The 56,251-nt window shown below is 71.4% G+C and carries 56 protein-coding genes and 1 tRNA gene (2 of these 57 running past the window's edge); 16 read left to right on the plus strand and 41 right to left on the minus strand.

Going from position 1 to position 56,251, the window contains the following annotated elements:
• The 10 genes from FED44_RS10420 to FED44_RS10465 form a co-directional block, all read right to left on the minus strand.
• Positions 1-177, minus strand: the 5' end (the start) of a protein-coding gene (locus FED44_RS10420; protein WP_138460503.1) for a hypothetical protein. The gene continues 330 nt to the left of window position 1, outside the view; the window shows 177 of its 507 coding nt (coding positions 1-177); it begins with the start codon at positions 175-177; the stop codon falls past the left edge of the window.
• Positions 174-662: a hypothetical protein gene (locus FED44_RS10425; RefSeq protein WP_111699916.1), complete on the minus strand. Its 489-nt coding sequence runs from the start codon at positions 660-662 to the stop codon at positions 174-176. Before FED44_RS10425 ends, FED44_RS10420 begins: the two co-directional genes overlap by 4 nt.
• A 188-nt stretch (positions 663-850) precedes the next feature.
• Positions 851-1,246 carry a 50S ribosomal protein L7/L12 gene (gene rplL / locus FED44_RS10430; protein ID WP_111699917.1) on the minus strand — a complete coding sequence of 132 codons (396 nt, stop codon included), beginning with the start codon at positions 1,244-1,246 and terminating at the stop codon, positions 851-853.
• Positions 1,247-1,322: 76 nt separating this feature from the next.
• Positions 1,323-1,847: a 50S ribosomal protein L10 gene (gene rplJ, locus FED44_RS10435; RefSeq protein ID WP_111699918.1), complete on the minus strand. Its 525-nt coding sequence runs from the start codon at positions 1,845-1,847 to the stop codon at positions 1,323-1,325.
• A 211-nt stretch (positions 1,848-2,058) separates the two neighbouring features.
• Positions 2,059-2,898, minus strand: a complete 840-nt coding sequence (locus tag FED44_RS10440; RefSeq protein WP_138460504.1) for an SCO4651 family lipoprotein — start codon at positions 2,896-2,898, stop codon at positions 2,059-2,061.
• Positions 2,899-3,099: 201 nt separating this feature from the next.
• Entirely contained in the window at positions 3,100-3,813 is a 714-nt protein-coding gene (gene rplA, locus FED44_RS10445) for a 50S ribosomal protein L1 (RefSeq protein WP_111699920.1), read from the minus strand.
• A gap of 180 nt (positions 3,814-3,993) precedes the next feature.
• Positions 3,994-4,425, minus strand: coding sequence for a 50S ribosomal protein L11 (gene rplK, locus FED44_RS10450; RefSeq protein ID WP_138460505.1), 432 nt, complete (start codon positions 4,423-4,425; stop codon positions 3,994-3,996).
• Between the two features lie 93 nt (positions 4,426-4,518).
• Positions 4,519-5,292, minus strand: a complete 774-nt coding sequence (nusG, locus tag FED44_RS10455) for a transcription termination/antitermination protein NusG (protein WP_244301824.1) — start codon at positions 5,290-5,292, stop codon at positions 4,519-4,521.
• A gap of 56 nt (positions 5,293-5,348) precedes the next feature.
• Positions 5,349-5,606 carry a preprotein translocase subunit SecE gene (gene secE, locus FED44_RS10460; RefSeq protein ID WP_111699923.1) on the minus strand — a complete coding sequence of 86 codons (258 nt, stop codon included), beginning with the start codon at positions 5,604-5,606 and terminating at the stop codon, positions 5,349-5,351.
• A 76-nt stretch (positions 5,607-5,682) separates the two neighbouring features.
• Positions 5,683-5,755 (minus strand) — tRNA-Trp (locus tag FED44_RS10465).
• Positions 5,756-5,989: 234 nt separating this feature from the next.
• On the opposite strand from FED44_RS10465, the gene FED44_RS10470 reads away from it, so the two are divergent.
• Entirely contained in the window at positions 5,990-7,195 is a 1,206-nt protein-coding gene (locus FED44_RS10470) for a pyridoxal phosphate-dependent aminotransferase (protein ID WP_111699924.1), read from the plus strand.
• A 111-nt stretch (positions 7,196-7,306) separates the two neighbouring features.
• Here the strand turns inward: FED44_RS10470 and FED44_RS10475 are convergent, their stop codons facing one another.
• From FED44_RS10475 to FED44_RS10485, 3 genes are all read right to left on the minus strand, one after another.
• Positions 7,307-8,548: an ATP-binding protein gene (locus tag FED44_RS10475; RefSeq protein ID WP_208758904.1), complete on the minus strand. Its 1,242-nt coding sequence runs from the start codon at positions 8,546-8,548 to the stop codon at positions 7,307-7,309.
• A 154-nt stretch (positions 8,549-8,702) separates the two neighbouring features.
• Positions 8,703-9,719 carry a PASTA domain-containing protein gene (locus FED44_RS10480; RefSeq protein ID WP_138460506.1) on the minus strand — a complete coding sequence of 339 codons (1,017 nt, stop codon included), beginning with the start codon at positions 9,717-9,719 and terminating at the stop codon, positions 8,703-8,705.
• Entirely contained in the window at positions 9,716-10,216 is a 501-nt protein-coding gene (locus FED44_RS10485; protein WP_138460507.1) for a SigE family RNA polymerase sigma factor, read from the minus strand. The genes FED44_RS10480 and FED44_RS10485 overlap by 4 nt, the downstream gene beginning before the upstream one ends.
• A 73-nt stretch (positions 10,217-10,289) precedes the next feature.
• Here FED44_RS10485 and FED44_RS10490 point away from each other — a divergent pair, with 73 nt between their 5' ends.
• Positions 10,290-11,309, plus strand: a complete 1,020-nt coding sequence (locus FED44_RS10490; protein ID WP_111699979.1) for an adenosine deaminase — start codon at positions 10,290-10,292, stop codon at positions 11,307-11,309.
• Between the two features lie 23 nt (positions 11,310-11,332).
• Here the strand turns inward: FED44_RS10490 and FED44_RS35725 are convergent, their stop codons facing one another.
• The gene (locus FED44_RS35725; RefSeq protein ID WP_167521441.1) at positions 11,333-11,476 is read right to left on the minus strand and encodes a hypothetical protein; all 144 of its coding nucleotides are present in this window, start codon (positions 11,474-11,476) and stop codon (positions 11,333-11,335) included.
• 258 nt (positions 11,477-11,734) lie between these two features.
• On the opposite strand from FED44_RS35725, the gene FED44_RS10495 reads away from it, so the two are divergent.
• The gene (locus tag FED44_RS10495; protein ID WP_167521442.1) at positions 11,735-13,129 is read left to right on the plus strand and encodes a WD40 repeat domain-containing protein; all 1,395 of its coding nucleotides are present in this window, start codon (positions 11,735-11,737) and stop codon (positions 13,127-13,129) included.
• A gap of 35 nt (positions 13,130-13,164) precedes the next feature.
• Here FED44_RS10495 and FED44_RS10500 read toward each other — a convergent pair whose 3' ends face one another.
• The gene (locus FED44_RS10500) at positions 13,165-14,016 is read right to left on the minus strand and encodes a hypothetical protein (RefSeq protein WP_138460509.1); all 852 of its coding nucleotides are present in this window, start codon (positions 14,014-14,016) and stop codon (positions 13,165-13,167) included.
• Positions 14,000-14,551 (minus strand): RNA polymerase sigma factor, encoded by a 552-nt coding sequence (locus FED44_RS10505; RefSeq protein ID WP_138460510.1) that lies wholly within the window; start codon positions 14,549-14,551, stop codon positions 14,000-14,002. Before FED44_RS10505 ends, FED44_RS10500 begins: the two co-directional genes overlap by 17 nt.
• A 196-nt stretch (positions 14,552-14,747) precedes the next feature.
• On the opposite strand from FED44_RS10505, the gene FED44_RS10510 reads away from it, so the two are divergent.
• The 4 genes from FED44_RS10510 (at position 14,748) to FED44_RS10525 (ending at position 19,570) form a co-directional block, all read left to right on the plus strand.
• On the plus strand, positions 14,748-15,479 hold the full coding sequence (locus tag FED44_RS10510; protein WP_138460511.1) for a class I SAM-dependent methyltransferase: 732 nt from the start codon (positions 14,748-14,750) through the stop codon (positions 15,477-15,479).
• Positions 15,480-15,568: 89 nt separating this feature from the next.
• On the plus strand, positions 15,569-16,267 hold the full coding sequence (locus tag FED44_RS10515) for a response regulator transcription factor (RefSeq protein ID WP_111699932.1): 699 nt from the start codon (positions 15,569-15,571) through the stop codon (positions 16,265-16,267).
• Positions 16,267-17,652 carry a sensor histidine kinase gene (locus FED44_RS10520; protein WP_138460512.1) on the plus strand — a complete coding sequence of 462 codons (1,386 nt, stop codon included), beginning with the start codon at positions 16,267-16,269 and terminating at the stop codon, positions 17,650-17,652. The genes FED44_RS10515 and FED44_RS10520 overlap by 1 nt, the downstream gene beginning before the upstream one ends.
• A 40-nt stretch (positions 17,653-17,692) precedes the next feature.
• Positions 17,693-19,570 (plus strand): acyl-CoA dehydrogenase family protein, encoded by a 1,878-nt coding sequence (locus FED44_RS10525; protein ID WP_111699934.1) that lies wholly within the window; start codon positions 17,693-17,695, stop codon positions 19,568-19,570.
• Between the two features lie 106 nt (positions 19,571-19,676).
• On the opposite strand, the gene FED44_RS35730 is transcribed toward FED44_RS10525, so the two are convergent.
• From FED44_RS35730 to FED44_RS10550, 6 genes are all read right to left on the minus strand, one after another.
• Positions 19,677-19,838 carry a hypothetical protein gene (locus FED44_RS35730; RefSeq protein ID WP_167521443.1) on the minus strand — a complete coding sequence of 54 codons (162 nt, stop codon included), beginning with the start codon at positions 19,836-19,838 and terminating at the stop codon, positions 19,677-19,679.
• Between the two features lie 597 nt (positions 19,839-20,435).
• Complete coding sequence (locus FED44_RS10530; protein WP_111699935.1) at positions 20,436-21,581, minus strand: acetyl-CoA C-acetyltransferase; 1,146 nt, start codon at positions 21,579-21,581, stop codon at positions 20,436-20,438.
• 103 nt (positions 21,582-21,684) lie between these two features.
• On the minus strand, positions 21,685-22,728 hold the full coding sequence (locus tag FED44_RS10535) for a hypothetical protein (protein WP_138460513.1): 1,044 nt from the start codon (positions 22,726-22,728) through the stop codon (positions 21,685-21,687).
• Positions 22,729-22,809: 81 nt separating this feature from the next.
• Positions 22,810-23,724, minus strand: a complete 915-nt coding sequence (locus tag FED44_RS10540) for a class F sortase (protein WP_111699937.1) — start codon at positions 23,722-23,724, stop codon at positions 22,810-22,812.
• A gap of 9 nt (positions 23,725-23,733) precedes the next feature.
• Entirely contained in the window at positions 23,734-24,642 is a 909-nt protein-coding gene (locus tag FED44_RS10545) for a hypothetical protein (RefSeq protein WP_138460514.1), read from the minus strand.
• A gap of 156 nt (positions 24,643-24,798) precedes the next feature.
• Entirely contained in the window at positions 24,799-25,983 is a 1,185-nt protein-coding gene (locus FED44_RS10550) for a hypothetical protein (RefSeq protein WP_138460515.1), read from the minus strand.
• A 151-nt stretch (positions 25,984-26,134) separates the two neighbouring features.
• Between FED44_RS10550 and FED44_RS10555 the strand changes: the two genes are divergently transcribed.
• Positions 26,135-26,956, plus strand: a complete 822-nt coding sequence (locus tag FED44_RS10555; RefSeq protein WP_138460516.1) for a hypothetical protein — start codon at positions 26,135-26,137, stop codon at positions 26,954-26,956.
• A 56-nt stretch (positions 26,957-27,012) separates the two neighbouring features.
• Here the strand turns inward: FED44_RS10555 and FED44_RS10560 are convergent, their stop codons facing one another.
• Positions 27,013-28,011 carry a class F sortase gene (locus FED44_RS10560; RefSeq protein ID WP_167521444.1) on the minus strand — a complete coding sequence of 333 codons (999 nt, stop codon included), beginning with the start codon at positions 28,009-28,011 and terminating at the stop codon, positions 27,013-27,015.
• A gap of 11 nt (positions 28,012-28,022) precedes the next feature.
• Positions 28,023-29,414, minus strand: a complete 1,392-nt coding sequence (locus tag FED44_RS10565) for a hypothetical protein (RefSeq protein WP_138460518.1) — start codon at positions 29,412-29,414, stop codon at positions 28,023-28,025.
• Between the two features lie 238 nt (positions 29,415-29,652).
• On the opposite strand from FED44_RS10565, the gene FED44_RS10570 reads away from it, so the two are divergent.
• Positions 29,653-30,798 carry an acyl-CoA dehydrogenase family protein gene (locus FED44_RS10570; RefSeq protein ID WP_138460622.1) on the plus strand — a complete coding sequence of 382 codons (1,146 nt, stop codon included), beginning with the start codon at positions 29,653-29,655 and terminating at the stop codon, positions 30,796-30,798.
• On the opposite strand, the gene FED44_RS10575 is transcribed toward FED44_RS10570, so the two are convergent.
• The gene (locus FED44_RS10575) at positions 30,795-32,318 is read right to left on the minus strand and encodes an FAD-dependent monooxygenase (RefSeq protein WP_138460519.1); all 1,524 of its coding nucleotides are present in this window, start codon (positions 32,316-32,318) and stop codon (positions 30,795-30,797) included. The two genes, FED44_RS10570 and FED44_RS10575, sit on opposite strands and share 4 nt — an antisense overlap.
• A gap of 73 nt (positions 32,319-32,391) precedes the next feature.
• On the opposite strand from FED44_RS10575, the gene FED44_RS10580 reads away from it, so the two are divergent.
• Positions 32,392-33,129: a TetR/AcrR family transcriptional regulator C-terminal domain-containing protein gene (locus FED44_RS10580; RefSeq protein ID WP_111699981.1), complete on the plus strand. Its 738-nt coding sequence runs from the start codon at positions 32,392-32,394 to the stop codon at positions 33,127-33,129.
• Here FED44_RS10580 and FED44_RS35735 read toward each other — a convergent pair.
• From FED44_RS35735 to FED44_RS10590, 3 genes are all read right to left on the minus strand, one after another.
• The gene (locus tag FED44_RS35735; protein WP_165900601.1) at positions 33,095-33,256 is read right to left on the minus strand and encodes a hypothetical protein; all 162 of its coding nucleotides are present in this window, start codon (positions 33,254-33,256) and stop codon (positions 33,095-33,097) included. The two genes, FED44_RS10580 and FED44_RS35735, sit on opposite strands and share 35 nt — an antisense overlap.
• Positions 33,257-33,331: 75 nt before the next feature.
• Positions 33,332-35,554 (minus strand): ATP-binding SpoIIE family protein phosphatase, encoded by a 2,223-nt coding sequence (locus tag FED44_RS10585; RefSeq protein WP_111699945.1) that lies wholly within the window; start codon positions 35,552-35,554, stop codon positions 33,332-33,334.
• A 119-nt stretch (positions 35,555-35,673) separates the two neighbouring features.
• Positions 35,674-36,378: a metal-dependent transcriptional regulator gene (locus FED44_RS10590; RefSeq protein WP_111699946.1), complete on the minus strand. Its 705-nt coding sequence runs from the start codon at positions 36,376-36,378 to the stop codon at positions 35,674-35,676.
• A 75-nt stretch (positions 36,379-36,453) separates the two neighbouring features.
• Between FED44_RS10590 and FED44_RS10595 the strand changes: the two genes are divergently transcribed.
• Positions 36,454-37,095, plus strand: a complete 642-nt coding sequence (locus FED44_RS10595) for a UdgX family uracil-DNA binding protein (protein WP_138460520.1) — start codon at positions 36,454-36,456, stop codon at positions 37,093-37,095.
• On the opposite strand, the gene pdxH is transcribed toward FED44_RS10595, so the two are convergent.
• Positions 37,073-37,717 carry a pyridoxamine 5'-phosphate oxidase gene (gene pdxH, locus FED44_RS10600; protein WP_111699948.1) on the minus strand — a complete coding sequence of 215 codons (645 nt, stop codon included), beginning with the start codon at positions 37,715-37,717 and terminating at the stop codon, positions 37,073-37,075. The two genes, FED44_RS10595 and pdxH, sit on opposite strands and share 23 nt — an antisense overlap.
• A 170-nt stretch (positions 37,718-37,887) precedes the next feature.
• Here pdxH and FED44_RS10605 point away from each other — a divergent pair, with 170 nt between their 5' ends.
• The gene (locus FED44_RS10605) at positions 37,888-38,994 is read left to right on the plus strand and encodes a citrate synthase 2 (protein ID WP_111699949.1); all 1,107 of its coding nucleotides are present in this window, start codon (positions 37,888-37,890) and stop codon (positions 38,992-38,994) included.
• A 105-nt stretch (positions 38,995-39,099) separates the two neighbouring features.
• On the opposite strand, the gene FED44_RS10610 is transcribed toward FED44_RS10605, so the two are convergent.
• Positions 39,100-41,850, minus strand: a complete 2,751-nt coding sequence (locus FED44_RS10610; RefSeq protein ID WP_138460521.1) for an ABC transporter substrate-binding protein — start codon at positions 41,848-41,850, stop codon at positions 39,100-39,102.
• Positions 41,851-41,948: 98 nt separating this feature from the next.
• Entirely contained in the window at positions 41,949-43,133 is a 1,185-nt protein-coding gene (locus tag FED44_RS10615; protein WP_138460522.1) for an RNA-guided endonuclease InsQ/TnpB family protein, read from the minus strand.
• A 281-nt stretch (positions 43,134-43,414) separates the two neighbouring features.
• On the opposite strand from FED44_RS10615, the gene serC reads away from it, so the two are divergent.
• A complete protein-coding gene (serC, locus tag FED44_RS10620; RefSeq protein WP_138460523.1) occupies positions 43,415-44,527 on the plus strand; it encodes a phosphoserine transaminase in 1,113 nt (370 codons plus the stop codon).
• A 43-nt stretch (positions 44,528-44,570) separates the two neighbouring features.
• Here the strand turns inward: serC and FED44_RS10625 are convergent, their stop codons facing one another.
• From FED44_RS10625 to FED44_RS10660, 8 genes are all read right to left on the minus strand, one after another.
• Complete coding sequence (locus tag FED44_RS10625; protein ID WP_111699953.1) at positions 44,571-45,191, minus strand: rhomboid family intramembrane serine protease; 621 nt, start codon at positions 45,189-45,191, stop codon at positions 44,571-44,573.
• 73 nt (positions 45,192-45,264) lie between these two features.
• Positions 45,265-46,062, minus strand: a complete 798-nt coding sequence (locus FED44_RS10630) for a crotonase/enoyl-CoA hydratase family protein (protein ID WP_244301825.1) — start codon at positions 46,060-46,062, stop codon at positions 45,265-45,267.
• Between the two features lie 14 nt (positions 46,063-46,076).
• Positions 46,077-46,856, minus strand: a complete 780-nt coding sequence (locus tag FED44_RS10635) for an SDR family NAD(P)-dependent oxidoreductase (protein ID WP_111699954.1) — start codon at positions 46,854-46,856, stop codon at positions 46,077-46,079.
• A 33-nt stretch (positions 46,857-46,889) separates the two neighbouring features.
• Positions 46,890-47,234: an STAS domain-containing protein gene (locus FED44_RS10640; RefSeq protein ID WP_111699955.1), complete on the minus strand. Its 345-nt coding sequence runs from the start codon at positions 47,232-47,234 to the stop codon at positions 46,890-46,892.
• A 38-nt stretch (positions 47,235-47,272) separates the two neighbouring features.
• Positions 47,273-48,025 (minus strand): energy-coupling factor ABC transporter ATP-binding protein, encoded by a 753-nt coding sequence (locus FED44_RS10645; protein ID WP_111699956.1) that lies wholly within the window; start codon positions 48,023-48,025, stop codon positions 47,273-47,275.
• Positions 48,022-48,786 (minus strand): cobalt ECF transporter T component CbiQ, encoded by a 765-nt coding sequence (gene cbiQ, locus FED44_RS10650; RefSeq protein ID WP_111699957.1) that lies wholly within the window; start codon positions 48,784-48,786, stop codon positions 48,022-48,024. Before cbiQ ends, FED44_RS10645 begins: the two co-directional genes overlap by 4 nt.
• A gap of 10 nt (positions 48,787-48,796) precedes the next feature.
• Positions 48,797-49,819 (minus strand): energy-coupling factor ABC transporter permease, encoded by a 1,023-nt coding sequence (locus tag FED44_RS10655; protein WP_244301826.1) that lies wholly within the window; start codon positions 49,817-49,819, stop codon positions 48,797-48,799.
• A 108-nt stretch (positions 49,820-49,927) separates the two neighbouring features.
• Positions 49,928-51,784, minus strand: a complete 1,857-nt coding sequence (locus tag FED44_RS10660) for a glycosyltransferase family 2 protein (RefSeq protein WP_138460525.1) — start codon at positions 51,782-51,784, stop codon at positions 49,928-49,930.
• Positions 51,785-51,962: 178 nt separating this feature from the next.
• Between FED44_RS10660 and FED44_RS10665 the strand changes: the two genes are divergently transcribed.
• From FED44_RS10665 to FED44_RS10675, 3 genes are all read left to right on the plus strand, one after another.
• Entirely contained in the window at positions 51,963-52,184 is a 222-nt protein-coding gene (locus tag FED44_RS10665; protein ID WP_111699959.1) for an EF-hand domain-containing protein, read from the plus strand.
• Positions 52,185-52,275: 91 nt separating this feature from the next.
• A complete protein-coding gene (locus tag FED44_RS10670; protein WP_244301827.1) occupies positions 52,276-52,908 on the plus strand; it encodes an acyl-CoA-like ligand-binding transcription factor in 633 nt (210 codons plus the stop codon).
• A gap of 252 nt (positions 52,909-53,160) precedes the next feature.
• Positions 53,161-54,735 (plus strand): FAD-dependent monooxygenase, encoded by a 1,575-nt coding sequence (locus FED44_RS10675; RefSeq protein ID WP_138460527.1) that lies wholly within the window; start codon positions 53,161-53,163, stop codon positions 54,733-54,735.
• 12 nt (positions 54,736-54,747) lie between these two features.
• Here FED44_RS10675 and FED44_RS10680 read toward each other — a convergent pair whose 3' ends face one another.
• Both FED44_RS10680 and FED44_RS10685 read right to left on the minus strand, forming a co-directional pair.
• The gene (locus tag FED44_RS10680) at positions 54,748-56,025 is read right to left on the minus strand and encodes an MFS transporter (protein WP_208758905.1); all 1,278 of its coding nucleotides are present in this window, start codon (positions 56,023-56,025) and stop codon (positions 54,748-54,750) included.
• 108 nt (positions 56,026-56,133) lie between these two features.
• Positions 56,134-56,251 carry the 3' portion of a nitroreductase/quinone reductase family protein gene (locus FED44_RS10685; protein WP_138460529.1) on the minus strand. Its footprint extends 815 nt past the window's final position, so 118 of the gene's 933 nt are visible here — the last part of the coding sequence; its start codon lies off the right edge, out of view; the stop codon is at positions 56,134-56,136.

Genomic DNA, 56,251 nt, shown 5'->3' on the forward strand with positions numbered 1-56,251 from the left:
GATCGTACGGTAGTCGTACGACAGCATGTCGGGGGCGTACGACCGGGCGGCAGCGAGGGCCTCGCGGGCGGCCGTGTCGGCGGCCTGGAGACGGCGCAGGTCGAGCAGCAGCCACACGGCGGCGACGGCCAGCCCCACGGCGACGAGCGCCGGCAGCACCCGAAGCAGGCGCCTCACTGCACCAGCTCCGCCCGGGAGACCAGCCACAGACCCGACGCCTTGGTCACGTCCATCCGCCAGCGGAAGAAGCGCTCCTCCGGCGCGGCCTTCCTGCCGTCCTCCCAGTGGATCACCGCGTCGGCGACGACCAGGACCTGCGCCGTACGCCGGTCTCCGGCGATGGAGGCGAGCGCGGACGCCCGCAGGACGCCCGTCTGGACGGCCTTGTTCTTCAGTGTGGCGGACCTCAGGGCCGCCTGACCCGCGGCGTAGCGCGCCCTCTCCGTGCCGGTGGAGGTGGCCAGCGCGCGTTTGATGTCGTCGTCGATGCGGTGGTGGTCGATCGTCATGAGGCTCACGGCGTGCGCCATGGCGGCCCGGACCGCCATCTGCCGGTCCTGCACGGCCGCCTCGGCCTCCGTACGGGCCCCGGCGAGGCGCTGGACCACCAGAGCCAGCACGACCGCGACGAGGACGAGCCCGACGGTCAGCGCGCGCCGCATCCCCGTCCACCTCCCCCAGCACCCGACCGTCTCGGCCTGATCACGTCGCGCCGGATCCTACGTCCCGACCATAGATCAACGGGCCCGCCCTGCCCATAGGGTCTGGATTCCGTAGGGGTCCGGGCACGCGAAAGGGGCGGTCCCATCCGGCACCTGGATGGACCCGCCCCTTCGGTGAAGCGTGAGAACTACTTGACCGTGACGGTCGCGCCGGCGCCCTCCAGGGCGGCCTTCGCCTTCTCGGCCTGCTCCTTGTTGACCTTGCCGTCGAAGACGGGCTTCGGAGCGCCGTCCACGAGGTCCTTGGCCTCCTTGAGGCCCAGGCTCGTCAGGGCCCGGATCTCCTTGATGACCTGGATCTTCTTGTCGCCGGCGGCCTCGAGGATGACGTCGAACTCGTCCTGCTCCTCGGCCTCCTCGGCGGCGGCACCGGCGCCACCGGCGGCCGGGGCGGCGGCGACGGCGACCGGGGCGGCGGCCTTGACGTCGAAGGTCTCCTCGAAGACCTTCACGAAGTCGGACAGCTCAAGGAGAGTCATCTCCTTGAAGGTCTCGAGCAGCTCGTCGGTGCTGAGCTTCGCCATGATGTTCCTCCAGTGGATCTAGCAGAAAACGTGTAAGGGGACCGCGGTGCGCGCTTCCCCCGCCCGCTGCGCGGACCTACTCGCCGGCCTCTTCGCGCTTGGCGCGCAGAGCCTCGGCCAGTCGAGCCATGGTGGTGGGCAGCGCGGCGAAGGTGGCGGCAGCCTGGGACTGCTTGGCCTTCAGCGCACCGGCCAGCTTCGCGAGGAGCACCTCACGGGACTCAAGGTCGGCAAGCTTGGTGATCTCGTCGGGGGTCATCGACTTGCCGTCGACGACGCCACCCTTGATCACCAGGAGGGGGTTGGCCTTGGCGAAGTCACGCAGCCCCTTGGCCGCCTCCACCACGTCGCCCTTGACGAACGCGATGGCGGTCGGGCCCTGGAACAGGTCGTCCAGAGCGGTGATCCCGGCGTTGTTGGCCGCGATCTTGGTCAGCGTGTTCTTCGCCACGGCGAACTTCGCATTCCCACCGAGAGAAACACGCAGCTGCTTGAGCTGCGCGACGGTGAGACCGCGGTATTCGGTCAGAACGGCGGCGCTGGATCCCTCGAACTCACTCTTGAGCTCGGAGATCGCGACGCTCTTCTCCGCCTTCGCCATGGGCCTCCTTCCAGATGTGCCGCCGGCGGAAGGCCCTTGGAAAACAGACAAGCCCCGGCGCAGGCGCACGGGGCTTGGGCAGACGTCACACGTCCTCAAGCGTCTCCACACCTACGCGGGCCGTCCACTCACGTGGATCCTTCAGTCATCGGGCTGCACGCCCGGTGACGACCGGCGGTCTTCGGCAGGAGACAGACTACGTTGTCAACCGTCAGGACGGCAAATCGGCGGTGGCGCGCTGCGGCAGCTCGCCCACCTGGTCGGCCGCCGGCGCCTTGATGGAGACCGGCTCGTTGAACGACTTGAACATCGCCGTGGCCTTGAACGCGCCGGCGTCCGGCTTGCCGCCGTTCAGCTCGACCTTCCGCGGCAGGCCCTGGGCGTCGATCCACGCGTCGAACTTGACGTCCTTGGCGCCGGCCAGCTCGCCGCGCAGCTGCGAGCGCTGGTCGTCGGACAGCTGCTTGACCGCCTCGTCCACCGGGAACGTGCCCGCGTAGTGGGTCGTGTCCACCCCGCCGACCTGCTCGCTGCCCACCGACTTGACGTCCTTGGACGCCGTGAGCAGCGCGGTGCTGGTCTTCAGGTCGAACTGCCGGGCCTGGGCGAGGTACTGGTCGACGTCCACGCCCGCCTGCGAGCCGAGCTGCTTCAGATCGAGCCTGATGTACGGCTTGGTCGCGCCCAGCAGGTTCTTGAGCATGTCGACCTTCACGTACGCCACTTCGCCGTCGACGATGACGCGCACGCCGCCGGGCAGGTTCTGGCCGTTGAACGACACCTGGCTCAGGTTGATGTCCGTGGCGACCTGCGGGCTCTTCTGGTAGAGCATCGTGCCCTGCACGAGCCCCGCCTGGGCGCCCTTGGCGTCGGTGACGTTCACCACGAGATCCGCGGCGTACGTGTTGACGTCGTCGGCCTTCTGCGCGCTCTGCTGCAGGACCTCGGACGCCGAGAGCGTGACGTTCTCGAGAGACGGAGTCGCGGTCGTCCCGCATCCCGCGACCGTGATCGCGGCAACCGCCCCCGCGGCCACTAGTAGTCGTCGCATTTTTCCATCCCTTTCTGGGTTCCCCCTTTACCTGCCCTTGACCCTATTCGCCTAACGCCCTCTGCGCGTCGCGCCTGTCGCAACCCTCATTACATGTGCACAAAACCTCCACATGCGCATGGACAGACAGAAGCCCCCGCCCGATGTCTCGGGCGGGGGCTTCCGTCAGGCTCGGCGGCCTGTCCGGCCGTCGTGGAACGGTCAGGCGTCGATCTCGGCGGTCATCGCCCGCGTCACGTTCGGGTCGACCGGGATGCCGGGGCCCATGGACGTGGTGAAGGTGACCTTCTTCAGGTAGCGGCCCTTGGCGGCCGACGGCTTGAGACGAAGCACCTCGTCCAGCGCGGCGGCGTAGTTCTCCACCAGCTGGCGGTCGTCGAAGGACGCCTTGCCGATGATGAAGTGCAGGTTCGCGTGCCGGTCGACGCGGAACTCGATCTTGCCGCCCTTGATGTCGGTCACGGCCTTGGCCACGGCGGGCGTCACGGTGCCGGTCTTGGGGTTCGGCATGAGGCCACGGGGGCCGAGCACGCGGCCCAGGCGGCCGACCTTGCCCATCATGTCCGGCGTCGCGACGACCGCGTCGAAGTCCAGACGGCCCTTCGACACCTCGTCGATCAGCTCGTCGGAGCCGACGATGTCGGCGCCCGCCGCGCGGGCCTCCTCGGCACGGTCACCGGTCGCGAAGACCAGGACCCGGGCGGTCTTGCCGGTGCCGTGCGGGAGGTTGACGGTGCCGCGGACCATCTGGTCGGCCTTGCGCGGGTCGACGCCCAGCCGCAGGGCCACCTCGACGGTGGCGTCGAACTTCGTGGTCGCGGTCTTCTTGGCCAGCCGCACACCGTCCAGCGGGGCGTACAGGGCCGCGCGGTCGACCTCGGCCGCCGCGTTCTTCCAGCTCTTGCTGCGCTTCACTTCATACTCCTAAGGAGATCGTGGTCCGGGCCGCGCATCGGCCCTCCCACAGCGTTTGATTGCCTCGCCTCCGGCAAGGCGGCTCGGGGCGCCCGCAGTCCGCTTCTTCCTTCGGTGCGTGCTCGCTCGTTCCTCGCTCCGCGCGCTCCTCAGTCCAGACGCGGCCGCGCCCCTCGCGGGCTACTCGGCGATGGTGATGCCCATGGAGCGGGCGGTGCCGGCGATGATCTTCTCGGCGGCCTCGACGTCGTTGGCGTTGAGGTCCTGCAACTTGGTCTCGGCGATCTGGCGAAGCTGCTCGCGGGTCAGCTTGCCCACCTTGTCCTTGTGCGGGTTCGCGCTGCCCTTCTGCAGACCGGCGGCCTTCTTGATCAGCTCGGGCGCCGGCGGCGTCTTCGTGATGAAGGTGAAGCTGCGGTCTTCGAAGATGGTGATCTCAACGGGGATGATGTTGCCCCGCTGGGACTCCGTCGCCGCGTTGTACTGCTTGACGAAGTCCATGATGTTGACGCCGTGCGGACCGAGCGCGGTACCGACCGGCGGCGCGGGGGTGGCCTGGCCAGCGGGAAGCTGGACCTTCACCAGGGCCGCGACTTTCTTCTTTGGAGGCATTAGTCCTTCTCCGGGTCCTTGGTCCTACAAAAGCCTCACGGCACGCCGGAACACGGCGTGCGTGAGGACGGCTATCGAGTCTACGCGAGCCGGTCAGATCTTCGAGACCTGGTTGAACGACAGCTCAACCGGGGTCTCCCGGCCGAAGATGGAGACGAGGACCTTGAGCTTCTGCGACTCGGCACTGATCTCGCTCACCGTGGCCGGCAGCGTGGCGAACGGCCCGTCCATGACGGTGACCGACTCGCCGACCTCGAAGTCGACGGTCGCGGTGGTCGTCTTGGCCGCGGCCTTCTTGACTTCCTCGGACGGCTCCGGGGCGAGCAGCTTGGCGACCTCGTCGAGGTTCAGCGGGCTCGGCTTGTTGGACAGCCCGACGAAGCCGGTCACACCGGGCGTGTTGCGCACGGCGGCCCAGGACTCGTCGGACAACTCCATCCGGACCAGCACATAGCCGGGAAGCACCCGCTCCTTGATCGGAGTCTTCTTGCCGCCCTTGAACTCGGTGATCGTGTGGGTCGGCACCTCGACCTGGAAGATGAAATCCTCCATGTTGAGGGACCCGATACGGCTCTCGATGTTCTGCTTCACGCGGTTCTCGTAACCGGCGTAGGAGTGGATGACGTACCACTCGCCGAACTGACCGCGAAGCTGGCGCTTGAACTCCTCGACCGGGTCGACATCGGGGAGGACGTCGCCGTCCTCGTCGACCTGCGCGGCGGCCTCGGCCGATTCTTCGCCGCCGTCACCGCCGTCAGAGTCGGCGGCCGTGGTCTCCTCGACCTCTTCTACGGCCTCGTCCTGCTCGGTGCCCCACTCGTCATGCTCGTCATGGGAGCGGTCGGCCGGCATCGGGGACTCGGACACGGGACTCTTCCTTCTTCGCTTGGTGTCGTGGACGTGCTACGACGTCTCGGGCCGGATCAGGATCCGCCGAAGACCCACAGCACAGCCTTACCCAGCACGGTGTCGATCCCGAAAACGAGCGCAACCATAATCACGACGAAGACCAGGACGACCACCGTGTAAGAGATCAGCTCAGTGCGCCTCGGCCAGATGACCTTACGCAACTCGGCGACGACCTGCCGGTAGAACAGAGCGGGCGAGGTACGCCTTGCCTTCTTCTCGCCGGTTGGCTTACCGGGCTTTCCAGCGGTCTCGCCGCGGGTGTCGATCGCCACAGTCCTCACCTGATCCGTCGTGTCCGTCGCAGCTTGCGGCGCGCTTTCACGCCATTGTTGCGCGGACCGCACTCCGCAGGGCACGAGGGACTCGAACCCCCAACCGCCGGTTTTGGAGACCGGTGCGCTACCAATTGCGCTAGTGCCCTAGGCCGTGCACCACGATACCCGAGAAACGCGATGACGCATCCGTCCGTTGCTCACGTGGCCCACTAGTCGGTGAAGTGTACGCGGGAATCACCACTCCGTCGAACCAGAACGCTCGCACGCCGTCCGGAGACGCCCCGGCAGCGCTCCGGTTCGGACCCAAAGTTACCGTGCGGACCCGCCCGCGGGCCGGATATGGATGCGAAACCGCGCGGCGCGTCTGGAACGATGGAGGCATGACCCGACCTCGCATCTCCGCACGCATATCCGCGATCTCCGAGTCCGCGACTCTGGCCGTGGACGCCAAGGCCAAGGCGATGAAGGCGGCCGGTCGGCCGGTCATCGGCTTCGGCGCCGGCGAGCCCGATTTCCCCACTCCCGGCTACATCGTCGAGGCGGCCGTCGAGGCGTGCCGGAACCCCAGGTTCCACAAGTACACGCCCGCCGGAGGCCTGCCCGAGCTCCGGCAGGCGATCGCCGACAAGACGCTGCGTGACAGCGGGTTCCGGGTCGAGGCCGCCCAGGTCCTGGTGACGAACGGCGGCAAGCAGGCGGTCTACGAGGCGTTCGCCACCCTGCTCGACCCCGGTGACGAGGTGCTGGTCGTGGCGCCGTACTGGACGACGTACCCGGAGGCGATCAAGCTCGCGGGCGGCGTCCAGGTCGACGTGGTCACCGACGAGACGACCGGTTACCTCGCTTCGGTCGAGCAGTTCGAGGAGAAGCTGACCGACCGTACGAAGGCGCTGCTGTTCGTGTCGCCGTCCAACCCGACGGGGGCCGTCTACTCCCCCGCCCAGGTCGAGGAGATCGGCCGCTGGGCGCTGGACAAGGGCCTGTGGGTCGTCACCGACGAGATCTACGAGCACCTGGTCTACGGCGGGACGGAGTTCTCCAGCATCGCCACCGCCGTGCCGGAGCTGCGCGACCGGGTCGTCGTGCTGAACGGCGTGGCCAAAACGTACGCGATGACCGGCTGGCGGGTGGGCTGGCTGATCGGCCCGTCCGACGTGGTCAAGGCGGCCACCAACCTGCAGTCCCACGCCACCTCGAACGTCTCCAACGTCGCGCAGGCCGCCGCGCTCGCCGCGGTCTCGGGCGACCTGTCGGCCGTCGCCGAGATGCGCACGGCCTTCGACCGGCGCCGCCAGACTATGGTCCGGATGCTCAACGAGATCCCCGGCGTGGTCTGCCCCGAGCCGTTCGGCGCGTTCTACGCGTACCCGTCGGTGAAGGCGCTGCTCGGCAAGGAGATCCGCGGCAGGCGCCCGGCGTCGTCGGCCGAGCTGGCCGAGCTCATCCTGGAGGAGGCCGAGGTCGCGCTGGTGCCGGGTGAGGCCTTCGGCACCCCGGGCTACTTCCGCCTCTCCTACGCCCTGGGCGACGACGACCTGGCCGAGGGCGTCAGCCGGCTGGCCAAGCTCCTGTCCGAGGCGCACTAGCACTTCGCCCACCCGGCACGAAGGCCCGGCCCCCACCACGCGGGACCGGGCCTTAGCCATGCCGGCGACAAGGCGAAACGACGGGTTGCGGCCGAACCGCCGTGGCCGCGTTCAGGACCAGAGGACGCAGATGGGCGCCGCGACGATCCTCTCGTCCATCTCGATGACACGCGGACCGGTGTGCAGCATGACACCGGCCACGAAGCGATCGCCCAGTTCGTCCCGCAACCACCGCAGGTGCTTCGCGTCGTCGTGACGCGGGGTGGCGGCGGCCTTCACCTCGATCCCGATCACTCGTCCCATGCCGAGCTCCAGGATGATGTCGACCTCGTGCCGTCCCTGGTCCTGCCGCAGATGGTAGATGTGGGGCCGGCTGTCGCAGACCGGCGCCTCCGCGCGCAACTGCTGAACCACGAAGGTGTCGAGCAACCGGCCGAGCAGATCGCCGTCGCGGAGGATCGCTCGTTCGTCCACCCGCAGCAGGGCCGCGACCAGTGCAGGGTCGACGAGGTAGCGCTTGGACCCGCGGATCAACCGCTTCAGGCGATTACTGAACCAGGCGGGAACCTTGTCGGCGACAAGGAGATCGCGGAGGAGGCGCTCATACGCCTCTCCCGTACGGGCGTTCACGGCGGCCGCGTCATAGAGCGTCTTGTCCGTGACCACACCGGCGGTGTTCAGAGCCAGCGCCTCCATGTAAGCCCGGAGGCGGACCGGGTCGCGTCGTCCGTCGAGTGTCTCGATGTCCCGCGTCAAGGTCTGCTCGATGTAGCTGTCCAGCCACCGGGCCCGCACCGAAGGCGGCATCCACTGAGCCTCGGGGAAGCCGCTGCGCAACGCCAGATCCACATAGTCGGCCAGATCGGGCGGCTGCGCCGGTGTGGCGAGTTCCCGCACCCGTCCCTGCGCGAGTAGATCGGCGAAAGCGGGTCTCCTCGTGTTGCGCTCAAGCTCCTTGACCGCGAGTCCCATCATGTCGATGCGGACCACCCGTCCCGTGCCGGGCCAGGTCCGGCCGCCGAAGTCGGACCATACGGAGCCTGTGAGGATGAATCGGCCCGGGCGGTGGTCGCCGTCCACCGCACGCTTCACCGCTCCGAGCACGTCCGGCACGATCTGCCACTCGTCCAGCAGGACCGGCTCCGCAAGCCGTCCCAGGGCCGCATCCGGATCGGCGAGGAAAGCGGCGTTCTCCCTGTCCCGGTCGAGCCGCACCACGGTTTTGACGTGACGGACGGCCGTGGTGGTCTTGCCCGTGGCCCGCGGGCCGACCAGCATGATCGCGGGTAGCGTCCGAAAGAGTTCGTCGATGATCGGATCCACCATGCGCGGGATGTAGGAATCACGGCTCACGCAGGCACATTACCAATTTGACCCAGCGCTTAGTACCAATCTCCCCCAGCTCTGAGTACAACTTGACCCACGTCATGGTGCGACGAAGACCCAGTCGGGGGCGGGCGACGCCTCCGGTTCGGAGAGCCGGCCGGAGGCGTGGCGGGGCGGAGTGTCAGCGGTCGAGAGCAACGCCGGCGGCGATCTTCCGCAGTTCCCGGTCGGCCGCGGCCCGGCCGAGCTTCGCCTCGTAGTCGGGGCTCATCATCACCTCGATCCCGACGCCGGGAGCGAGGGTCCACGTGATCGTCCGGGTGCCCCCGTCATTGATCTCGTCGCCGCCCTCCGACAGGCTGATCAGGTACGCCTTCTTGCCGTCGACGTCGATCGGCTTGGCGCCCTGCCCGGCGTAGCCTCTCAGCCGCTTCGCGAACAGGCTCGCCGCCGCCTTCCGGTAGACGATCATCTGGACGCTGTACACGCCGGGCTCAAGCCCCGGCTCCACCCAGCTCGTGGTGTAACTCTCGGTGCCGAACCCGTCCTTGCCTGACCACTTGCCCCATTCGAGGTCCTTGGGCAGGTAACCGACGTGGACGCCGCCGAGGGTCCGGCCGTCCCCGAGGTCGCCGAGGTCCTGCGGCGTCCACGAGGTCTGCGCGTCCGGCGCGGTGTCGGACGTCGAAACGACCGTCGTCGCGATGGTGATCATGATCGCCGCCCCGGCGGGCGCGGTGGTCCCGGGGGACGGCGTCTGCGCGATGACCGTCCCCTCCGGGGCGTCGCCGGTGACGACCTTCACGATCCGCACCGTGTATCCGGCGTCGTCCAGGAGGGTCATGACGTCCTCGGCGCTCTTGCCGACCACGTCGGGGACGACGCCCTCGGGTACGGCGACCGTGTCACCGGAGCCGGTCTCGACCGGGGCCGCCGTCTTCTTGGTGGTGATGCCGGCACCGGCCCCGCTCCCCGGGCCGGCGAGGCCGCCGGCGACCGGGTCGGTGCCGGGCTGGCCGGTCAGCGCCACGGGCACCCCCACCGCGACCGCCGCGGTGAGCACGGCGGCTCCCGCCGTACGAAACCGGACGGCTGCACGACGGCTGCGCCGCCGCACCGCCTGGCCCAGGGACGGCGGCGCGTGCACACCGGCGACGCGCGCGGCCATCGCGTCCCTCAGCGCCTCCTCGACGTTCATGCCGACACTCCTTCCAGGTTCTCCATTCGTGCCCGCACGCGGGCGAGGCCGCGGGCGGCCTGGCTCTTGACGGTGCCGACCGAGCAGCCGAGCAGCGCGGCGGTCTCGGCCTCCGACAGGTCCTCCCAGTAGCGGAGGACCAGTACGGCCCGCATCCGGGCCGGCAGTTGCCTGAGCTCGGCGACCAGCACGTCCCGCAGGCCGAGGTCGGGCGACTCGACCGGCGTCTCCGGCGGCTGGGCGAAGGTGATCTCCTTGATCACCCTGCGCCGCCTGGCCCTGCTGATCGCGCCGTTCACCACGACCCGCCGCGCGTACGCCTCCGGGTTGTCGTGACGTATGCGCGGCCAGTGGCGGTAGACCTTCTCCAGCGCGCTCTGGACCATGTCCTCGGCGTCGGTGGCGGAGGCGCCGCAGACGAGGATCGCGGTGCGCAGGAGGGCGGTGCTGCGCGCGGCCAGGAACTCGTCGAAGGCCGCCTCGTCTTCATCGGTCATGAGCTCCCCTTTCTCCCGTCCACAACGCGCGAGCCCGGCGGCGGGTTGAGAGCGGATACGGCAGGATATGGAGATGGCACGCCCACTCCAAACGCTCCCCAAGGCACACCTGCACCTGCACTTCACCGGCTCGATGCGGCACTCGACGCTCATCGAGCTCGCCCGGGATCAAGGCGTCCACCTGCCCGACGCGCTGGTGCAGGACTGGCCGCCGAAACTGCGGGCGACCGACGAGCGGGGCTGGTTCCGGTTCCAGCGGCTGTACGACATCGCGCGGTCCGTGCTGCGCCGCCCGGAGGACGTGTACCGGCTGCTGCGCGAGGCCGCCGAGGACGAGGCCAGGGAAGGCTCACGCTGGCTGGAGATCCAGGTCGACCCCTCCGGGTACGCGCAGCGTTTCGGCGGGCTGACCGAGACCCTGGAGCTGATGCTCGACGCGACGGAGAAGGCGGCGCGGGCGGCGGGGATCGGGATGGCGGTGATCGTGGCCGCCAACCGCACCCGGCACATGCTCGACGCCAGGACGCTGGCCCGGCTAGCGGTGCAGTACGAGGGCCGGGGCGTGGTGGGCTTCGGGCTGTCCAACGACGAGCGGCGGGGCCGGGCCAGGGACTTCGAGCACGCCTTCCGCATCGCCAGGCGCGGTGGCCTGCTCGCCGTACCGCACGGGGGCGAACTGCTGGGGGCGGCGAGCGTCGCCGAGTGCCTCGACGAGCTGGCCGCCGACCGGATCGGGCACGGGGTGCGCGCGGCCGAGTCGCCCCGGCTGATGGAACGGCTGGCCGACCGGCAGATCACCTGTGAGGTGTGCCCGCTGTCGAACGTCGGGCTGGGGGTCGCCGAGCGGCCCGAGGACGTGCCGCTGCGGCGGCTGTTCGAGGCGGGAGTGCCGATCGCGCTCGGCGCCGACGACCCGCTGCTGTTCGGCGCCCGGCTGCTGCCGCAGTACGAGCTCGCCAGGGAGGTGTACGGCTTCGCCGACGCGGAGGTCGCCGAGCTCGCCCGGCAGTCCATCCGATCGTCAGCCGCCCCCGAACCGGTCCGGAAGGAGCTCCTGGCCGAGATCGACGCCTGGCTCGCCGCTCCCGCCTGATCTCCCCCATCCGGCCCGAGGCATCAGCGCCGCAGCAGCAGTCGCAGCACGCGCATGGCCCGGGCACGGCGGGCGGAGTCGGCGGAGAAGAGGTAGACCACCGTGAGAGCGGCCGGCAGCGACAGGCCGGCGACGCCGATGGCGGTCAGCTGGGACAGGATCGTCATGGGTGGATCCCTTCGCGTAGGCGGCGTGCGCCGCGGGGACCGGCGGTCATCCCGCGGGCCGCACGGCGACAGCCGGCCGCCGGTGATCCGGCGGTGATCCCAGGGTGAAAGACGCCGGAGGCCCGTTGACGGTTACGGCCGATCTTTGACACCACCGGACGAAGTCGTACGCCCCCTGACAGGCGCCGTACGTCCTGCGGCGGTGGCGTCACGCGAAACGCCGTGTGTTGTGCGATGGTCTGGGATGCTCGGTCCACGATGTCCGAGAACTCGTCACCCACCTCCGGTGAGGAGGCGCTGGCCGCGCTGCGCGACCGGTTACAGGAGCTGTACCGGCGCCGAGGCAGGCCCAGCTACCGCAAGCTGGCCAGGCTGACCGGCCAGGCGCTCAGCCACACCACGGTCGGCATGGTGATCCACTGCCGGAAGCTGCCGCGGCTCGGCCAGCTCGAACTCGTCGTCGAGGCTCTGGACGGCGACCCGGAGGCGTACCAGGCCCTGTGGCTCGCCGCCGACGAAGCGGACTCGGCAGCGGCGGGCACGAGCGCCCCGGCGCGACTCGGAGGGCCGTACCGGCCGACCGGCACCGCATTCCCTCATACCGAAGCGATCGGCGGCGTGGCGTTCCATCCCGACGGCCGTCTCCTGGCCACGCGCACCGAGGGCAGGAACGCGACGGTGCGACTGTGGGACGTGGCCACCGGCAGTCCTCTCGGCGACCCCCTCACCACTCGCAACGGCTGGGTCCACGAGCTGGCCTTCCACCCGGACGGACACCTTCTCGCGGCCGCGGGCGACGCGGCGCTGCGCCTGTGGGACGTGACCACCGGCGAACCGGTCGGCGCCCCCCTGACCCTCCACTCCACGGGCCACCAGACGGTTGCTTTCCACCCCGGCGGCCGACTGATCGCCGTCGGCGGAGGCGACGACACCGTGCGGCTGTGGGACGTGGCCACCGGCAGACCCGCCGGCGACGTCCGTACGGGCCACAGACATCCGGTCTTCGCCATCCGGTCTCTGACCTTCCACCCGGAGGGCCGGCTGCTGGCGACCGCGGGCAACGACGCGACCGTACGGCTGTTCGATGTGATCACCGGCGAGCCGGTCGGCGGACCTCTGGTCGGGCACAAGAGCGAGGTCACCGGGGTGGTCTTCCATCCGGACGGTCATCTGCTCGTGTCCACCGGCAACGACGCGACCGTACGGCTGTGGGATGTGATGACGGGCGAACCGGTCTGCTCCCCGCTCATGGGACACATCGGCTTCGTCTCCGAACCGGCCCTCCACCCCGACGGCCGGCTGCTCGCCACAGCCGGGCTGGAGGACGGGGACGTGCGGCTGTGGGATGTGTCCGCTCACCGGCCGGTCGGCGAGCCCCTCTCCCACAGCGGCGCCGTCCGCGCGCTGGCCTTCCACCCCGACGGTCACCTGCTGGCCACCGGCGGCAACGACGCGACGCTGCGCCTGTGGCGGGGCGAGTCCACGCCCGAGCCGCACCTGTCACGCCGCCGCGCCGACCGGCTGCGCGCCCGGCTCACGGCCGTACGAGAGGATCGTGACCGGCTGGCGCGCGAGGTCGCCGCCTTGGGAGCCGCGCCGGGAGCGGAGCTCGACGGGCCGTCGCGGCAGGTGCAGCGCGGCGGCGGCCGATAGCCGGCCCCCTCCGCTGCTCCCCCGCGCGTTCCGCTTCAGCGGACGGAGGAGGCGATCCGTACGGCCTCGTCGCGGCCGGGGCCCTCAAGGCGCAGCCCGACCAGGCCGTGCTGCCAGATGAGCGTGGGCCCGGCCACCCGCTCCTCCCGGGCCCGGCCCTCCGCCGAGACGTACGACACCCCGTGGTTCCGGGAGATCCACCAGCCGCCGACCGCGCTCACCTGCTCCGGCCACGGCTCGCCCAGTTCCTTGTGCCAGACGACGGCCAGCGTCCCGTCGTACTCGTCGAGCCGGATGCCCGGCCACAGCAGCGTCACGACCCGGCCGCCGTCGGCCACGCGGACGTCGGCCGGTTCGCCCAGCGCGGACGGCACGGCGACGGGGAACCGCACGGCCCGCCGCGCCTCGGCCAGCGTGACCCGGCGCTCGCCGGGGAGCGGGCCGGGCAGTCCCGTCGGCAGCGGACCCGCGCCGCCGACGTGGATCTCCACCCCCGCGAACCGGAGCACCGACACCACCGCGGCCCGTCCCTGCGGGGTCGCGCCGAGCAGGGTCGCCACCAGCACCGCAACCAGGGCGGCCGCGAGGCGCGGCGACGGCCGCCTGAGCCACCGCCTGGGCCGCCACCCGGGCCTCCGACCGATCCGGCGAGCGGGCAGGATCGGCGCGTCGTCGTTCTCCAGCCGGGCCCGGACGGCGAGGGCCACGTCGGCCGGAGGCGGCCCGGAAGCGCCCAGGTGCTCTCCGAGCGCCCGCAGCCGCTCCTCCAGCGCCTCCACGGTCGTCTGCGCCGGCTCCGTCGTCTCAGGGCCGTCCAAGGCGTCGGGGGCGTCCGGCGTCTCCGGGGTGTCGGGGTCGCCGGGACGGCCGTCATCCGAGATGCTCACGGCCCACCTCCTCCCGCAGGCGTCGCAGGGCCCGGAACGTCCGCGACTTCACCGTGCCGAGCCGTACGCCGAGGACCTCGGCCGTCTCCGCCTCGGACAACTGCAGGAAGTACCGGCACACCACCGCTTCGCGTTCCCCGTCGGGCAACCGCCGCACCGCCTCGTACAGGCGGCTCCTGCCGTCCGCGCCCATCGCCGCGCTCTCCGGGTCGTCCGGCCCGTCCGGCTCGTACGGCTCCCGCTCCCGGCCCAGCCGTACGGCGAGGTCGGAGCGGCGGCCACGCGACCGGGTGAGGTCGTGGGTCACGTTGGCCACGATCCGCAGGAACCACGGGCGGAACGACGCGTCCCTGCGGAAGCTCCGCAGATGGCGGAACGCCTTGACGAACGCCTCCTGGACGACGTCCTCGGCCTCGTCGCCCGCGCCGAGCAGGCTCGCCGTACGGTGCGCGATCGTGCTGTAGCGGGTGACCAGCACCTCGTAGGCGCCGAGATCACCGGCCAGCGCGCGGGTAACAGCCTCGTCGTCGTCCATCGGGGGTAAATGTCGCTCGGGGGGCGTCGGGAAGGTGAAGACTATGGGGGGACGGATGATCCGTCCACGAACTACGGGGAAAAGACCGTCGAGAACCCCGAAGCGTGTCCCGGCCCACCCCTGCGCGAAGCGGATACCGGCCGATAGGACGGGCACTACACTTTCCACGATCGTCAGCGCTGCAAACGAGGATTCTATGTCTGGGTATGACCGAGTAGTCCAGCCGGCCGCCGGCGACGAGGCTCTGGAGAACCACCTCGGCGGCGACGAGGCCAAGAACTACCGGCAGTACGAGTTCGACATGGTCGCGCCGCACGTCGGGCGGTCGTTGCTGGAGATCGGTTCGGGGCTCGGGCACTTCGCGGAGCAGTTCCTGCCGCGTCTCGACCGGCTCGTGGTGAGCGACTTCGATCCCTACTGCGTGGAGCAGCTGCGGAAGCGGTTCGCCGACCGCGACGACGTGTCGGTGCTGCAGTTCGGTCTGCCGACGCGGATTCCGCTGGACGAACCGGTCGACACGGTCGTGATGATGAACGTCCTCGAACACATCGAGGAGGACGCCGAGGCGCTGCGGTCCCTGGCCAGGGTGACCGCCCCCGGCGGCCGGATCGTCATCTGGGTGCCGGGCTACATGCAGCTTTACGGGGACTTCGACCGCAAGGTGGGACACGTCACCCGCTACACCCCGGCCACGCTCCGCAAGACGGTCACCGACGCCGGCCTCGGCGTCGAGGTGCTCAAGCCGATCAACTTCCTCGGCGGCATCGCCTGGTGGGCGGCCGTACGGCGGGGCGGCGTGGGCTACCCCGACCCCCGGCTCGTCAAGATCTACGACCGGACCGTGGTGCCGGCGACCCGGTTCATCGAGCGGTTCGTCACCCCGCCGTTCGGCCAGACCGTGTTCTGCGTCGCCCGCGTCCCGCGATAAGTCGCACACGTCCTGAGGGAAGTCGGTCGCGTCTCGGAATCGACCGGCGAAATGCGACCAAGGACGTAGACCTGCACAATGGGTCCCCAATGAGTGAAACCAGGATCCTCGTCGTGGAGGACGAGCCGAACATCAGAGACATCGTGGAAGTCGCGCTCCGGTTCCACGGTTTCACGGTGACGGCCGTCGGCACCGGGGCGGCCGCGATCGACGAGGTCGGCAGGGACCAGCCCGACCTGGTCGTCCTCGACGTCATGCTGCCCGACATCGACGGCTTCGAGGTGTGCCGGCGGATCCGCGTGGACGGCGTCCACCCCCCGGTGATCTTCCTCACCGCCCGCGACGCGGTCGCCGACACCGTGCGCGGGCTGGGCCTCGGCGGGGACGACTACGTGACCAAGCCCTTCTCCGTCGAGGCGCTGGTCGCCCGGATCCGTGCGGTGCTGCGCCGTACGACCGTGCCCGCCGCGGCCGAGCGGGGACAGGGGCCGACCCTCCGGGTGGCCGACCTGGAGCTCGACGAGGCGCGGTGGGAGGTGCGCCGCGGCGGCGTGCCGGTGGACCTGTCGCCGACCGAGTTCCGCCTGCTGGCGTTCCTGATGGCCAACGCCGGGCTGGTGCTGACCAAGAGGCGCCTGCTGGAGGAGGTCTGGGGCTACGGCGGGAGCTCCCAGGTGCTCGAAACCTACATCTCCTACCTGCGGCGCAAGCTCGACCCGCTCGGGCCGCCGCTGATCCACACCCAGCGCGGCATCGGGTACGCGCTCCGCCCGCCCCAGGGTTCGTGATGTCGCTGCGGACGCGGCTGCTCGCCGGGCTGCTCGGCGTCAGCGCCGTCCTGCTCGTCGTGCTCTCCCTCGCCAGCGTCGTGGTCCTGCGCGGGCACCTGCGTACGCGCCTGGAGGGGCAGGTGCAGGCGGCGACGGTCACGGCGGCGCGGCGGGTGGTCGAGGACGACCCGCTGGCGCAGGCGCTCACCGGCTCCACCTACGCCGTCGCGGCCTATGACATGGCCGCCGGGAGGGCTCATCTGGTCAGCGGCGACGCCGCCAACGCCGCGGCGGTCCCGGGGCTGGCAGAGGCGCTGGGCAGGAGCCGGCTGCTGGCGTACGCGGCGCAGGGTGACACCTTCGACCTTGATCCCGGCGGGGAGAACGAGATGATCGCGGCGGCCGCGCTGTCCCGGAGCGGCCTGCGGCTGATGGTCGTCGCGGTGCCCCTGGACGCGGTCGACGACCCGGTGCGCCACCTTCTCGTCAGCGAACTGGCGACCGGCGGGGTGCTGATCCTGCTGCTGGCCGCCGGCGGGCGGCTGCTGATCGCCGGTGGTCTGGCTCCGCTGGGCAAGATGGCGCGCACCGCCCACCTGGTGGCCGAGGGAGGCGACCTGTCGGCCCGCATGCCCGAGGGGTCGTCGGAGGTGGGCAGGCTCGGCGCCGCGATCAACCTGATGCTCGACCGGATCGCGGACGCCTTCCGGGACCGCCAGGCGTCGGAGGACCGGGTGCGCCGCTTCGCCGCCGACGCCTCCCACGAGCTGCGCACCCCGCTGTCGACCATCTCCGGGTACGCCGAGCTGTACCGGGCAGGGGCGATCCCGTCCGGGGACCTTCCGAAGATCATGGGGAGGATCGAGGCCGAGGCCAACCGCATGGGCCGCCTCGTGGGCGAGATGCTGGAGCTCGCGCGGCTCGACCGCGGCGCGGCCCTGGCCCTCGCCGAGACCGACCTGGCGCAGCTGGCCCGGGAGGTCGCGGCCGACTCGGCCGCCCTCGACCCGGCGTACCCGGTGACCGTGGACGCTCCCTCCTCGCTGGTCGCGGTCGTGGACGAGGCCAGGATCCGCCAGGTGCTGGTGAACCTGCTCGGCAACGTGCGGGCGCACACCCCCGAGGACACCAAGGCCACCGTACGGATCCTGCGCGCCCCCGGCGCGGTGACGGTCCAGGTGTCGGACACCGGCCCCGGCATGAGCCCGGAGCAGGCCGAGCGCGCCTTCGACCGGTTCCAGCGGGGAGAGGACCACCTGTCGGGCGGCGCGGGGCTCGGCCTGTCGATCGTGAAGGCCATCGTGGAGGCGCACGGCGGCCGGTGCCGGATCATCTCCTCCCCCGGCGGAGGCACGGCCGTACATATCGGGCTCCCGGTGGTGCAAAAGGCTACTGGCGGGTAGTTAACGAGCACAGCTCGCTTCACCGCCGAGGAGGTCGACCATGACGACCGATTACGCCAGGGCCAGGGAGGTGGCCGAGCAGGCGCGCGAGACGGAGTGGACCCGCCCGAGCTTCGGCAGGCAGCTCTTTCTCGGGGACTTCCGGCTGGACTTGGTGCACCCCGCTCCCCGTCTGAGCGAGGAGGAGATCAAGAAGGGAGACCACTTCCTGCGCGTCCTGCGGACGTTCCTGCAGGAGAAGGTCGATTCCGCGCTCATCGAGCGCACCGCCGTGATCCCGGACGAGGTGATCAAGGGCCTGGCGGCCATCGGCGCGTTCGGGATGACCGTCGAGGAGGAGTACGGCGGGCTGGGGCTGAGCCACCTGTACTACTGCCGGGCGCTGGCCCTCGTGACCTCGTGCTCCCCCGCGCTGAGCGCGCTGCTCTCGGCGCACCAGTCCATCGGGGTGCCGCAGCCGCTGCGGTTGTTCGGCACCGAGGAGCAGAAGCGGCGCTTCCTGCCCAGATGCGCGCGCGGGGAGATCTCGGCGTTCCTGCTGACCGAGCCGGACGTCGGCTCCGACCCCGCCCGCCTGTCGACGACCGCCGTACGGGACGGCGACGACTATGTGATCAACGGGGTCAAACTGTGGACGACCAACGGCGTCGTGGCCGGCCTGCTGGTCGTGATGGCGCGGACCGGCGCCAAGATCTCCGCCTTCGTGGTCGAGGCCGACTCCCGTGGCATCACCGTCGAGCACCGCAACGCGTTCATGGGGCTGCGCGGCATCGAGAACGGCGTGACCCGCTTCCACCAGGTGCGCGTGCCCGCCGAGAACCTCATCGGCCGCGAGGGCCAGGGCCTGAAGATCGCCCTGACCACGCTGAACACCGGACGCCTCTCCCTGCCCGCCACCTGCGTCGGCGCGGCGAAGTGGGCTACCAAGATCGCCCGGGAGTGGGGCCGGGCGCGGGTCCAGTGGGGACGCCCCGTCGGCGAGCACGAGGCCGTCGCCCGGAAGGTCGCCTTCATCTCCGCCACCGCGTACGCGATGGAGTCGGTGGTCGACCTGGTCGGCCGGCTGGCCGACGACGAGCGCAACGACATCCGCATCGAGGCGGCGCTGGCCAAGCTCTACGGCTCGGAGATGGGCTGGCGGGTAATGGACGACCTGGTGCAGATGCGGGGCGGCCGCGGTTACGAGACCGCCGAGTCGCTGCACGCCCGCGGCGAGCGCGGCGTGCCGGTCGAGCAGATGCTGCGCGATCTGCGGATCAACCGCATCTTCGAGGGCTCGACCGAGATCATGCATCTGCTCATCGCCCGGGAGGCGGTGGACGCCCACCTGTCGGTCGCGGGCGAACTCATCGACCCGAAGTCCGACCTGCGGGCCAAGGGCCGGGCGGCCACCCGGGCCGGCGCCTTCTACGCCAAGTGGCTGCCGGGCCTGGTCACCGGCCCGGGCCAGAATCCCACGTCGTACGCGGAGTTCGGCCCGCTGGCCCGGCACCTGCGGTACGTCGAGCGGACCAGCCGCAAGCTGGCGAGATCGACGTTCTACGGGATGTCCCGGTGGCAGGGACGGCTGGAGCACCGGCAGGGGTTCCTGGCGCGGATCGTGGACATCGGCGCGGAGTTGCTCGCGATCACCGCGGTCTGCGTGCGCGCGCAGGAGGACTCAGCCGAGTTCGGGCTCAAGCCGTACGAACTGGCCGACACCTTCTGCCATCAGGCCCGGACGCGGGTCGAGGCGCTGTTCGACCGGCTGTGGGAGAACACCGACGCCGAGGACGTACGGCTGGCCCGGCGGGTGCTCGACGGCCGGTACACGTTCATGGAGGAGGGGATCGTAGACCCGTCGCTGGAAGGGCCGTGGATCGCCTCGCAGCGCACCGGACCGGCCACGTTCGACGACGTGCACCGCCGCATCGGCTGAGCCGCTCGGCCCGTCTGAACGACTTCGCCCGGAAACGGGACGGGCCCCGCCCCGCGACGCTGCGGGACGGGGCCGGGCCCGTGGAGCGGGGATGAGCCGGGTGGGCTCACACGTTGTAGCACCACATCCAGCCGTAGCCCGAGACGTAGCAGCGGTACCAGCCGTCACCGGGCTGCATCGCGTGCGCCGGGGCGGACAGGACGCCGAAGGTGGTGACGGCCACGGCCGTGGTGGCGAGGACGGCGGCGGCGCGCTTGATGGACTTCACTGGGATCACTCCTGGTGGACTGTGTCTCTCTGACGGATATGAGTAGACACGACCGGACTTGGGATGATCTGGGAGTCGACTTGGACTCCGCTTGTATGCCGGCGGCCCGCAATTGGTGATGACTAGGCGCGCGAAAAATCCTTTGTGCCCGGTTGCGCGGCCTTGTTAGGGTCACCGGCATGTGGATTCTCTACGGCGACCGCTGATCAGCCCACGCTGATCCGCTCAGCTTTCCGGCCCTGTCCATCCGACGCGGCGGCTGAGTGACGGCACCTCGGTGCCGCGTCTCGACGTACCAGGAGATCCCTTTATGCGTACTCGCGTGTCCGGCAGAAGCGGTGACGGCGGCAAGCAGAACCCGCGCACCCCGCAGCCCAGGCGTTCCTTCCCGCCCCCGCCGCGTCAGATCCCGGCGCCGCCCATGAGGCCCGTACGGCAGCCTCGGCGGCTCCCGAAGGCCAAGTAGGCCGTCCACACGTCGAAGGGCACTCCGGCCGGACCGGAGTGCCCTTCTTCGCGTCGCCCGGCGGTCGCCTCAGACCGAGACGAGCACCGATGGATCAACGGTGAGCTCCACCGGCATGCCGGGCCGGTGGGTCAGAGTCGCTCGATGATGGTGACGTTGGCCTGGCCGCCGCCCTCGCACATCGTCTGCAGGCCGTACCGGCCGCCGGTGCGCTCCAGTTCGTGCAGGAGCTTGGTCATGAGGATCGCGCCGGTGCCGCCGAGCGGGTGTCCCAGGGCGATCGCGCCGCCGTTGGGGTTGGTCCTGGCCGGGTCGGCGTCGATCTCCTTGAGCCAGGCCAGCGGCACCGGGGCGAAGGCCTCGTTGATCTCGATGACGTCCATGTCCCCGATCGACAGCCCGGCCCTGTCCAGCGCCTTACGGGTGGCCGGGATCGGGGCCGTCAGCATGTAGACGGGGTCGTCCCCGGCCAGCGCCAGGGTGACGATCCGGGCGCGCGGGACGAGTCCGTGCTCGCGCACCGCCCGCTCGGACGCGATGAGCAGCGCGCCGGAGCCGTCGGAGATCTGCGAGGAGGTGGCCGCGGTGATCCGGCCGCCCTCGCGCAGCGTCTTGAGCCCGGCCATCTTCTCCAGCGTCGTGTCGGGCCGCGGCCCCTCGTCGTCGGCCACGTCGCCGACCGGGGCGATCTGCTCCCTGAAGTGGCCGCCCGCGATCGCCTTGGCCGCCCGCTGGTGGCTCTCGTAGGCGTAGACCTCCAGGTCCTCCCGCGTGAGCCCCCACTTCTCGCACATCAGCTCGGCCCCGCGGAACTGGGAGATCTCCTGCGTGCCGTACCGCTCGACCCACTTGTCGCCGAACGGGAACGGCATGCCCTTCTCCAGGGCGGCCGTGATGCTCGACCCCATCGGGACGATCGACATCGACTCCACGCCGGCCGCCACGACCAGGTCCTGGGTGCCCGACAGCACGCCCTGCGCGGCGAAGTGGACGGCCTGCTGCGACGATCCGCACTGCCGGTCGATCGTGACCCCGGCCACCGTCTCCGGCAGTCCCGCGCTCAGCCAGGCGTTGCGCGCGATGTCCATGGACTGCGGGCCGAACTGCATCACGCAGCCCATGATCACGTCGTCGACGGCGGCGGGGTCGACCCCGGTGCGCTCGACCAGCGCGGAGAGCGTGTGCGCGGCGAGGTCGACCGGATGGACCGTGGAGAGCCCGCCCTTCTTCCTGCCGACCGGAGTGCGGACCGCCCCGACGATGTACGCCTCTGCCACAGTGCCTCCCGAGCAAAACCGAGCAATGTTCGGTTAGTGAGAGGTTACACCAGAGCTTTCGTCGGGGCAGGCGCGGTACGGGCAGGATTCAGGTGAGCAGGGTTCAGGCGAGCGGGGTTCCGGCATATCCCCCGGGCAGCACGTCGGCGGGCTCGGCGAGCTGGAAGCCCCGGCTGTCGGCGGCGATCCCCTGCAGCCGCTGCGCGATCTCCAGTGCCACCGCCGCCCGCCCGACGAGCGCGTCCCGCGCGACGGCGACCGCGTCGTAGCCGGACCCGGCACCGCCTTCCGCCACCCCGGTCTCCGCAGCACCGGTCTCTGCGGCGTCGCTCTCCAGGGCGTCCGGATCATCCACGTCCTCGGGACGCGCGGTCTCCGCGCCCGGCGCGACGGGAACCTCGTCGCCGGAGGCGACGGCGGCCGTGTCGTCGGCGTCCTCGGTGTCTCCCGTGCCTCCGGTCGCCTCGGCGGCGGGCCGCGTCTCCTCCGTACGGCCGGCCGGTGAGACTCTCGCGACGGCGATCTCGGTGAGGTACGGCCAGCGGGCCTGGGCGACGGGCGGGACGCGGTGGCCCTCCTCGATCGTGATCACCAGGTCGTCGTCCGCGTACACGTCGGCCACCCTGCCCCGGCGCACGGGGACGTGGACGACGCCGTCGACGAGTTCACCCTCCGGCCACCTGGCACCGTCCACGGCGTCCGCGTGGAGCAGCCCCGCCAGGACCGGCAGGACCTCCTCGGGTTCCGGTACGGCCGGCAGGTAGACCACCGGATCGCCACCGTCTTCCTCGGCGGGGTCGACCGGCTCGCCCTGGCAGACCGACCAGCCGCCCAGCCGGTACGCGATGCCCTCGGCCAGGCTCTTGTCGAAGAAGTCCACCGGCAGCGGGCCGTCGGCGGCGATCCGGCACGCCCAGAGCGGCTCCTCGCCGGGGACGCCGAGCTTGGCCAGGAGGTCCGGGCCGAGCTCGATCGGCGGCTGGACGCGTGAGCCGCCCGCGAGGACGTCGTCCCCGTCCGGCCTCGCCTCGGGATCGGCGAGCTGCGCTATCGCCAGCAGTGTCTTCGGGTCCGGCCGGGCGGGCAGCAGTGCCGTGGGGCCTGTGCGCAGCCGGCCGGGGAGCAGGAGATTCGACAACCAGCCCACAAGGCCCTCCTCATGATCGGTCGAAGAGACGATAGCCCTCCTGGGGCGTTCTCCACGACCCTTTCCGGCGGGCTGCCCGGTTCAGGACTTCGACTTCGCCAGGCGGGTGCCGGTCATCAGGGCGTAGACGATGACGTTGTCGGTGTAGTGACCGGTCGTGCGATTGTAGGAGCCGCCGCAGGTGATCAGCCTCAGCTCGGCGTCCGCGGCCTGGCCGTACACCCGGTTCGTCGGGAACGTCTGCTTGTCGGCCTGCTCGATGCCGCCCACGGTGAAGACCGCGATCGTTCCGTCCATGCGGAGGACCTCGATCGTGTCGCCGTACGCGAGCTCGTGCAGGCGGCTGAACACGGCGCTGCGCGAGACGGTGTCCTTGTGTCCGAGCATGACGGCCGGACCGGCCTCTCCCACGGTCGGGCCGCCCCGGTACCAGCCCACGAGGTTGTGGTTGTTGATCGGCGGGGTCTGGATCGCGCCGGCGCGGTCCAGACCGACCGAGCTGATCGGCGCGTTCACGCCGATCTTCCGGATGACAAGGCGCTTGGGCGTGGACGGCTGCAGCGCCGGGGCGGCCGGGAGCTTCGGCAACGGCGCCGGGGCGCCCGCGACCGCCTGTGTCAGCGGCTGCCCCACGCCGCCCGGCCCCACCGACGGAGCCAGGCCGTTCTGCGGAACCACCATCTTCAGCGACGTACGGCTCGACGGGGCGTACTCGTCCGGGTGGTTCACCATGATCACCACGCCCACGAGCACGGTGACCAGCCCCACGATGGCCGCCGTGATCAGCACGCGGCGGGCCGTCTGCGCGGCGCCGCCCGTGGGCGGCTCCTGCCGCGGCTGCGGCTGCTGCTGTACGGGCTGCATCTGGGGGGGCAGCACGACCGGCTGGAAGACGGGCTGGCCGTAGGCCGGCTGCGGGTACCCCTGACCGCCCGGCCCGGGAGGCATGCCGTACGGCTGGCCCGGCGGGTACTGTCCAGGTGGCGGGGTCGTCATGGCACCGTCCTACTGCCGCGCCGGCCTGCGCCGGGTCCGGAGCACGAGCCCGCCGCCCGCCGCCGCCAGCATCAGCGCGGTGCCGGTGAGCACGAACAGGCGCGCGTCGGGGCCGGCGTCTCCTCCGCCGCCGGTGGCGGCACCGCCCGCGGGCGTGTGGGGAACCTGCTCCTGCCTGGTCGTCGCCTTGTCGGTCGCGGTGTTCGCGGTGACCGTCTCGTACACGGTGCGGGTACCGCGCGGCGTGGGCGTCGCGCTCGGCGTGGCGGAGGGGCTGGGAGTGGGGGTCGCGCTGGAGGAGGCCGTCACCGCGATCGTCGCCGACGCGGGCGTCGTGTTGGTGCCCGACGCCGCGATCGCACACGTGTAGAGCAGGGTGGGCGTCGTCGTGACGGTGCCCGTCGCGGCGGGCGCGAGCATGTTGATCGTGAAGTTCTTCGCCGTGAGGGCGACGGACGTGGCCCCGGTGGACGGGGTGACGGTCAGCGTCGCCACCGGCAGCGGGGGCATCGACCCCTGGGCCGCCACGTTCGCGGTCACCGAGTTGGTCGGCGAGGGCGTGGAGACGCCCGCGGTCGCCGTGGCGGGCAGCACCGTGGCCGCCACGCTGGGCTGCAGCTGAATCGACGCGCCGCTCTCGATCGCCACCGGCGCCGGGAACGGCGACTGCGCGACCGCCGCGATGCTCAAAGTCGCGGTGTACTGCGTGCCGGTCGCCGCGGTGTTCGCCGTGAGCGACACGGTGAAGTCATGGTTGACGGGCGTGGCCCCGGTGGCGGATGGGGTGCAGGTGTAGCTGACGGTCTTCACGTCGGCCTGCGCGCCGAGCGCGGTCAGGCCGAGGAGGACGCCCGCGCTGACTACTCCGGCCGCGGCGGCCCTCCCGGCGACACGGCCCCGCGCCTTGGACTTCAGCACTGACTTCTCTCCCCTACTTGTGCTCAGGATGAACAGGCGTACCAGCATTCCAGAGTACGGTCACGACAGGGTAGAGATTTTACGGACAAAAGCCCCATCGTCGCCGCCGATTCCCCAAACCTGGTCATGTTTTCGTCATATCCGCGTCACGCCACGCTACCGCCCGCCGTACGGACGCGCGCCCGGGCCGAGCCGGCGGAGCAGCAGGCCTCCGGCCGCGGAGGCGGCCATCAGCAGCAGGCCGGTCAGCACGACGACCCGGGCGTCCGGGCCCGCGTCTCCGCCCGCGCCCGTCTGCGCGCCGCCGACCGGGGTCGTCCTGACCTGCGCGGTCACCGTGTGGGAGACGGTCGTGGTGGCCCTGGCCGTGGCGGTGTGCGTGACCGTCGCCGTCGCGGTCGCCGTCGTCGTGGTGGTCTCGGTCGGGCTGGGCGTCGTGGTCGTGTCGTCGTCATCGGTGTCCGACGGGCTCGGCGACGCGGACGAAGAGGCGGAGGGCGACGCCGAGGCGGCGACGGTGAGCGCGAGCGAGGCCCCGGTCGCGGAGGCCGGCAGGGTGCACGTGTAGAGCGCCGCTCCCGTGCCGGTCCCCGACGGCAGCAGCCGCAGCGTGAAGTCGCCGGCCTCCACCCCGACGACCCCGGTGGCCGTCGGGGTCAGCGTGACGACCAGATCGGGGATCGGCGACAGGGTGGCCTGCGCCGCCACAGGCGTCTCGGCCGTCACTCTGGCCGAAGGGCTCAGCGTGCGGCCGCCTTCCGCGGCGAGGGACCCCGTCGCCGGATCCGACTCGTCCGGGGACGGCGTCGTGTCGGTGCCTCCCGGCGGATCCGTGTCACCGGCGGGCGGACTCGGGCTCGGAGTCGCGCTGGGACTGACGCTGGGACTGACGCTGGGGCTCACACTGGCACTGGCACTCGCACTGGGACTCGCGCTGGCGCTGGGACTCGTACTTGCGCTGGGGGACGGCGAGGGGGACCCGCTCACCACGGGGATGCCGGTCACCTTCATCACGCCCTCCGCGGCCACGGCGTCGCCGGACGCGACGGCCGTCGGCGCGAGCATCGGCGTCTGCCCCTCGGCCGTCGTGGCGGGGGCCATCCGCCAGGTGACCGGGACGTTGCCGCCCACCGTCGGACTGTCGGGCCCGAGCAGGGTCACGCTCACCGGGTAGGTCCCCTGGCCGCCGCCCATCGCGGTGCAGGAGTAGAGGACGGTCTTGGTCTCGCTCGCCGCGAGCACCGGCCACGTCATCAGTGCGAACGCCGCCGTCGCTCCCACCGCCACCCGCGCCGCGATTCGTCGCCGGCCACTCCGCTGCCGGACGCTCGGGTCGGCCACGCCGTCTCTCCCGCCACCTCAGTCGCGTACAGGTTGGCCATCAGTCTTCCAGGAGTTGACCACCGCCATAACCACATGCAGCGGGAAGTCAGGAAATTCTCAGGGAACCCTCACGGACTTCCGGCGGTAAGCAGGACGGAGGTTGACTGAGATGAGACGACTGATCATGGCACTCGCCGCGCTGGCGGCGGTCCTGGTGACGGCGCCGCCCGCACACGCCCGCGCGGGGTTCTGGGCCGTCACCGAACTCGATCCGCTGCCCGCGACGCTGCGGCCCGGTGTGTCCTACACGGTCGGCTACTGGGTGCTGCAGCACGGCACGCATCCGTACGACGACAACGGCGCGCTCGGGCCGACCGGCCTGCTGCTGACGGGAGAGGACGGCACGAGCCTGAGCTTCGGCGGGACGCCGTTGCCGGATCCCGCCCACTATGCGACGACGATCACGGTGCCGGCCGGGCGGTGGCGGGTGCAGGGCGTACAGGGCAAGTTCGCGCCCTACGAGGTGGGGACGCTCACCGTGCCGGGGACGCTGAAGCCGGCCCCGCCGCAGTACGCGATGCAGGCCGGAGCGGAGATCACGGACTACTGGGGCCGGGTGAAACCGCCGGGGTTCCCCTGGAAGGCGGCGACCGTGATCCCCGCCCGTGCGCCGTTCGCCACCCCGCCGGGTTCCTCGCCCGAGCAGCAGGCCGGGCAGGCGACCGCGCAGGCCGCCGGGCAGGCAGGACTCGCGCCGCCGTCCTCACAACCCGCGGCGATGCGGGCGAGCGGAGCCGCAGCCGCGGACGACGGCGGCTCGCCGCCCTGGCGGCAGCCGTACGCGCTGGTCGTGGTGGCCCTCGCGGCGGTGGCCGGAACGCTGCTGGTCCAGCGCGCGGCCCGGGCCGCGCGTGCGGCCGGACGCCGCGAGCCGGTCGACCCGCCCGAGCGCGAGGCGCGGGAGGGCGAGGAGGTGATCGGGCTGGGCTGACCACCCGCCGGAGTGAGGGGCGCGACGGCGCCCCTCACGGGCCAGCGGACTCGGGGTTACTTACCCTTGCCCTTGGTCGCCGTCAGCGTGGCGTAGACGACGATGTTGTCGGTGTAGCTGTGCTGCTTGGCGTTGAAGACGCCGCCGCAGGTGATCAGCCGCAGCGAGGACGTGATCGTGTTGCCGTAGACCCGCTTGGTCGGGAACGCCGACTTGCTGACCTGCTCGATCCCGTCCACCGTGAAGATCGCCGTCTTGCCGTCCGCGCGCAGTACGGCGATCTTGTTGCCGCGCTTGAGCTCGCGCAGGCGGCTGAACACGGCCGCGCCCTTACGGGTGTTGACGTGCCCGAGGATGATCGCCGGCCCCTGGTCGCCGGGGGCGGGCCCGAAGCGGTACCACCCGGTGAGGCTCGGCCTGCTCAGCGGCGGCGCCTGGATGGCGCCGGACTTCTGCACTCCCACGGAGCCGACGGCGGCCTTCACGCCGATCGACGGAATGCTGATCTTCAGCGGCCTGCCGGTGACCTTCTTCGCCGTCGCCGTCTTCGCCGTGCTCGTCTTCGCCGTGTTCGAGGACGAGGACACCGGCGAGGAGGACGACGAGGCCGTGGTGGTGGTGAGGGTCAGCGGGCCGATCGGCTGGATGGCGGGCTGCGGCGGCGGCGCGGTCGCGTTCGCCGCCGTCAGCGGCACGCCCGGCCCGCCCGGGCCTACGGTCGGAGGCAGTAACGCCACGCTGCCGGCGTCCTGCACGTTCAATTGCACGCCCGGCGTCTGACCGGCGTCCTGGGAGCCGCCGGGCGACAGCACGGCGAGCATGCCCGCCATCACGGCGGCGATGCCGCCGAACGACCCGGCCACGAGCAGCGTCGCGAGAACCGGCTGCGGAAGGCCTCTACGCTTCCCCGCCACGTCCCCCTGGACGCCCTGCGGGCTCGTGCCGCCGTGCGCGTCCGGCACGCTCTGGGAACTCTGCGCGCCCTGGCCGCTCTGCGCGGCTTGGCCGCTCTGTGGGTCCTGGGCGGGGGTGCCGCCCTCGGGAGTCGGGTTCATCGTCATCCTCCTCAGCCCCGCTCGCCCGCGTGCGCCGCCCTGCGCCGCAGCAGTGCCACGCCGCTGAGCACGCCGATCATCAGTAGCGCGCCGCCGGAGCCGAGCAGGAGCGGGCCCGATGCGGCCATCCGCTCCGGAGCCTCACCGGTCTGCGCGCCGCCCTGCGGAGTGACCGCCACCTGCGCCACCGTCGGCGTCGCGGTCAGCGTCACGGTACGCGTCGCCGTCGGCGACGGGCTGCCCTTCACGATCACGCTCGTCAGATAGCTCTGCGTCGCCGCCGCCGACGGAGAAGGACTCGGCGTCTTGCTCGGCGACACCGACGGAGACGGCGAGCCTCCGCTCGGCGACGGGCTGTTGCCGTCAGGCGTGCCGCTCGGCGACGTCGACGGCGAGGTGTCCCCGGAGGGGCTGCCCGAAGGACTGCCCGGCGTGTCACCGCCACCGATGGTCACCTGCACGGCGACCGGAGCGCTGATGAGCGTGCACGTGGCGCGGTACTGCGGCGGCGGGCCGGGCAGCTCACCGGTGATGACGCGGAAGGCGTCCAGCAGCGTCCGCTTGTCCTCGACGTTCTTGATGGTGATCGTGTGCTGACCGTAGTCGAGCCCCTTGAAGCTCCACAGGGTCTGGCCCCCGACGTTCGAGTCGTTGACCAGCGTGTCGTCGTCGTTGCGGGAGGGGTTGACCCGAGGCGGCGTCCCCAACTGGTTGTCGACCCAGAACTCGACCGGCCCCGCGCGCCGGTCCCGCTGCGTGACGTACTCGATCCCGGTGCCGGTGAAGGTGAGCGACGCCCACGCGCCGGCCTTGGTGGTCCGGTGGAAGTCCAGGTGGTAGTCGTTGTCCTCGCTCGGCCGGTCGTCGACGTTGTTCCAGTCGCCCGGGCTGTAGGTGATCGAGGGGTCGTCGTCGTTGACCATGATCTCTGAGGCGGGCGGCCGGAAGTCCACATAGAGGTTGCCCGGCTTGACCGTCACCGTGCCGGCCCTCGTGGTGTACGCGAAGTCCGAGATCGTGGTCGGCAGGGTGAGGGGGGTGCCCTTCTTCATCGCCTCGGTCTGGTCGATGCTCCCCACCGGCTGCAACTGTCCCTGCCAGCCGTCGCTGAGGTTGACCTCTCCGGTCACGTAGATCCTGCCGCCGTTGGGCAGCAGGGTGGGCGCCCCGAAACGCGTCGCGTCCCGGTACGCCAGGTTCCAGGCGACGTTGAGGGGATCCTTGACGTTCAGCGTCGTGGGAACGGTGAGCTTGGTCCGGAGATAGACCGTGCCCGATCCCGTCCCCGCGATGCCCTGGTTACAGGCGTAGTCGACGACGAGGTCGGCGGTACTGGCCGTGGCCGTCACCGCCGGTACGACGATCGCCGCCGTGCCGGCCAGGCCGAGGGCCAAGGCGGCCATGGTCCTAGGGAGACCCGCTCTCCACCGTTTCACCACATACTCCGATCAAAGGTCCGCGCCCTGGCGGGCCTACAGCAAACGCGAGCTAGATCTTAGAGGTACGGAAGTGGTCAAAGGGGTCGTTATGGCGATGGTGTCGGAGTTGTGACCCGCCGTACGAGAAAGAGCCGATCGACCGGGGCGGGACCAGAATCGTATTCTGGTGCCGCTGACCGATCCTGCCCCGGAGGCGTACCTGATGCGGCGAGACCTCTTCGACGAGGAGCACGACCTCTTCCGTGAGACCGTCCGTGAGTTCATGGCCCGTGAGGTCGTCCCTCACCACGCGCAGTGGGAGAAGGACGGCATCGTCCCCCGCGAGGTGTGGAAGAAGGCCGGTGAGCTGGGCATGTTCGGCTTCTCGGTGCCGGAGGAGTACGGCGGCTCGGGCATCTCCGACTTCCGTTACAACACGGTGATCGTCGAGGAGATCATCCGTGTCGGCGCGACGGGCCTGGGCTTCGGCCTGCACAACGACATCATGGCGCCGTACCTGGTCGACCTCACGAACGACGAGCAGAAGCAGCGGTGGCTGCCGGGCTTCGCGTCCGGCGAGCTGATCACGGCGATCGGGATGACCGAGCCGGGGGCCGGCAGCGACCTGCAGGGCATCCGGACCACCGCCGTCCGTGAGGGCGACCACTACGTGGTGAACGGGCAGAAGACCTTCATCACCAACGGGATCAACTCCGATCTCGTCGTGGTCGTCGTCAAGACCGACCCCTCGGCGGGCGCCCGCGGCACGTCGCTGCTGATGGTGGAGCGCGGCATGGAGGGCTTCACCCGCGGCCGCAACCTGGAGAAGGTCGGCATGCACGCCCAGGACACGGCCGAGTTGTTCTTCCAGAACGTCCGGGTGCCGGTGGCCAACCTCCTCGGCGACGAGGAGGGCCAGGGGTTCTTCCAGCTGATGAACAACCTCCCGCAGGAGCGGTTGTCGATCGCGGTCGCGGCCGTGGCGGCGGCGGAGACCGTCCTGGAGGAGACGATCGAGTACTGCCGCAACCGCACCGCCTTCGGCCGGAACATCGGCAAGTTCCAGAACACCCGGTTCGTGCTGGCCGAGCTGGCCACCGAGGTCGACATCGCCCGCCACTATCTGGACAAGTGCGTACGCGCGCTCAACGCCGGGGAACTGACGGCGGTGGACGCGGCCAAGGCCAAGTGGTGGACGACCGAACTGCAGAACAAGGTCGTCGACCGGTGCGTCCAGCTGCACGGCGGCTACGGCTACATGCTGGAGTATCCGGTCGCCAAGGCCTGGCTGGACAGCCGGGTCCAGACGATCTACGGCGGCACCACCGAGATCATGAAGGAGATCATCGGCAGGTCGTTCGACTTCTAGCCGTCCCGTCCGCGGGCCAGCAGGCGGTCGAGCACGCCGCCGAGCCGTTCGGGGCCGCCTTCCGCCCGCCAGGCGACGTACCCGTCGGGGCGCACCAGCAGCGCGCCGCCCGGCGGGATCTCGGCCAGATCGACGGCGTGGGCGTTCAGGCCGAGCCTCGCCGCCTCGGCCTGCCAGGCGGTGCCCGCCTCGTCGCGGTCTCCGCCGGGCCGCCTGGTGAAGACGGTGAACCGCGACCGTACGAGGTCGAGAGTGGACACGCCCTCGGACACCCAGGCGTGCGGCATCCGGGAGCCGGGGGAACCGTCGAGGCAGGCGGCCACGTCCTCGGCCGAGGGCAGTTCGGGCCGTGGGTCGATCACGGCCGCGGAGACGTACCGCTGGCCGAGGTGCACGACCGGGGCGTTGAGAGCGCCCGCCGCCGCCCGCGCCTCCGCCGCGGCGGGGCCGTGGCCCCAGTGCAGGGCGGGGTCGGACATCCGCACCAGCGCCTGCTCCATGGTGAGCGACGCCACCGGCCGGCGTTCGGCGTCGTAGGTGCCGAGCAGCGCGGGGCCGGCCTCGCCGCGGAGCACGAGGGCCAGCTTCCAGGCCAGGTTGTGCCCGTCGGCGACACCCGTGTTGAGGCCGAAGGCGCCGAGCGGCGGCACGGCGTGCGCGGCGTCTCCGGCCAGGAACACCCGCCCCTGGGCGAACCGCTCCGCGACCTGGGCCCGCACCCGCCAGACCAGCGTGCTGAGGATCTCCACGTCCAGATCCGGCACGCCGGTCGCGGCGCGGATCAGCGCGGGGGCCGGTTCCCGGTCGAGTCCGGTGAGGAACACCCACTCCTTCTCGCCGTCGATCGTGATGAGCATGCCCGGCGCGGCCGGATCGGTGATCTCACAGGCGACGAAGTGCCGTCCGCGGACCAGTTCCCGCAGGTCGGCGCGGAACAGGATGTTCTGCCCCGGTTCCGTGAGCGCGCCCGGACCGGTCAGGCCGATGCCCAGTGCGGCCCGGACCTCACTGCGGACGCCGTCGGCCGCCACCAGGTAGCGGGCCCGCACCCGCTCTCCCGTGGACAGCACGGCCGTGACGCCCTCCTCGTCCTGGGTGAACGAGACCAGCCCGGTGCCGTACGACACGGTCGCGCCACGCTCGCGGGCGGCGGCGAGCAGTACGGGATCCAGCCGGTTCTGCGGGCAGGGGCCGCGTAACGCGGCGGGGCTGTAGGGCACCTGCCGGGGGACGGCGGGCGCGGGCGGGGCGGTCTCCGCCAGGTCGGCCAGGGTCCGCGCCCTCGCCTTGCCCAGGGCTCCCGCCGACCAGTCGAGGGCGACCGCGTCCACCGCGCCGGCCAGGCCGGTCTCCCGGAGCATCTCCACCGTCCGGACGCCGATTCCCGTGGCCCGTGGGTGCGACCGCGGACCCTCGTCGCGCTCCACCAGCAGCGTCCTCACTCCGTGGTGGGTCAGGAAGACCGCCGTGGCCAGCCCCACAGAGCCGCCTCCCACGACCAGCACCTCTGTCGTACGCATAGGTCTCCCTCCAGTTTCGGGCACGCTGTTCCTGTTATGGGAACACCGTACCCGCACCGGTACGATGGGCGCCATGGGTGCGGAGAGCTCACTTCCAGGCCGGGTGTGGGGCCGGGAACGGCCCACGCCGCGGCGGCAGGCGCCGACGGTCGGGCGCATCGTGGAGGCCTCGATCGCGCTGGCCGACGCCGAAGGGCTCGACGCGCTCTCCATGCGGCGCGTCGCCGCCGATCTCGGCTCGGGCACGACGTCGCTCTACCGGTACGTGACTGGGCGGGACGAGCTCCTGGAGCTGATGGTCGACGCGATCGCGGGCGAGACGGAGCCCGCTCCGCTGACCGGGGACTGGCGGGCCGACCTGGCGGCGATGGCGCGCGCGCATCGGGCGACGCTTCTGCGTCATCCCTGGCTCGGCGCGGTGATGGCGACCCGGCCCGCGCTCGGCCCGAACTCCCTGCGCGGCATGGAGCACGCGCTCGCCGCCGCCGGGCAGCTCACCTCCGACATCACGCTGGCGGCCGGCGTCGTCGCCCTCGTCGGCGACTACGTGGCGGGAGCCGTCTCCCGCGAGGCGGCCGAGCAGGAGGCGCAGCGCAGGACCGGCCTGACGGAGGAGCAGTGGCGGGCCAGGGTCGGCCCGTACATCCGCGAGGTGATCGAGAGCGGCGCCTACCCGCAGTTCGCCCGGCGGGTCGTCGAGGCCCGGGACCAGACCTACGGCGAGCGGTTCGAGTTCGGGCTGGCCTGTTTGCTGGAGGGGGTCGCCGCGACGTGCGTCAGCGGTGCTGCTGGCCCCACAGGAGCAGCATGACCAGCACGAAGACGATCATCACCCCCGCGTAGGCCACCGTGCCCAGCCGGAAGAACCGGCGCACCTTGTTCAGCAACCACGCGAACAGGAACGCCAGGAAGACCAGAAGGATGAGTCCGGGGTCCATGACGATCAGTATGCGCGTCTTTCCGCGCCCGTGCGCGCCGAGCGTGGAGGGCGACCGGCCGCCGACGAGGATCGGTCACCGGCCGCCGATGGGGATCTCGAACCAGACCGCCTTGCCCTCCCGGGTCGGACGGGAACCCCAGCGCCGTGCGAGCTGGTCCACGAGGTAGAGGCCGCGACCGCCCTCGTCGTTCTCCCCCGCGCTGCGGATGCGCGGCAGGCGCAGGTCCTGGTCGAAGACCTCCACCCAGACGGACTCCCCGCCCCGGCGCAGCCGGAGGGTGAACTCCTTGTCGCCGGCCATCTCCTCCTCGAAGCCCGGCACGTCCCACGACTCGTCGAACGGCAGCGGCGGCCCGTCGAGCACCAGCTCGCGGCGTGGCACGCCGGCGCTCGCGGCGTGCAGGACCACGTTGGTCACGACCTCGGAGACCAGCAGGCAGGCCAGCTCCGCGCGTTCCTCGGGCACCTGCCACGCCTCGAACGCCTCGGACGCCATCCGCCGGGCCTCGCTCACCATGATCGGTTGTGCCGGGAACGTCCGCTCCTGCGACTGCAGCTCGGTGCCGGCCGCGCGGACGACGAGAATGGCCATGTCGTCGTCGATCTCGCCGGGGACCGCGCCGGTGGCGAGGTCGGCGATGCGCTCGACGGACTCCCCCGAGGACTTGGCCAGCTTCTCGCGGAGGACCGTCAGCGTCTCGTCGTCGTACACGCCCGCGGCCGCGTCGCGCGGCGGCCTGCGGTCGACCAGGCCGTCGGTGTAGAGCAGCAGGGTCGCGCCGGCCGGCAGGATCCTGGTCTCCTCCTTGTAGACCAGGTCGGCGTGCATGCCCTTGGCCCGCACCCCGAGCGGCTGGCCGACCTCGGTGATCTCCAGGTCCCTGACCTCGCCGTCCACGAGCAGCAGCGGCGGCGCGTGCCCGGCGTTGGCGAACCACAGCTGCCTCGACCAGGCGTCGTACACCATGTACTGGCAGGTGACGATCGGCGGGTTGGTGATGTCGGCGCCGAAGTCGTCGTGCTCGGGCGAGGCGACCACGCGGGTCCACTCGTCCAGCCGGGCGAGGATGTCGGCGGGCGGCTTGTCGTCCTGGGCGAAGGCCCGCAGCGCGGCCCTGAGCTGGCCCATGACCGCCGCGGCCTTGGCGCCCCGGCCCTCGACGTCGCCGATCACGATGCCGACCCGGCCCGCCGACAGCGGGATCACGTCGTACCAGTCGCCGCCCACCTGGGTCTGGATGCCCTGCCCGTGGGTGGCGAGCGGGGCGGCGGGGAAGTAGCGGTGGGCGATCTCCAGCCCGTCGAACGACGGCAGCACACGCGGAAGCAGGTGCTTCTGGAACGACTCGGCGGTGTGCCGTTCCTCCTCGAACAGCAGCGCGTTGTCGACGGCGAGCGCGACGCGGGTGGCGATGGCGCCGACGAAGTCGCGGTCGAAGGTGTCGTAGTGGGGCGAGTGCCGGTTCGTGAGGTTGGACAGGAGCAGGTACATCAGCCCGAGCGTCTCGCCGCGCACGCACAGGGGGGCGACGATGGCGGAGGTCACCCCGATCTCGGCGAACAGGCGGGCCTCGCCCTCGCTCGGCGCCGGATAGCTGACCTGGGAGAAGTCCTCGACCAGGATCGTCTCCTGGCGGCGCAGCGCGGTGTCGGCGTAGTGCCCGAGGGGGTAGGCGATCTCCGCGCCCACCGGCGGCCAGGAGCCCGGCGGCGGCGTCCAGCCGCTCACGTGGGTGGAGACCTTGCGGACCAGGCGGTCACCCTCGGCCAGTTCGATGAAGCAGTGGTCGGCGAACTGCGGGACGAGCGACTCCGCGACCCGGTTGAGCGTCTCCTCGACGTAGAGGGAGCCGGCCAGCCGTTCGCCGATCCGCTCCAGCAGGCCGAAGCGGTCCTTCTCGCGCTCGTTGCTGCGCATCGCCTCGCGCGCGGTGATCACGATGCCCGTGATCGAGCCGGAGGGATGCCGCAGCGGCACGGCCTGGGCGCGTACGTAGATCAGCGTGCCGTCGCCGCGGACCACGTCGAAGGTGCCCTCCCACACCCCGCCCCGCAGCACCTGCTTGGCGAGGTCGGCCGCGAGCGGGTGGTCGTGGTCGGAGATCCCGAGGGTACGCAGCGACTCCCGGCCCGGATTCGCGCCCACCCGGCCGAACAACCGCTCGGCGAAGGGGTTCCAGTAGAGGACGTTGCTGAACCGGTCGGTCACGACCACGGCCATCTCCGCGTGGTCCAGCACGGAGCCGGCGGTGAGGCGGTCGTCCGCGTCCTGTGACAAGTCTCCCCAGCGCCTCATACCACGACCATCCCTTGACGAGGCGGGTTCGCTATGCCGGGCACGGGCGCTCCTGCGAAGGCTGGGTCGCGAGAAATGAAGGACTCCCTACGGGATTCAACCAGGCACAACTCTTTCCGTCATCGTCTGGTGACGAAAACGTGAGAGGCCACATCGCGCGGAAGATCCGCGGTCGTGCTACCCACCTCACCATCACCTGTCACCCGTACACCGTTGTCGCTCGCCGCGAGCGTCACCTCGCGTCCGGGTTGTATCCCAACTTGCTTGAGTTTAAGCATCACAGCCGGGTCGCTTTGCACTTGTTCGCTGATTCGCCGCACGACGACGGGCACGGCGCTCGGACCCGCGAGGGTCACCATGGGAGACACCATCTCATCCCCGCCCGAACCGGGCTGCGGCACCCCCAGCTCGTCGAGACCGGGGATCGGATTGCCGTGGGGGCAGAACCGGGGGTTCTGCAGCAGGCCGACGAGCCGGGTCTCCACCGACTCCGACATCACGTGCTCCCACCGGCACGCCTCGATGTGGACCTCTTCCCAGGGCATGCCGATCACCTGGGTGAGCAGGCACTCCGCCAGGCGGTGCTTGCGCATCACGCGGATCGCGAGCGTACGGCCAAGATCGGTCATGCTGAGGTGTCTGTCCCCCTGCACCTTGACCAGGCCATCGCGTTCCATCCGCGCCACCGTCTGGCTGACGGTCGGGCCACTCTGCTGCAGGCGTTCGGCGATCCGGGCCCGGAGCGGCACGATGCCTTCTTCTTCGAGTTCGAAGATCGTGCGGAGATACATCTCCGTCGTGTCGATCAGGCCGTGTGCGGTCAAGGCTCCTCCACTACTACAACGATGCTACGACCTCCCCCGCGTTCGCAGCCGACCCTATTGGGGAAGCGACCCAGGATGGGAAACATCGGAGCCCAGCGATTCCTTCCTGACGAGGTCAGTCTGCCCTCCCTCAGGGAGGCCGCGCGCCACTGCGAAGGCTGCGACCTCTACCGCGACGCCACCCAGACGGTTTTCGGCGAGGGCGTCCCCGACGCACGGTTCATGCTGGTCGGCGAGCAGCCGGGCGACCAGGAGGACCACGAGGGCGCGCCGTTCGTCGGGCCCGCGGGCCGCGTGCTGGACCGGGCCCTGGAGGAGGCGGGCATCGACCGCGAGGCGGTGTACGTCACCAACGCGGTGAAGCACTTCAAGTTCACGCCACGCGGCAAGCGCCGGATCCACCAGAAACCGACCGTCGGTGAGATCAACGCCTGCCGGCCGTGGCTGGAGGCCGAGATGCGCCTGGTGGACCCGGAGGTGACCGTGGTGCTGGGCGCCACCGCCGCCCGGGCCCTGCTGGGCCCGGACTTCCGGGTGACCCGCCACCGGGGCGAGCCGGTCCCCCGGCGGGAGGGCGCCTACTACGTCGCGACGATCCACCCCTCGGCGATCCTGCGCGCGCCCGACCGGGACGAGGCGTACGCGGGCTTCCTCGCCGACCTCACGGTCGCGGCCCGCACCGCCGCCTCCGGGGTCAAGGGGCCAGGCGCTCCATGACCCAGGAGCCGCGCGCCAGCCGGTATCGGAGCCGGTCGTGCATGCGATCGGTCTGACCCTGCCAGAACTCGACCTCCGCGGGCGCCACCCGGAAGCCGCCCCAGAAGTCCGGCATCGGCGGGTCCTCGGGCCAGCGCTCGGCCAGCTCCCGGTAGCGGGCGTCGAGCCGTTCACGCGACTCCACCACGGCGGACTGGCGGGAGGCCCACGCGCCGATGCGCGAACCGTACGGCCGGGAGTGGAAGTAGGCCGCGCTGTCCTCGCGCGAGATCCGGGTGACCGGGCCCTCCACGCGGACCTGCCGCCGGATCGGGTGCCAGGGGAACAACAGACAGGCCCGCGGGTTCTCGGCGAGGTCGCGGCCCTTGCGAGACTCGTAGTTGGTGAAGAAGACGAACCCGCGTTCGTCGAACCCCTTGAGGAGGACGGTGCGGGCGGAGGGACGGCCACCGGCGGAACTGGTGGCGACGACCATGGCGTTCGGTTCGGGCAGGCCCGCGGCGACGGCGTCCGCGAACCACAGCGCGAACTGCGTCACCGGGTCGTCGGCCATGCCGGTTTCGAGCAGGGGCTCACCCTCGTAGCTGTGCCGGAGCCCGGGCAGGTGCGAAGCGCTGTCCACGGAAAGGTATTGTCGCGCGCCCGGCGCACTTCTCACCCGGTGGCCCCCAACAGGGGGAACGGCGTGGGGGAGGGGCGGCGACACGACAGCGTCACACTGCGGGTTAAATTGACCCGCCGGTATCTCGACATCAAGGCTCTGGACTTCACAAGAGAGGGAGGCGGCCGAGAATGTCCGACTTCAAACCCGGGCTCGAAGGCGTGGTGGCGTTCGAGACCGAGATCGCGGAACCGGACAAAGAAGGGGGCGCCCTGCGATACCGGGGCGTCGACATCGAAGAACTCGTGGGCAACGTCTCCTTCGGGAACGTCTGGGGCCTGCTCGTCGACGACAAGTTCCAGCCGGGTCTGCCCCCGGCGGAGCCGTACCCCGTTCCCGTCCATTCCGGCGACATCCGAGTAGACGTACAGAGCGCGCTGGCCATGCTGGCGCCCGCGTACGGCTTCCGCCCGCTGCTCGACATCGACGACGACCAGGCCCGCGACGATCTCGCACGCGCCTCGGTCACGGCCCTGTCGTTCGTCGCGCAGTCGGCCCGCGGCCTGGGGCTGCCGATGGTCCCGCAGAAGCGCGTGGACGAGGCCGAGAGCATCGTTGAACGTTTCATGGTCCGCTGGCGCGGTGAGCCCGATCCCAAGCACGTCAAGGCCATCGACGCGTACTGGACGTCCGCCGCGGAGCACGGCATGAACGCCTCGACGTTCACCGCCCGCGTGATCGCCTCCACCGGCGCCGACGTCGCCGCCGCCCTGTCGGGCGCGGTCGGCGCGATGTCCGGCCCGCTGCACGGCGGCGCCCCGGCGCGGGTGCTGCACATGATCGAGGGCGTCGAGCAGATGGGCGACGCCCGCAAGTACGTCCAGAGCGAGCTGGACAAGGGCAACCGCCTGATGGGCTTCGGCCACCGGGTCTACCGGGCCGAGGACCCGCGTGCCCGCGTCCTGCGCCGTACGGCGAAGGAACTGGGCGCGCCGCGCTACGAGGTCGCCGCCGCGCTGGAGACCGCCGCGCTGGAGGAGCTGCACGCCCGCAAGCCGGACCGGGTTCTCGCCACCAACGTGGAGTACTGGGCCGCGGTCGTCCTCGACTTCGCCGAGGTGCCGTCGCACATGTTCACCTCGATGTTCACCTGCGCCCGCACCGCCGGCTGGGCCGCCCACGTCCTGGAGCAGAAGCGCACGGGCAGGCTGGTCCGCCCCAGCGCGAACTACGTGGGCCCGAAGCAGCGCTCGATCAACGACGTGCCCGGCGCCGGCGAGGTCGTCGGCAGGGTCTGAGCCCCCCGAGGGGCTGCCGAGGGCCCGCGGCTTTCCGAGAGGGCCGCGGACCCTCGGCCGTCCCCCGCGCCCGCTCCGCTCAACGTCGGGGCTCAGCGTCCGGGCTCAGCGGCGGGGCTCGCCGTCCTCGCCGTACACGTCGGGGAGGTGGTCGCAGACGCCGCCGGGCGGCGCGGACTCCCGCAGGCTGAGGCGCCCGCAGCGGACCGCCACCTTCACGCCGCCACCGGCCTGCACCCGCATGATCGCGATGGTCTTGTCCACGGGGTCGTGGGCCTCCCGGCCGCCGAAGTCGATCACTCCGCTCGAACCGTTCCTGGCGAGCCGCCCCGAGACGAGCGCGAGCCGGTAGAGGAGGTCTCCCCTGCTGGGCAGCCTCCTGCCCTGGTACGCCCGGTTGGCCGAATCGTAGAAGAGTTCGACCGCGTCGTAGCCCAGGATGAGGTTGTCCTCCGACTCGGTCGAGGTCCGGCCGAAGAGGGCCTGGATGAATCCGGTCGGCTGCGTGCCGTGGTCCCGCGACGGATCCCGCCACAGTTCCCGGCTCGCGAGCGCGGCGTAGTACACCTGCACGCGCCCGTAGTCGCCGATCTCCTTGCCGTGGTCGGTGACCACCTTGATCACGTCGTCCCCCGCGATCACCTTGACCTGGCCGTCGCTGCACTTCTCGACGGCGTCGACGAAGCCGAGGAACTCGGTGGCCCGGCCCGCGTACAGGATCACGTCGGGATGGCGCCCGCAGGCGACCGACGTCGCCTCGGCGATCCCGCCGCCGTCCACGGTGTAGTAGACCTCGTCACGCTCGGAGATCTCGATCCCCTGGTCGCCGGCCGCCTCCTTGTAGTCGCGGGCGAGGTTGTTGGTGTAGCTGTCGCCGGGTGACCGGTCCTGGACGATCACCGCGGTGGGCGAGGACTTCCCGGGCAACAGCGTCCGGCGGATGAACCGGGCGACGAGCTGCGCCTCGCGCCAGTTCGTCGGGCCCATGCGGAAGTAGTAGGGGGACGGCCGCCTGGGCTCCGTCCCGATCTCGCCGGCGCCGGTGACGTCGGGCACGTACCCCAGGTCGTCCGCGGTCGCGGTGGTGGAGAGCATCGGGATCTTGGCCTGGTGCAGCACGCTGATCGCCTCTTCGACGCCCTTGACACTGCGCGGGAAGCCGATGACGCCGAGCGTGTGCGGGTCCTCGGCCGCCAGCCTGCTGACCAGCCGGGCGGCCCGGCGCCCCTGGCGGAAGTCCGCCCCGGCGTTGGCGATCAGGACCTGGAGGCGGGGAACGTTCCGGACAGTGCGCTGGTACTGCTCCACGGCTTTCAGCTCGGCCAGCGCCCCGGACACCCTGCTGTCCTCCTCCGGCGCGTCCTCGCCGGGCTCGGCGGGCTCGCCGTCCGGCCGCGGGCTCCTGATCGAGTACTCCCCGAACAGGACCACGTTCACGTACGCTCCGACGTTCCGGGCGGCGGCGTTGTTCTCGTCGATCCGCTTCACGACGGCGCCGATGTTCCTGCCGAAGACGTCTTCGGGGGCCCGGCCGTCCGCGTTGACGACGCCGACGCACTCGTCGCCGACCAGCTCGGCCCAGGACAGGCCGCCACAGTGTGCCTTCTGGTCCTGGTAGATGCTCCAGGCCAGGGTGACCGGGCCGACGACGAGCAGCGCGATCACGCACCAGTACCCGATCGCCCGCATCCGGCTGGGCAGCAGCCGCGGCCGGTGGTCGTCGTCGGGCGCGGGGCCGGACGTGGCGGCCAGCAGGCGCAGCGGCGGCACCTGCCGCCGCACCCGGGCCCGCCAGGCCTCGGCCAGCGCCGGTAACTCCGTCAGGCGGCCTCCCGTGACCGCCCTCGCCTCCGCGGCCTTCGACTCCGGCACCGCGGCCAGCACCAGCATCGGCGGCAGGAGACCGGTCTCCTCGGTGGTCTCCTCCAGGACGCGCAGGAACCGCTCGTTGGCGCACCCCGGCAGGGTGGCGTCCAGGACCAGCAGGCCGTACAGGCCGCGGCCCCAGCTCGGCCACGGGATGATCCACTTCTGGTACGCCTGGTGGAGGTCCTGGCACAACGCGTGCACCAGCAACCGGTCGGCGTCCTCGTCGCTCGCGCTCGCCACCCGCAGCGCGTACTGCGACAGCCGCTCGAACGGCTTCCTGGTCAGGTACGGCTGCCGCCGGAACCAGCCGTTGAAGAACGATCCACGGACCGACAGCAGCCCCTGGACGACCGTGCCGGCCGCGAAGACGAGCAGGCCGAGCGCCCACGGGAGCACGCCGACCAGGTCCGGCGCGCTGTCCAGCCACCAGGGCGCGTGGTCGCCGGCCACCTGGGTGCTCAGCAGCACCGCGGCCAGGGTGCCCACCGGCAGCCAGGTCGTCGCCGCGCGCCCGAAGAAGTCGGCCGCCGTCCTGCGGCCCTGGTGCCCGCCGTGCCTGCCGCCCCGCCAGAGCTTGAGCCGCTCCTTGAACTCCTCCAGGCTCCCCCGCGACTGCGGGTCGGGCCAGCGCGGGGGCGGCGTCCCGCCGCGGTCCGGCTCCGGCGGCAGGCCGCGCTGCCTGCGCGCCCACAGCACGAACTGCACCAGCGAGAAACGCGGCGGCGGCAGGAACGAGCCGCCCACCGGCCGGCCGAGCTGCCCCTGCTCCCCGGCCAGCGCGTCCACGAGCTCGTGCAGCGTGCCGTACCGGCCGGCCGCCACCGACGCGTACGGGAGGCAGTCCTCGAACGGCGCGGCGAGACGGCGCGCGGCCTCGAACGCGTCGCCGTCCCGCTCGACGACGAACACCAGGGGAAGCGGCTGGTCCGGCAGCCAGAAGAACGGCCTGCGGACAAGTTTCTCGATGACGCCGTGCACGTCGGCCACGTGGGTGTCTCCCGGGAGGCGGAGTCCGTTTTCGGGGTGGTGCGTGCTTCTGAAACTCGACCGTGACTCCTCCGCTCCCCGAAAGGAGCGGCTTCTCGCTAAGCCGCTTGTACGGCGTCGCGAAGGGCAAGCCCTGCCCTGAGGATGTTGGTTGCCGCGTTCACGTCGGCGTGCGCGGTATGCCCGCAGGCCGTACAGGTGAATTCGGCTTGGGTGTGGCGGTTCTCCTTGGCGACGTGCCCGCAGCGGGCACACGTGCGGGAGGTGTCGGCGGGGTTCACCGCGATCAGCTCGCGACCGGCGCTTTCAGCCTTGTGCGCGAGCACACGCAGGAACACCCCCCAACCCGCGTCCAGGATGCCGCGGTTGAGCCCGGCTTTGGCGGCGACGTGCCGGCCTGGGACCTCGATCGTGCCGGACGCCGACCGGGTCATGTTCACGATCCGCAGGTCCTCGTGCACGATCACGCCGTTGGCTCCTACCAGCCCGAGCGCGACCTTGTGCGCGCCGTCCAGCCACTGACGGCGAACCTTCGCATGCTGGGCGGAAACCCTGGCCACAGTCTTACGACGGCGATGGGAGCCGCGCTCTTCACGGGCGAGGTCCCGCTGAGCGGCGGCCAGCTTGTCAGCGGACGCGGCCAGATGACGCGGGTTGGCCAGATGCTCCCCGTCCGAGGTGGTGACCAGGGACGCCACACCCATGTCCAGGCCCACGGCCGCGTCGGTCGCCGGCAGAGGTCCTGGGGGGACCTCGTCGCACGCCACGACCACGTACCAGCGGTCGCCTTCCCGCTTCACCGCGATCGTCTTCACCCGCCCGCGCACGGGCCGGTGCCGGTGGACACGGACGTGGCCGACGCCCTGCAAGCGGACGTAGGTCGCCGTCGGGTGCTCAGGCTGGGAGTCCCACCGGCAGCCGTCGCCGTCCTTGGGCCACTCCACCGTGCCGAACCACCCGCGGCCCTTGAACCGCGGGAAGCCGGGCCTGTCACCGGCTTCGACACGGCGGAAGAACTCCGCGAACGCCCTTTCCAGCCGGCGCAGGGTGGCCTGCTGAGAGGAGAACGACCACCGGCCCTGCCCATCGGGGTCGTCGGCGCGAATGTGCTTCAGCTCCCCCGACTGGTCGCCGTACCCGACACTCACCCCCGCCATCCGATAGGCCGTACGACGGTGCTCAAGCGCCGCGTTGTAGAGCTGCCGGTGATCCTCCAGGCACGCGGCGAGCGCAATGCGCTGATGGCGGGTCGGGCGCAACAGGAATGTGAAAGACCTACGCACGGCCGCTCGCCCTACGAGCGCGTCCGTACCGCGGTGCAGTACAGCGGAATGCCGGGGAAGGTAGGCACTCGACGAGTCACACGACCAGTATCACAGCACTCGGCATCCAATGCCTGGAAGATGAGAAGACAGGAAAGGGCCCGCGGGAGACCAAAAGACAAGCCCGGTCAAGGACGGCATGCCCCCTTCGCCTCAAGCGACGGTCCGCTGCCGAGGTCGTGAGGTGTCTCATCATCCGGACCATGGTCTAGAGCATTCGCAGGTCTCACTACGCTTGAACCGTGGCTGACATCGTGATTCCCGCTGACATCAAGCCCGCTGACGGCCGTTTCGGCTGCGGGCCCTCGAAGGTACGCCCCGAGCAGCTCGCCGCCCTCGCCGGCGAAGGCGCGAAGGTGATGGGCACGTCCCACCGGCAGAAGCCCGTCAAGAACCTCGTCGCCCGCGTCCGCGCCGGGCTCACCGACCTGTTCTCCCTCCCCGAGGGGTACGAGGTCGTGCTCGGCAACGGCGGCACCACGGCGTTCTGGGACATCGCCTCCTTCGGGCTGATCCGGGAGAAGTCGCAGCACCTGAACTTCGGTGAGTTCTCCTCGAAGTTCGCGACGGTCGCGAAGAAGGCCCCCTGGCTCGCCGACCCCTCGGTGATCAAGTCGGAGCCGGGCACCCACCCGCTGCCGGTCGCCGAGGAGGGCGTGGACGTCTACGCGCTCACCCACAACGAGACCTCCACCGGCGTCGCCATGCCCATCAAGCGCGTGGGTGACGACGGGTCGCTCGTCCTCGTGGACGCCACCAGCGGCGCGGGCGGCCTGCCGGTCGCCGCCGAGGACTTCGACGTCTACTACTTCGCGCCGCAGAAGAGCTTCGCCTCCGACGGCGGCCTGTGGATCGCGCTGTTCTCGCCCAAGGCGCTGGCCCGGGTGACGGAGATCGCCGAGAGCGGCCGGTTCGTCCCCGAGTTCTTCAGCCTGCCGACCGCGATCGACAACTCGGTCAAGGACCAGACCTACAACACGCCGGCGGTCGCCACGCTGTTCCTGCTGGCCGACCAGATTGACTGGATGAACGGCCAGGGTGGCCTCGGGTGGACCACCGCCCGCTCGGCCGACTCCGCCTCGCGCCTGTACACCTGGGCCGACAAGACGTCGTACACCTCGCCGTTCGTGGCCGACCCGGCGCAGCGCTCCAACGTCGTCGGCACGATCGACTTCGACGACTCCGTGGACGCGGCGGCGGTGGCGAAGGTGCTGCGGGCCAACGGCATCGTGGACACCGAGCCGTACCGCAAGCTCGGCCGCAACCAGCTGCGTATCGCGATGTTCCCGGCCGTCGACCCGGCCGACGTCGAGGCGCTGACCGTCTGCGTCGACTACGTGGTCGAGCGCCTCTGACGGTTCTTCCCGGCGGCCGCCGCCCGGGTCCTGAGCCCGCGCCTCAGTAGGCCCGGCGGCGGCGGAGCAGCCAGGCGGCGATCACGCCGCCGATGAGGCCGAACAGGTGGCCCTGCCAGGAGACGCCCGGCTGGGTGGGCAGGGCGCCCCACAGGATCGAGTAGTACAGCACGGCGACCACGACGCCGAGGACGATGTCGAGAGCCCGGCGGTCGAACAGGCCCCGGGCCACGACGTAGCCGAAGTAGCCGAAGACGAGGCCGCTCGCGCCGATCGTGAGCGTGTCGGGCGGGCTGGTGAGCCACACGCCCATGCCGCTGACCAGGATGACGATCAGGCTCGCGACGAGGAACCGGCCGATGCCCCGGATGGCCGCCACGAACCCCAGGATCAGCAGCGGCACCGAGTTGGCCATCAGGTGGGCGAAACCCGCGTGCAGGAACGGGGCGAAGAAGATCCCGGGCAGCCCGTCCGGCTCGTGGGCGACGATGCCGTACCTGTCGAGTCTGTTGTTCTCGACGTAGTCGAGGATCTCGATCGCCCACATCGCCGACACGAGCACGATCATCAGGATCGCGCTGCCGAGGGCGCCGGTGAGCAGCTCGGACGCGCGTTCCCGCATCGACCGGCCGGACGGGGGCAGCCCGGGCTCGGATACACTCATGGATTCACCGTACGCAGTCACGCCCATGGACGAGCGGACTGCCCGGAACCACCCCGATCATGCCTGTCGGCGGCTATTCGCCCTTCCAGACGGGAGGGCGCTTCTCCGCGAAGGCCGCCGCGCCCTCCATGGCGTCGCCGGACGTGAAGACCGGGCCGATGATCTCGCCCTGCTTCCGGAACATCTCCTCCCTGGACCAGTCGGCCGACTCGACGACGACCCGCTTGGTCGCGGCGAGGGCCAGCGGCGCGTTCGCGGCGATCGTGCGGCCCAGTTCGAGCGCGCCGTGCAGGGCCTCGCCCGGGTAGGTGACCCGGTTGACCAGCCCCAGCTCGTACAGCCGGGTGGCCGGGTAGTGCTCGCCGGTCAGCGCGATCTCCATCGCGACGTGGTACGGAATCCGGCGCGGCAGCCGCATGATCCCGCCCGCGGCGGCCACGAGCCCGCGCCTGGGCTCCGGCAGGCCGAACTTGGCGTCCTCGGAGGCGACGACGATGTCGCAGGCGAGCGCCAGCTCGAACCCGCCGGCCAGCGCGTACCCCTCGACGGCCGCGATGATCGGCTTCTTCGGCGGCGCCTCGGTGATGCCGCCGAAGCCCCGGCCCTCGACCGTGGGCATGTCGCCGGTGAGGAACCCCTTCAGGTCCATGCCCGCCGAGAACGTGCCACCGGCCCCGGTCAGGACGATCACCGACACCTCGGGGCTGGCGTCGAGCTCGTCGAGGGCGGCCGCGATGCCGCGCGCCACCGCGCCGTTCACGGCGTTCCTGACCCTCGGCCGGTTGATGGTGACGACGGCCACCCCGCCGTCGACGATCTCTACGAGCACCTCGTCCGGCGCGGCGGCCGGCCCGGAGTCAACCTCGGACAACCTGACCTCACCTGTCACTTGGGCTGGAAGCGGATGCCGCCGTCGAAGCGGATGACCTCGCCGTTCATGTAGTCGTTCTCGATCAGCGTGCGGACCAGGTGGGCGAACTCGGACGCCTTGCCCAGCCGCTTCGGGAACGCCACCGGCCCGATCAGCTTGGCCTTGAACGCCTCGGCGTCCTGGTCGCCGATCTTGCCGTAGATGGGGGTGTCGATGATGCCCGGCGCGATCGTCAGCACGCGGACGCCGACCACGGCGAGGTCGCGGGCGGCGGGCAGGGTCATGCCGATGATCCCGCCCTTGGACGCGGAGTAGGCGACCTGGCCCGTCTGGCCCTCGATACCGGCCACCGACGCGGTGTTGACCACGACGCCGCGGGCGCCGTCCTCGTCCGCCGGCTCGGTCCTGGCCATGGCCGCCGCGCCGATGCGCATGAGGTTGAACGTGCCGATCAGGTTGACGTCGATCACCTTGCGGTAGGACGCCAGGTCATGCGGAGAGCCGTCCCGCCCGACGGTGCGCTGGGCCCAGCCGATGCCCGCGCTGCTGACCACGGCGCGCAACGGCTTCCCGGTGGCGACCGCCGTCTCCACCGCGGCCTGCACCGACGCCTCGTCCGCCACGTCGGTGTGGGCGAACACGCCGCCGATCTCGTCGGCCAGCGCCTTGCCGCGCTCCGCGTTCAGGTCGGCCACGACCACGGTCGCGCCGACACGGGCCAGCTCGCGGGCGGTCGCCTCGCCGAGGCCGCTGGCGCCGCCCGAGATGATTGCTGCTGCTCCGTTCAGATCCATAGCCGGACCCTAACGCGATAACCGAATGAAGTTCTACTCGGGGTGGCGCAAAATCGCGGTATCGACGTCCGGATAGACCTTGATCCGCCGGTCCAGCCCGGTCGTGCGCAGGATGCGGGCGACCGGCGGCTGCGGGGAGGCGAGGCTCACCCCGCCGCCCTCGCTCGTGGCCAGCCGCCAGGCCTCGATCAGCACGCTCAGGCCGCTGGAGTCCATGAACGACAGCTCGCCGAGGTCGAGCACGAGGGTCGGGTTGTCGTTCGTTATGGCGTCACGCACCTCGTCGCGCAGGAACGGCGCCGTGAACAGGTCGAGCTCACCCTCTACGGCCACCACGACGGCGTTGGACAGTGATTGGCGCGCGAGCCGCAGCTTCAACGTGTGACCTCCTCCGCTGCGCCCACTTTACTTATCCATCACCCGGGGTGAGCGGGCACGGCGAAGCCGTACGGCAGTTCGAGCCGATGGTCGGCGAGCAGCCGCCCGTCGGCGAGGAGCGTGTGTGTCGGCCCGTCCGCGGCGATCACCCCATCGGACATGACGAGCGACCGCTCGCACAGCTCCAGCGCGTACGGCAGGTCGTGGGTGACCATCAGCACGGTCACGTCCAGGCTTCTGAGGATCTCGGCGAGCTCGCGGCGCGAGGCGGGGTCGAGGTTGGAGGAGGGCTCGTCGAGCACGAGGATCTCCGGCTCCATCGCCAGCACGGTCGCCACGGCCACCCTGCGCCGCTGGCCGAAGGACAGGTGGTGCGGCGGCCGGTCGAGGGCGTCGAGCATGCCGACCCGCTCCAGGGCGTCACGGACGCGGCGGTCGAGTTCCGCGCCGCGCAGGCCGAGGTTGGCCGGCCCGAACGCGACGTCCTCGCGGACGGTCGGCATGAAGAGCTGGTCGTCGGGATCCTGGAACACCAGCCCGACGCGGCGACGGATCTCCCGCAGCGTGTCGGCCCGCACCGGAAGGCCGCCCACCTCCACCGTGCCGTGCCCGGCGGTGAGGATGCCGTTGAGGTGCATGACCAGCGTGGTCTTGCCCGCGCCGTTCGGGCCGAGGAGGGCCACCCGCTCCCCCCGCCGGATCGTCAGGTCCACGCCGTACAGCGCCTGCGTCCCGTCGGGATAGGCGTACGCGAGCCTGCTCACCACGAGCGAGGGGCTGCCGGAGGTCATGTGGTGCTCCACGCCAGTAGGGCCGTCGCCGCGGCGAGGCAGGGAAGGATAGCCGCCGTCCCCCAGTCTCGCCCAGACGCCGATATATCCCTAATCGTCGGCATCTCGCCGGTGTAGCCCCGGCTCAGCATCGCGAGGTGGACCCGCTCCCCCCGCTCGTACGCCCGGATGAACAGGGCGCCGGCCGACTTCGCCAGCACCGGGGCCTGCCGCAGGTCCCGGGCGACGAATCCGCGCGACTCGCGGGCGACCCGCATGCGCCGCATCTGGTCGAGGATCACGTCGAGGTAGCGCAGCATGAACGTCGCGATCTGCACGAGCAGCCGGGGCAGCCGCAGCCGCTCGGCGCCGAGCAGCGTCATCCGGGGCTCGGTCGTGGCCGCGAGCAGGATCGAGGCGACCACGCCCAGCGTCGCCTTGGCCAGGATGTTCCAGGCGGCCCAAAGGCCGGGGAGGCTGAGCGACACCCCGAGCACCTGGACCCGCTCACCGGTGCCGATCACCGGGATCGCCAGGGCGAACAGCACGAACGGCACCTCGATCACCATCCGCCGCGCGATCGCCCCCGCGGGCACCCGCGCGACCACCGCGACCGCGGCCAGCAGCAGCGCGTGGACGGCGAACGCCCAGAAACGCTCGCGCGGCGTGGCGACCACGCACACCGCGAACGCGACGACCGCCACCAGCTTGCACTGGGGCGGCAGCCGGTGGACGGGCGTGTCGGCGGGCCGGTAGATCGGATGATGGTGCCCGGCGCTCATCCGGCGCCCGTCACTTCGCCAGAGCGCCCGCGGGCGACACCCCGCCGGTCGGGCGCCTGCGTCGCCGGACGGCGTAGAAGACCCCGCCTCCGGCCGCCACGGTCAGCGCGACGCCCGCGACCCCGGCCAGGCCGCCGGAGAGCCGCTGGTCGCTCAGGCCCCTCACGGAGTATCCGGCCAGCGGGGCGTCCTCCGCCGCGTGCGGCTTCTCCTGCGCACTCAGCCCCTTGTCGGACGCCACCTTCTCCAGCCCGTCGGGGGCGCTGGAGGCGTAGAACGACACGACGCCGGCCAGCAGCACGGCCACGATCGCGCCACCCGCCAGGACCGGACGCAGCCCGATCCCCGTCGAGGGCTTCTCGGCGGGCCGCCCGCCGACCTCGACCTCCCCCTCGGCCGTACGCAGCACCAGCGGCCCGGCCGTCCCGCGCGCGCCGTAGACGAGGTCGGGCCGTACGGCCAGCACGCTGCTCACGGTGAGCGCGGTGATGAGGCCCTCCCCCAGCCCGATGAGCACGTGGACGCCGCCCATCGCGGCGGCCACCGCGCCCAGGTCGATCGGCGCGGTGCCGCCGAGCCAGAACAGGACCGTGAAGACGAGCGCCGCGGCGGGCACCGAGACCAGCGCGGCGAGGAACGACGCGGCCACCAGCGTGCCGCGCCGGTGCGGGCCGGTCCGGGTGACCAGCCGGAACACCGCCCACCCGACGACCGAGGTGACGATCGCCATGAGTGTGATGTTGACCCCGAGGGCGGTCAGCCCGCCGTCGGCGAAGAAGAACCCCTGGACGAGCAGCACGACCGCGACGCACAGCACGGCGGTGTACGGCCCGACGAGTATCGCGGCCAGCGCCCCGCCGAGCAGGTGACCACTGGTGCCCGCGGCGACGGGGAAGTTGAGCATCTGCGCCGCGAAGACGAACGCGGCCACCAGGCCCGCCATGGGAGCGGTGCGGTCGTCGAGCTCCCGGCGGGCGCCCCGCAGGCACACGGCCACGCCGGCCGCCGCGAAGACGCCGGCGCCGACGGACACGGGTACGTCGAAAAACCCATCGGGTACGTGCACGATCAAACCCCTCTGAAACGGGCAGTTCTCAATCCCACTTTAGAGCACGGGGTTGTAGTTGCAACTAATTCGCAATTAGCGCCGGCTCACGGCCCGGATCACCCGCTTGACCAGGGTCAGCGGGGTGTCCACGCGTACCGACAGGCTGAGCCGCCGGTTGACCGCCGTCGCGTACGGCCTGGCCGTCCACCGCAGGGGGCCACGCCACCACCGCATCGTCCGGGCGGGAGCGTCCATCGCGGCCTCCACCTTGACCGGGAGGCGCACCGGCGGCCCACCGAGGTCGAGTTCGAGGTAGGCGTCCCAGGTGCCGGGCGGCGGAACGTCCGTCTCGGCCGCGAACCCCTCTGGCGAGACGGCCACCGCTCGCTGCCGGTACTCCCGTCCCGGCCCCCGCTCACGCCACACCAGGTGCCGTACGGCCGGGGCGGCGGGCTCCTCGCCGACCCGCACGTGCCCCTCGACCAGCAGCCGCCGGGCCCGCCTGCGGGCCCGGGTCAGCCGTGCGGCGGCCGGGACGCCGGCCGCGTGCCCTCCGGCGTCGATCGACAGGTGGCCGTGCGACCGGGTGAGGAAGGGCACCACGGCGACGCCGTTCACCAGACGGGGGCCCGGGACGCCGGCCCCCGGGTCGCGGCTGGAGCCGAACCGGGCCGGCCTGCGCACGCCCTCGCACTCGACGAACACGTGGACGTCCCACACGCCCGGCGGCAACGCGGCCACGTCGATCAGGACGGTGAAGAAGCCGGTGGCGTGGAGCGCGGGAAGCGCCCGCTCCTCCCGGGAGAGGCGCTCACGCAGCACCAGCCCCACCACCCCGCCCTCGTCCGGTGCGGTGGCGGCGGCGGTGGCGGCGGGTGGTCCGGCCAGGCAGGCATGTCCGCCGACCACCAGATGATCTCCCTGCCAGGAGACGCCGGTCAGGCGGTGGCGCAGCGGCGCGGCCTCGACCCGCGCGAGCCGTACGAGACGGGCGGTGTCGTCGAGCGCGGCGAGCCTGGCGACGTCCATGTCGTCGAGGGCGGCCCGCACACCAGGCGTCAGCCACTGGCCGCAGATGTCGGCCACCTCGACGGCGATCTTCTCGCGGTCCGCCTCGTCGTCGTCCAGGAACGGCGCTCCCAGCCGGGCCAGCACGTCACGGCGCAGATGCCGCAGGAGCAGCCGGTCGCGCAGCGCGCCCGGCGGCACGTGCCGCGCCATCACCTCGATGGGCGTGCGGACCAGGCGCAGCCGGGTCAGGGGGTCGGCCACGCACCCCGCCTCGGCGCCTCCGGTTCCCGCGCCCTCCGCTCCGGTGGCCTCGGCGTGGTAGCAGTCGTGGTCCGCCACCACGGAGACGACCCGGGCGTGACAGTAGGCGTGCACGGTGAATGCCATGTCCTCGCCGGTCCGCTGCGTCTCGTCGAAGCGGAGGGCGTGCCGTTCCAGGAAGGCCCGGCGGAAGAGCTTGAAACACGTCAGGTCGTCGTAGACCGCGGCTAAGGAGGCCCGGTCGGCGCTGTCCCGCAGCCCGTCGCGAGCGCCGGAGACCCTTCCGACGACGACGTCCGAGCCGTTCCGGTCGGCCGCGGCGACCAGCGGCGTCAGCGCGTCCGGCGCGAGACGGTCCCCGGCGTCGCAGAAGAAGACGTACCGCCCGGCCGCACGGGCGAGCCCTCTGTTGCGGGCGGCGCCCGGAGTGCAGGGGTGCCGGTCGTGGATCACGGTGATCACTCGCGGGTGACAGGCGGCGTAGAGGTCGAGCAGCTCGCGGGTCCCGTCGCGGGAACCGCCGTCCACGACGACGATCTCCTTCGCGACCCGCTGGACCAGCAGCGAGGTGAGGCAGCGGTCGAGGGACGCCCGGCAGTTGTACGCCGGGACGACGACGCTGACGTCGATCATCCCGCGGGCCCTCCGGCCGACGCGCCGATCACTCTCCGTGTCCATCGCCTTTCATTATGTGCCCCTGACCCTCGCGAACAGCGCCTGCGCCGCTCGCCCGGCGCGTCACGCCTCTCCGGGACGGCGTCACCGGGCCCGGCAGGGGAACCGGCCGTCGATCTTTGGCAGGCCACGGCATAGGTTGTCTGGAGTTCCAGCCAACTGACGGCAAAGGCAGGTCACTGTGACTCACGAGCTCAGCCACGAGCGGTTCGAGACCCTGAAGCGTGAATTCGACGCGATCGACCGCGACGGCGACGGCTTCATCACCGAGGCGGAGCTGCTCTCCTACTTCCCCGGCCTGCCGCCGGAGGCGATCGCCGCGCTGGACCGGGACGCCGACGTGGACGCCGACGGCCGGTTCTCCCTGGAGGAGTTCGTCCGACTGGCCGGCGCCCGCGACTGACACCCCCGCGACGCTCACCTAATTGCAGATTCCGCAAAATTGCGCGCTACGCATCTTTGCGTAGCGCGCAAGTAGTTGTATGGTGGTCCGTGTGAGCGGGGATGAGGGGCGGCCGGGGCTGCGCGAGCGCAAGAAGCAGGAGACGCGCATCGCGCTGAGCTGGGCGGCGATCAAGCTTGTCGCGGAGCGCGGGCTGGAGAACGTTCGGGTGGAGGACATCGCGGCGGCCGCGGGGGTGGCGCCGCGGACCTTCAACAACTACTTCTCCAGCAAGGGCGAGGCGATCGCCGCCAGGCACCTCGACCGCGCCCGCCTGATCGCGCAGGAGCTGCGCCGCCGTCCGGTGTCGGAGCCCCTGTGGGAGGCCATCACGAGCGCCGTGATCACCCAGCTCGCGATGGGTGCGGACTACGACGACCGGCGGCCGGACCAGCAGTGGCAGGCCGGCATCCGACTCATGATCGGCGAACCCTCGCTGCAGGGCGAGATGCTCAAGGCCAGTGCCGTCGCCGAGGAGGAACTGGCCGCCGCGATCGCCGAGCGGACCGGCACCGACATCGCCCATGACCTCTACCCACGCCTGGTGGCGGGCGCGGCGGGGGCCGCGATCAGGGTGGCGATGGACCAGTGGTTGCGGGCCGACCCGCCCGTACCTGTCAGACCACTCGTCGAGAACGCGCTCGGCCTGCTCGCCGCCGGCCTGCCCGAACCCCGATCGTCGTAGTCGTCACCGGAGATCCGCAGGCCGCCGGATCTCACCGATCCTGTTCCAGGAGCGCCGGAACGGCCGTACCCCAGGTGAGTGACGTGCCGTGTCTCCGGCACGCCGCCCGGCCGTTCCCCGTCCCCTGATCCGCGGGCACCGTCGTCCACCGGCGCCGCCCGCTCGATGCGCCATGCCCGAAATCGTCGCCATGCCCAGAAATTTCGCCATGCACGAAAACTTCGTCATGCCCGGAAAACCAGGAGGACCACCATGACCGTCGACGTCCTGATCGCCGGAGCCGGACCGAACGGGCTGATGCTCGCCTGCGAGCTGAGCCTGGGCGGCGTACGGCCGATCGTGCTGGAGCGCCTGCCGGACAACACCAAGGAGAACCGGGCCAACGGGCTGGTCGGCCAGGTCGTGCGGGCCCTCGACCGGCGCGGCCTGTACGAGCGCCTCAGCGGCGGCGCCGAGCCGCCCCGGCCGAGCCCGGCCTTCGTCTTCGGCGCGCTACCCCTGGAGCTGAGCAGGCTCGACGACAACCCGATGTACGGGCTGGCGGTGCCGCAGCGCCGGGTGGAGCAGGTCCTGGAGGAGCGCGCCCGGGAACTCGGCGTGGAGATCCTCCGCGGCCACGAGCTGACGGGGCTCGCCCAGGACGAGGACGGGGTCACCGTGGAGATCGCCGGACCCGAGGGCCCCTACACGCTGCGTACCCGGTTCCTCGTCGGCGCGGACGGCGGACACAGCCGCGTCCGCAAGCTGTGCGGCATCGGCTTTCCCGGAGTGACCAGGGACGGCTCGGTCTCCATCGGCGCGCACGTCACCGTGCCCGCGGAGCTGGTCGACGCGGCCACCGGCGGGTTGAACGTACCCGGTTACGGGCTGATCCCCCCGTTCATGCACCACCGCACCGATCACGGCCTGTTCGTGTACGCGCCGTTCCCCACCGGAACGCTCGTGAACACCACGGAGTGGAACCGGGACGGCGGCGGCGACCGGCCGCCGACGCTCGACGAACTGCGGGAGAGCGTACGCCGGGTGCTCGGCGCCGACCTGCCGTTCGGCCCGCCCGAGGGGGCCGGCCCGCACCTGCTGCGCCGCCTGAGCGGCGGCAACACCCGCCTGGCGGAGCGGTTTCGGGACCGCCGCGTGCTGCTGGCCGGCGACGCCGCCCACGTGCACAGCGCGATCGGCGGCCCCGGCCTCAATCTGGGTCTCCAGGACGTGATCAACCTGGGCTGGAAACTGGCCGCCGAGATCCGCGGGTGGGCGCCGCCCGGCCTGCTCGACACGTACGAGACCGAGCGGCGGCCGGCCGCCGAGCGCGTCGTCATGCACACGCAGGCCCAGTCGGCGCTGATCGCGCCCGGGCCGGAGGTCACCGCGCTGCGCGTGCTGTTCACCGAGTTGCTGCGGGACGAGCGCACCATCAAGCACATCGCCGACATGATGTCCGGCGCCGACATCAGGTACGACCTCGGTGGGGACCACCCTCTCGCCGGCCGGCCCGCCCCCGACCTCACGCTGGAGACGGAGACCGGCCCGGTACGGCTGGCCGAGCTGACCAGGGCGGCCCGCCCGCTGCTCCTGAACCTGACGCCGGACGCGGCGCCGGCCGCCGCGCTGGACGGAGCGCTGGAGGGGTGGCGCGACCGCGTCGACCTCGTCACCGGCAAGGCGGACCGGGACGCCCCTGCCGTGCTGCTCGTGCGGCCCGACTGCTACGTGGCCTGGGCCTCCGACTCGCCCCGGCTTGGCGAGAAGGAGCGTGACGCCCTGCGCGCGGCCCTGACCGCCGCGTTCGGCGCCCCTTCCGGCACCTCTTCCGGCGCCGGGGGCTGAGAGGGGTGAGCGTCAGCCCGCGGCGCCGGACAGCTCGGGGTTCGGCTGCCGGATCGGGGTGAAGAACGCGGCGAGCGCGATCAGCAGGCAGGCCGCCCCCGCCAGCAGGCAGACCACCGCCACCCCGTGGCGCTGCGCGCCCCAGGTCAGCACGGCCGCCCCCGCCGGCCCGAGCGAGAAGTGGATGGTCCAGAAGGCGGAGGTGACCCTGCCGAGCAGGTGATCGGGGGTGACCTGCTGACGCAGCGACATCGAGGCGATCCCGGCCACGCTGACACAGCCGAGGTAGACCGCGGCCGCCACCGCGGCCCCCACGACACCGCCCGACGCGCCGAGCCCCACGATGGCGAGCCCGGCGACCGCGATCGCCCCGATCCAGGACGCGCCGAACCCCAGCCTGCGGCGTACGGGGCCGACGAGGAGCGATCCGGCGACGGTGCCGAGCGCGGCGACCGCGAGCACGGCTCCGACGGCCCCGTCCGGCCGGCCGAGGTCGTGCTTGAGGTGGTAGATCAGCACGTCGGTCAGCCCGAGGGTCAGGAAGATGAAGAACGACAGCAGCACGGTCAGGGCGCGCAGCACCGGCTGCCGCCACAGGAAACGGGCCCCGGCGAGCAACTCCCGCCAGTGCCCCCGGGCCTCCTGGCGCTCCCGGTCCTCGCCGGCCTCCCCTGCCCCCGACGCCTCCGGCGAGGACGGTGACGGCCGACGCCCGAACCTGATCAGCAGGATGCCGAGCGCGGAGATCCCGAAACTGGCCGCGTTGACCGCGATCGCGGCCGTCGGCCCGGCCCAGCCCGCGACCACCCCGGCCAGCAGCGGCCCGCCGATCCCCGCCGCGGCGGAGGTGGCGCCGAGCCGCCCGTTCGCCTCGGTGATCCGGCTCGGCTCGACCAGGTTGCGCACCACCGTGACGTACGTGACCTGGAAGACCATGCCGATCGCCTCGGCGGCCGGCAGCACCACGTAGAGCAGCCAGATCTTCGGCCCGAACGCCCAGGCGACGGGCACGATCCCGTACAACGCCATCCTGGCGAGGTCGCACCAGATCAGCAGCCGCCTGCGGTCCAGCCGGTCGGCGAGGATCCCGGCGAAGACCCCCGCCGCCACCGACGCCGCGCTCGCTAGGCCGGTCAGCAGCCCCATCCGCGCCACCGACCCGGTCACGTGCAGCACGAGCAGCGGGACGGCGATCAGGGCGAACGAGTCCCCCGCCACCGACAGCGTCTGCGATCCCCAGAAGACCATGAAGTTCCGGTCACGCCACAGCGGTGATCCTTTCCCTTCCACCTCCGTCATGCTGCCGCACGGAGCGACGCCAGGGGACCCGCGCTCGGGAACCGTACGGTCCCCGAGCGCGGGAGGAGCGGCGCAACCGCCGGTCGTGCGGCGCGACCGTCAGTCCTCCGGCGTGGCCGGCGCACGGAACGGCGGCGCGTCGGGCACCGGCGGAAACGGGATCAGCGCCAGGACCGGGAGGAGCGACCGCTCCTCGTCGTCCAGGTGCGCGCGCAGT

This window comes from Microbispora triticiradicis (assembly GCF_005864065.1).
Lineage (GTDB): Bacteria > Actinomycetota > Actinomycetes > Streptosporangiales > Streptosporangiaceae > Microbispora > Microbispora triticiradicis.

Bases quoted from the DNA above. Each gene is read 5' to 3' on its own strand.
- rplJ (WP_111699918.1), bottom strand. From the start codon at position 1,847: ATGGCGAAGGCGGAGAAGAGCGTCGCGATCTCCGAGCTCAAGAGTGAG.
- FED44_RS10560 (WP_167521444.1), bottom strand. From the start codon at position 28,011: ATGAACCCGACTCCCGAGGGCGGCACCCCCGCCCAGGACCCACAGAGC.
- FED44_RS10520 (WP_138460512.1), top strand. From the start codon at position 16,267: ATGTCGCTGCGGACGCGGCTGCTCGCCGGGCTGCTCGGCGTCAGCGCC.
- rplK (WP_138460505.1), bottom strand. From the start codon at position 4,425: ATGCCTCCAAAGAAGAAAGTCGCGGCCCTGGTGAAGGTCCAGCTTCCC.
- FED44_RS10510 (WP_138460511.1), top strand. From the start codon at position 14,748: ATGTCTGGGTATGACCGAGTAGTCCAGCCGGCCGCCGGCGACGAGGCT.
- FED44_RS10495 (WP_167521442.1), top strand. From the start codon at position 11,735: ATGTCCGAGAACTCGTCACCCACCTCCGGTGAGGAGGCGCTGGCCGCG.
- FED44_RS10605 (WP_111699949.1), top strand. From the start codon at position 37,888: ATGTCCGACTTCAAACCCGGGCTCGAAGGCGTGGTGGCGTTCGAGACC.
- FED44_RS10645 (WP_111699956.1), bottom strand. From the start codon at position 48,025: ATGACCTCCGGCAGCCCCTCGCTCGTGGTGAGCAGGCTCGCGTACGCC.
- FED44_RS10485 (WP_138460507.1), bottom strand. From the start codon at position 10,216: ATGACCGATGAAGACGAGGCGGCCTTCGACGAGTTCCTGGCCGCGCGC.
- cbiQ (WP_111699957.1), bottom strand. From the start codon at position 48,786: ATGAGCGCCGGGCACCATCATCCGATCTACCGGCCCGCCGACACGCCC.
- FED44_RS10575 (WP_138460519.1), bottom strand. From the start codon at position 32,318: ATGCGTACGACAGAGGTGCTGGTCGTGGGAGGCGGCTCTGTGGGGCTG.
- FED44_RS10635 (WP_111699954.1), bottom strand. From the start codon at position 46,856: ATGGATCTGAACGGAGCAGCAGCAATCATCTCGGGCGGCGCCAGCGGC.
- FED44_RS10440 (WP_138460504.1), bottom strand. From the start codon at position 2,898: ATGCGACGACTACTAGTGGCCGCGGGGGCGGTTGCCGCGATCACGGTC.
- FED44_RS10565 (WP_138460518.1), bottom strand. From the start codon at position 29,414: ATGGCCGCCTTGGCCCTCGGCCTGGCCGGCACGGCGGCGATCGTCGTA.
- FED44_RS10505 (WP_138460510.1), bottom strand. From the start codon at position 14,551: ATGGACGACGACGAGGCTGTTACCCGCGCGCTGGCCGGTGATCTCGGC.
- FED44_RS10555 (WP_138460516.1), top strand. From the start codon at position 26,135: ATGAGACGACTGATCATGGCACTCGCCGCGCTGGCGGCGGTCCTGGTG.
- FED44_RS10480 (WP_138460506.1), bottom strand. From the start codon at position 9,719: ATGAACGTCGAGGAGGCGCTGAGGGACGCGATGGCCGCGCGCGTCGCC.
- FED44_RS10660 (WP_138460525.1), bottom strand. From the start codon at position 51,784: ATGGACACGGAGAGTGATCGGCGCGTCGGCCGGAGGGCCCGCGGGATG.
- FED44_RS10595 (WP_138460520.1), top strand. From the start codon at position 36,454: ATGGGAAACATCGGAGCCCAGCGATTCCTTCCTGACGAGGTCAGTCTG.
- FED44_RS10515 (WP_111699932.1), top strand. From the start codon at position 15,569: ATGAGTGAAACCAGGATCCTCGTCGTGGAGGACGAGCCGAACATCAGA.
- FED44_RS10470 (WP_111699924.1), top strand. From the start codon at position 5,990: ATGACCCGACCTCGCATCTCCGCACGCATATCCGCGATCTCCGAGTCC.
- FED44_RS10525 (WP_111699934.1), top strand. From the start codon at position 17,693: ATGACGACCGATTACGCCAGGGCCAGGGAGGTGGCCGAGCAGGCGCGC.
- FED44_RS10570 (WP_138460622.1), top strand. From the start codon at position 29,653: ATGCGGCGAGACCTCTTCGACGAGGAGCACGACCTCTTCCGTGAGACC.
- FED44_RS10675 (WP_138460527.1), top strand. From the start codon at position 53,161: ATGACCGTCGACGTCCTGATCGCCGGAGCCGGACCGAACGGGCTGATG.
- FED44_RS35725 (WP_167521441.1), bottom strand. From the start codon at position 11,476: ATGACGATCCTGTCCCAGCTGACCGCCATCGGCGTCGCCGGCCTGTCG.
- FED44_RS10625 (WP_111699953.1), bottom strand. From the start codon at position 45,191: ATGAGTGTATCCGAGCCCGGGCTGCCCCCGTCCGGCCGGTCGATGCGG.
- FED44_RS10540 (WP_111699937.1), bottom strand. From the start codon at position 23,724: ATGACGACCCCGCCACCTGGACAGTACCCGCCGGGCCAGCCGTACGGC.
- FED44_RS10585 (WP_111699945.1), bottom strand. From the start codon at position 35,554: ATGAGGCGCTGGGGAGACTTGTCACAGGACGCGGACGACCGCCTCACC.
- FED44_RS10580 (WP_111699981.1), top strand. From the start codon at position 32,392: ATGGGTGCGGAGAGCTCACTTCCAGGCCGGGTGTGGGGCCGGGAACGG.
- rplL (WP_111699917.1), bottom strand. From the start codon at position 1,246: ATGGCGAAGCTCAGCACCGACGAGCTGCTCGAGACCTTCAAGGAGATG.
- FED44_RS10490 (WP_111699979.1), top strand. From the start codon at position 10,290: ATGGCACGCCCACTCCAAACGCTCCCCAAGGCACACCTGCACCTGCAC.
- FED44_RS35735 (WP_165900601.1), bottom strand. From the start codon at position 33,256: ATGGACCCCGGACTCATCCTTCTGGTCTTCCTGGCGTTCCTGTTCGCG.
- FED44_RS10425 (WP_111699916.1), bottom strand. From the start codon at position 662: ATGCGGCGCGCGCTGACCGTCGGGCTCGTCCTCGTCGCGGTCGTGCTG.